At 35.2% G+C, this 56,800-nt stretch carries 63 protein-coding genes and 1 pseudogene (1 of these 64 cut by a window edge); 40 read left to right on the top strand and 24 right to left on the bottom strand.

Features of this window, described 5'->3' with window-relative positions; all coding sequences use genetic code 11:
- Window positions 1–357: 357 nt before the first annotated feature.
- The 3 genes from ACIQYS_RS09245 to ACIQYS_RS09255 all read right to left on the bottom strand — a co-directional run bounded on the left by ACIQYS_RS09245 (window position 358) and on the right by ACIQYS_RS09255 (window position 5,035).
- A complete protein-coding gene (locus tag ACIQYS_RS09245) occupies window positions 358–1,521 on the bottom strand; it encodes a pyridoxal phosphate-dependent aminotransferase (RefSeq protein WP_402978102.1) in 1,164 nt (387 codons plus the stop codon).
- 211 nt (window positions 1,522–1,732) lie between these two features.
- The gene (locus ACIQYS_RS09250; RefSeq protein WP_402978105.1) at window positions 1,733–2,266 is read right to left on the bottom strand and encodes a site-specific integrase; all 534 of its coding nucleotides are present in this window, start codon (window positions 2,264–2,266) and stop codon (window positions 1,733–1,735) included.
- Between the two features lie 960 nt (window positions 2,267–3,226).
- Entirely contained in the window at window positions 3,227–5,035 is a 1,809-nt protein-coding gene (locus tag ACIQYS_RS09255; RefSeq protein ID WP_402978108.1) for a terpene cyclase/mutase family protein, read from the bottom strand.
- Between the two features lie 366 nt (window positions 5,036–5,401).
- Between ACIQYS_RS09255 and ACIQYS_RS09260 the strand changes: the two are divergent.
- The 5 genes and pseudogenes from ACIQYS_RS09260 to ACIQYS_RS09280 all read left to right on the top strand — a co-directional run bounded on the left by ACIQYS_RS09260 (window position 5,402) and on the right by ACIQYS_RS09280 (window position 8,088).
- Window positions 5,402–5,754, top strand: a pseudogene (locus ACIQYS_RS09260) (Y-family DNA polymerase).
- A complete protein-coding gene (locus tag ACIQYS_RS09265) occupies window positions 5,733–6,023 on the top strand; it encodes a DUF771 domain-containing protein (RefSeq protein WP_402978630.1) in 291 nt (96 codons plus the stop codon). Before ACIQYS_RS09260 ends, ACIQYS_RS09265 begins: the two are co-directional and overlap by 22 nt.
- Window positions 6,024–6,244: 221 nt before the next feature.
- Window positions 6,245–6,388: a hypothetical protein gene (locus ACIQYS_RS09270; RefSeq protein WP_402978111.1), complete on the top strand. Its 144-nt coding sequence runs from the start codon at window positions 6,245–6,247 to the stop codon at window positions 6,386–6,388.
- A gap of 283 nt (window positions 6,389–6,671) precedes the next feature.
- Entirely contained in the window at window positions 6,672–7,451 is a 780-nt protein-coding gene (locus ACIQYS_RS09275) for a carbon-nitrogen family hydrolase (RefSeq protein ID WP_402978114.1), read from the top strand.
- 154 nt (window positions 7,452–7,605) lie between these two features.
- Window positions 7,606–8,088 carry a PaaI family thioesterase gene (locus tag ACIQYS_RS09280; RefSeq protein WP_402978117.1) on the top strand — a complete coding sequence of 161 codons (483 nt, stop codon included), beginning with the start codon at window positions 7,606–7,608 and terminating at the stop codon, window positions 8,086–8,088.
- A 114-nt stretch (window positions 8,089–8,202) separates the two neighbouring features.
- Here the strand turns inward: ACIQYS_RS09280 and ACIQYS_RS09285 are convergent, their stop codons facing one another.
- Window positions 8,203–8,877 carry a YczE/YyaS/YitT family protein gene (locus tag ACIQYS_RS09285; protein ID WP_402978121.1) on the bottom strand — a complete coding sequence of 225 codons (675 nt, stop codon included), beginning with the start codon at window positions 8,875–8,877 and terminating at the stop codon, window positions 8,203–8,205.
- Between the two features lie 113 nt (window positions 8,878–8,990).
- On the opposite strand from ACIQYS_RS09285, the gene ACIQYS_RS09290 reads away from it, so the two are divergent.
- The gene (locus ACIQYS_RS09290; protein ID WP_402978126.1) at window positions 8,991–9,863 is read left to right on the top strand and encodes a LysR family transcriptional regulator; all 873 of its coding nucleotides are present in this window, start codon (window positions 8,991–8,993) and stop codon (window positions 9,861–9,863) included.
- Window positions 9,864–10,023: 160 nt separating this feature from the next.
- Complete coding sequence (locus ACIQYS_RS09295) at window positions 10,024–10,605, top strand: YitT family protein (protein ID WP_402978129.1); 582 nt, start codon at window positions 10,024–10,026, stop codon at window positions 10,603–10,605.
- Between the two features lie 60 nt (window positions 10,606–10,665).
- Here the strand turns inward: ACIQYS_RS09295 and ACIQYS_RS09300 are convergent, their stop codons facing one another.
- The gene (locus ACIQYS_RS09300) at window positions 10,666–11,943 is read right to left on the bottom strand and encodes an MFS transporter (protein ID WP_402978132.1); all 1,278 of its coding nucleotides are present in this window, start codon (window positions 11,941–11,943) and stop codon (window positions 10,666–10,668) included.
- A 188-nt stretch (window positions 11,944–12,131) separates the two neighbouring features.
- On the opposite strand from ACIQYS_RS09300, the gene ACIQYS_RS09305 reads away from it, so the two are divergent.
- Both ACIQYS_RS09305 and ACIQYS_RS09310 read left to right on the top strand, forming a co-directional pair.
- On the top strand, window positions 12,132–13,661 hold the full coding sequence (locus tag ACIQYS_RS09305; RefSeq protein ID WP_402978135.1) for a Ppx/GppA phosphatase family protein: 1,530 nt from the start codon (window positions 12,132–12,134) through the stop codon (window positions 13,659–13,661).
- Window positions 13,662–13,679: 18 nt separating this feature from the next.
- A complete protein-coding gene (locus ACIQYS_RS09310) occupies window positions 13,680–15,788 on the top strand; it encodes an RNA degradosome polyphosphate kinase (RefSeq protein ID WP_402978138.1) in 2,109 nt (702 codons plus the stop codon).
- Window positions 15,789–15,936: 148 nt separating this feature from the next.
- Here ACIQYS_RS09310 and ACIQYS_RS09315 read toward each other — a convergent pair whose 3' ends face one another.
- On the bottom strand, window positions 15,937–16,218 hold the full coding sequence (locus ACIQYS_RS09315; protein WP_402978141.1) for a hypothetical protein: 282 nt from the start codon (window positions 16,216–16,218) through the stop codon (window positions 15,937–15,939).
- A complete protein-coding gene (locus tag ACIQYS_RS09320; protein WP_402978144.1) occupies window positions 16,218–17,102 on the bottom strand; it encodes a TetR/AcrR family transcriptional regulator in 885 nt (294 codons plus the stop codon). Before ACIQYS_RS09320 ends, ACIQYS_RS09315 begins: the two co-directional genes overlap by 1 nt.
- Before the next feature lie 183 nt (window positions 17,103–17,285).
- Between ACIQYS_RS09320 and ACIQYS_RS09325 the strand changes: the two genes are divergently transcribed.
- On the top strand, window positions 17,286–18,755 hold the full coding sequence (locus ACIQYS_RS09325; RefSeq protein WP_402978147.1) for a DHA2 family efflux MFS transporter permease subunit: 1,470 nt from the start codon (window positions 17,286–17,288) through the stop codon (window positions 18,753–18,755).
- Window positions 18,756–19,278: 523 nt separating this feature from the next.
- On the opposite strand, the gene pepF is transcribed toward ACIQYS_RS09325, so the two are convergent.
- The gene (pepF, locus tag ACIQYS_RS09330; protein WP_402978150.1) at window positions 19,279–21,090 is read right to left on the bottom strand and encodes an oligoendopeptidase F; all 1,812 of its coding nucleotides are present in this window, start codon (window positions 21,088–21,090) and stop codon (window positions 19,279–19,281) included.
- 450 nt (window positions 21,091–21,540) lie between these two features.
- Between pepF and ACIQYS_RS09335 the strand changes: the two genes are divergently transcribed.
- The 9 genes from ACIQYS_RS09335 to ACIQYS_RS09375 all read left to right on the top strand — a co-directional run bounded on the left by ACIQYS_RS09335 (window position 21,541) and on the right by ACIQYS_RS09375 (window position 31,747).
- Complete coding sequence (locus tag ACIQYS_RS09335; RefSeq protein ID WP_402978153.1) at window positions 21,541–22,719, top strand: ABC transporter substrate-binding protein; 1,179 nt, start codon at window positions 21,541–21,543, stop codon at window positions 22,717–22,719.
- A 76-nt stretch (window positions 22,720–22,795) separates the two neighbouring features.
- The gene (locus ACIQYS_RS09340; RefSeq protein ID WP_402978156.1) at window positions 22,796–23,671 is read left to right on the top strand and encodes a branched-chain amino acid ABC transporter permease; all 876 of its coding nucleotides are present in this window, start codon (window positions 22,796–22,798) and stop codon (window positions 23,669–23,671) included.
- 13 nt (window positions 23,672–23,684) lie between these two features.
- Window positions 23,685–24,635: a branched-chain amino acid ABC transporter permease gene (locus ACIQYS_RS09345; protein ID WP_402978159.1), complete on the top strand. Its 951-nt coding sequence runs from the start codon at window positions 23,685–23,687 to the stop codon at window positions 24,633–24,635.
- Entirely contained in the window at window positions 24,625–25,413 is a 789-nt protein-coding gene (locus ACIQYS_RS09350) for an ABC transporter ATP-binding protein (RefSeq protein ID WP_402978162.1), read from the top strand. Before ACIQYS_RS09345 ends, ACIQYS_RS09350 begins: the two co-directional genes overlap by 11 nt.
- On the top strand, window positions 25,406–26,113 hold the full coding sequence (locus ACIQYS_RS09355) for an ABC transporter ATP-binding protein (RefSeq protein WP_402978633.1): 708 nt from the start codon (window positions 25,406–25,408) through the stop codon (window positions 26,111–26,113). Before ACIQYS_RS09350 ends, ACIQYS_RS09355 begins: the two co-directional genes overlap by 8 nt.
- Window positions 26,114–26,246: 133 nt before the next feature.
- Entirely contained in the window at window positions 26,247–27,791 is a 1,545-nt protein-coding gene (locus ACIQYS_RS09360) for a sensor domain-containing diguanylate cyclase (RefSeq protein WP_402978165.1), read from the top strand.
- 128 nt (window positions 27,792–27,919) lie between these two features.
- Window positions 27,920–28,771, top strand: coding sequence for an iron uptake system protein EfeO (gene efeO / locus ACIQYS_RS09365; protein ID WP_402978168.1), 852 nt, complete (start codon window positions 27,920–27,922; stop codon window positions 28,769–28,771).
- A 5-nt stretch (window positions 28,772–28,776) separates the two neighbouring features.
- Window positions 28,777–30,051 carry an iron uptake transporter deferrochelatase/peroxidase subunit gene (gene efeB, locus ACIQYS_RS09370; protein ID WP_402978171.1) on the top strand — a complete coding sequence of 425 codons (1,275 nt, stop codon included), beginning with the start codon at window positions 28,777–28,779 and terminating at the stop codon, window positions 30,049–30,051.
- The gene (locus ACIQYS_RS09375; RefSeq protein ID WP_402978174.1) at window positions 30,029–31,747 is read left to right on the top strand and encodes an FTR1 family iron permease; all 1,719 of its coding nucleotides are present in this window, start codon (window positions 30,029–30,031) and stop codon (window positions 31,745–31,747) included. Before efeB ends, ACIQYS_RS09375 begins: the two co-directional genes overlap by 23 nt.
- A gap of 42 nt (window positions 31,748–31,789) precedes the next feature.
- Here ACIQYS_RS09375 and ACIQYS_RS09380 read toward each other — a convergent pair whose 3' ends face one another.
- Window positions 31,790–32,158, bottom strand: coding sequence for a hypothetical protein (locus ACIQYS_RS09380; RefSeq protein WP_402978177.1), 369 nt, complete (start codon window positions 32,156–32,158; stop codon window positions 31,790–31,792).
- Between the two features lie 87 nt (window positions 32,159–32,245).
- Between ACIQYS_RS09380 and ACIQYS_RS09385 the strand changes: the two genes are divergently transcribed.
- Window positions 32,246–32,692 carry an OsmC family protein gene (locus ACIQYS_RS09385; RefSeq protein WP_402978180.1) on the top strand — a complete coding sequence of 149 codons (447 nt, stop codon included), beginning with the start codon at window positions 32,246–32,248 and terminating at the stop codon, window positions 32,690–32,692.
- 39 nt (window positions 32,693–32,731) lie between these two features.
- Here ACIQYS_RS09385 and trhA read toward each other — a convergent pair whose 3' ends face one another.
- Complete coding sequence (trhA, locus tag ACIQYS_RS09390; protein WP_402978183.1) at window positions 32,732–33,379, bottom strand: PAQR family membrane homeostasis protein TrhA; 648 nt, start codon at window positions 33,377–33,379, stop codon at window positions 32,732–32,734.
- Between the two features lie 133 nt (window positions 33,380–33,512).
- Between trhA and ACIQYS_RS09395 the strand changes: the two genes are divergently transcribed.
- The 6 genes from ACIQYS_RS09395 to ACIQYS_RS09420 all read left to right on the top strand — a co-directional run bounded on the left by ACIQYS_RS09395 (window position 33,513) and on the right by ACIQYS_RS09420 (window position 37,763).
- Entirely contained in the window at window positions 33,513–34,082 is a 570-nt protein-coding gene (locus tag ACIQYS_RS09395; RefSeq protein WP_402978186.1) for a DUF1836 domain-containing protein, read from the top strand.
- Window positions 34,079–35,596, top strand: coding sequence for an amidohydrolase (locus ACIQYS_RS09400; protein WP_402978189.1), 1,518 nt, complete (start codon window positions 34,079–34,081; stop codon window positions 35,594–35,596). The genes ACIQYS_RS09395 and ACIQYS_RS09400 overlap by 4 nt, the downstream gene beginning before the upstream one ends.
- A 58-nt stretch (window positions 35,597–35,654) precedes the next feature.
- Window positions 35,655–35,963: a magnetosome magnetite crystal formation protein family gene (locus tag ACIQYS_RS09405; protein ID WP_402978192.1), complete on the top strand. Its 309-nt coding sequence runs from the start codon at window positions 35,655–35,657 to the stop codon at window positions 35,961–35,963.
- A 27-nt stretch (window positions 35,964–35,990) separates the two neighbouring features.
- Window positions 35,991–36,812 carry a type II pantothenate kinase gene (coaW, locus tag ACIQYS_RS09410; protein ID WP_402978195.1) on the top strand — a complete coding sequence of 274 codons (822 nt, stop codon included), beginning with the start codon at window positions 35,991–35,993 and terminating at the stop codon, window positions 36,810–36,812.
- A 165-nt stretch (window positions 36,813–36,977) separates the two neighbouring features.
- Window positions 36,978–37,178, top strand: coding sequence for a cold-shock protein (locus ACIQYS_RS09415; RefSeq protein WP_053589685.1), 201 nt, complete (start codon window positions 36,978–36,980; stop codon window positions 37,176–37,178).
- A 120-nt stretch (window positions 37,179–37,298) separates the two neighbouring features.
- Entirely contained in the window at window positions 37,299–37,763 is a 465-nt protein-coding gene (locus tag ACIQYS_RS09420; protein ID WP_402978198.1) for an SRPBCC family protein, read from the top strand.
- Here the strand turns inward: ACIQYS_RS09420 and ACIQYS_RS09425 are convergent.
- Complete coding sequence (locus ACIQYS_RS09425) at window positions 37,760–38,158, bottom strand: reverse transcriptase-like protein (protein WP_402978201.1); 399 nt, start codon at window positions 38,156–38,158, stop codon at window positions 37,760–37,762. The two genes, ACIQYS_RS09420 and ACIQYS_RS09425, sit on opposite strands and share 4 nt — an antisense overlap.
- A 118-nt stretch (window positions 38,159–38,276) precedes the next feature.
- On the opposite strand from ACIQYS_RS09425, the gene ACIQYS_RS09430 reads away from it, so the two are divergent.
- The gene (locus tag ACIQYS_RS09430; RefSeq protein WP_402978204.1) at window positions 38,277–38,450 is read left to right on the top strand and encodes a zinc-finger domain-containing protein; all 174 of its coding nucleotides are present in this window, start codon (window positions 38,277–38,279) and stop codon (window positions 38,448–38,450) included.
- Between the two features lie 41 nt (window positions 38,451–38,491).
- Here the strand turns inward: ACIQYS_RS09430 and ACIQYS_RS09435 are convergent, their stop codons facing one another.
- On the bottom strand, window positions 38,492–38,695 hold the full coding sequence (locus tag ACIQYS_RS09435; RefSeq protein WP_142537077.1) for a cold-shock protein: 204 nt from the start codon (window positions 38,693–38,695) through the stop codon (window positions 38,492–38,494).
- A gap of 148 nt (window positions 38,696–38,843) precedes the next feature.
- Between ACIQYS_RS09435 and ACIQYS_RS09440 the strand changes: the two genes are divergently transcribed.
- The 4 genes from ACIQYS_RS09440 to ACIQYS_RS09455 all read left to right on the top strand — a co-directional run bounded on the left by ACIQYS_RS09440 (window position 38,844) and on the right by ACIQYS_RS09455 (window position 44,280).
- Window positions 38,844–40,523 (top strand): formate--tetrahydrofolate ligase, encoded by a 1,680-nt coding sequence (locus ACIQYS_RS09440; protein WP_402978208.1) that lies wholly within the window; start codon window positions 38,844–38,846, stop codon window positions 40,521–40,523.
- Window positions 40,524–40,630: 107 nt separating this feature from the next.
- Entirely contained in the window at window positions 40,631–41,266 is a 636-nt protein-coding gene (locus ACIQYS_RS09445) for an HD domain-containing protein (RefSeq protein WP_402978211.1), read from the top strand.
- Window positions 41,263–43,143: an ABC-F family ATP-binding cassette domain-containing protein gene (locus ACIQYS_RS09450; RefSeq protein WP_402978214.1), complete on the top strand. Its 1,881-nt coding sequence runs from the start codon at window positions 41,263–41,265 to the stop codon at window positions 43,141–43,143. Before ACIQYS_RS09445 ends, ACIQYS_RS09450 begins: the two co-directional genes overlap by 4 nt.
- A gap of 24 nt (window positions 43,144–43,167) precedes the next feature.
- Complete coding sequence (locus ACIQYS_RS09455) at window positions 43,168–44,280, top strand: conserved virulence factor C family protein (protein ID WP_402978217.1); 1,113 nt, start codon at window positions 43,168–43,170, stop codon at window positions 44,278–44,280.
- A 174-nt stretch (window positions 44,281–44,454) separates the two neighbouring features.
- Here the strand turns inward: ACIQYS_RS09455 and ACIQYS_RS09460 are convergent, their stop codons facing one another.
- Window positions 44,455–45,336, bottom strand: coding sequence for a LysR family transcriptional regulator (locus tag ACIQYS_RS09460; protein ID WP_402978221.1), 882 nt, complete (start codon window positions 45,334–45,336; stop codon window positions 44,455–44,457).
- A 136-nt stretch (window positions 45,337–45,472) separates the two neighbouring features.
- Here ACIQYS_RS09460 and ACIQYS_RS09465 point away from each other — a divergent pair, with 136 nt between their 5' ends.
- Window positions 45,473–46,237, top strand: a complete 765-nt coding sequence (locus ACIQYS_RS09465; protein WP_402978226.1) for an alpha/beta hydrolase — start codon at window positions 45,473–45,475, stop codon at window positions 46,235–46,237.
- A gap of 91 nt (window positions 46,238–46,328) precedes the next feature.
- On the opposite strand, the gene ACIQYS_RS09470 is transcribed toward ACIQYS_RS09465, so the two are convergent.
- Window positions 46,329–46,718, bottom strand: coding sequence for a DUF1259 domain-containing protein (locus ACIQYS_RS09470; RefSeq protein ID WP_402978229.1), 390 nt, complete (start codon window positions 46,716–46,718; stop codon window positions 46,329–46,331).
- Window positions 46,719–46,846: 128 nt separating this feature from the next.
- Here ACIQYS_RS09470 and ACIQYS_RS09475 point away from each other — a divergent pair, with 128 nt between their 5' ends.
- Together ACIQYS_RS09475 and ACIQYS_RS09480 are read left to right on the top strand one after the other, a co-directional pair.
- Complete coding sequence (locus ACIQYS_RS09475) at window positions 46,847–47,089, top strand: hypothetical protein (protein ID WP_402978232.1); 243 nt, start codon at window positions 46,847–46,849, stop codon at window positions 47,087–47,089.
- Between the two features lie 347 nt (window positions 47,090–47,436).
- Window positions 47,437–47,862 (top strand): hypothetical protein, encoded by a 426-nt coding sequence (locus ACIQYS_RS09480; RefSeq protein ID WP_402978235.1) that lies wholly within the window; start codon window positions 47,437–47,439, stop codon window positions 47,860–47,862.
- 151 nt (window positions 47,863–48,013) lie between these two features.
- Here ACIQYS_RS09480 and ACIQYS_RS09485 read toward each other — a convergent pair whose 3' ends face one another.
- The 9 genes from ACIQYS_RS09485 to ACIQYS_RS09525 form a co-directional block, all read right to left on the bottom strand.
- Window positions 48,014–48,502 (bottom strand): hypothetical protein, encoded by a 489-nt coding sequence (locus ACIQYS_RS09485; RefSeq protein WP_402978238.1) that lies wholly within the window; start codon window positions 48,500–48,502, stop codon window positions 48,014–48,016.
- 359 nt (window positions 48,503–48,861) lie between these two features.
- Window positions 48,862–50,010 (bottom strand): tyrosine-type recombinase/integrase, encoded by a 1,149-nt coding sequence (locus ACIQYS_RS09490; protein ID WP_402978241.1) that lies wholly within the window; start codon window positions 50,008–50,010, stop codon window positions 48,862–48,864.
- Between the two features lie 13 nt (window positions 50,011–50,023).
- Window positions 50,024–50,392, bottom strand: coding sequence for a helix-turn-helix domain-containing protein (locus tag ACIQYS_RS09495; protein WP_402978244.1), 369 nt, complete (start codon window positions 50,390–50,392; stop codon window positions 50,024–50,026).
- Between the two features lie 134 nt (window positions 50,393–50,526).
- Window positions 50,527–50,994: an ImmA/IrrE family metallo-endopeptidase gene (locus tag ACIQYS_RS09500; protein WP_402978247.1), complete on the bottom strand. Its 468-nt coding sequence runs from the start codon at window positions 50,992–50,994 to the stop codon at window positions 50,527–50,529.
- 80 nt (window positions 50,995–51,074) lie between these two features.
- Window positions 51,075–51,614: a hypothetical protein gene (locus ACIQYS_RS09505; RefSeq protein ID WP_402978250.1), complete on the bottom strand. Its 540-nt coding sequence runs from the start codon at window positions 51,612–51,614 to the stop codon at window positions 51,075–51,077.
- The gene (locus ACIQYS_RS09510) at window positions 51,611–52,120 is read right to left on the bottom strand and encodes a hypothetical protein (RefSeq protein ID WP_402978253.1); all 510 of its coding nucleotides are present in this window, start codon (window positions 52,118–52,120) and stop codon (window positions 51,611–51,613) included. Before ACIQYS_RS09510 ends, ACIQYS_RS09505 begins: the two co-directional genes overlap by 4 nt.
- On the bottom strand, window positions 52,074–53,321 hold the full coding sequence (locus tag ACIQYS_RS09515) for a hypothetical protein (RefSeq protein ID WP_402978256.1): 1,248 nt from the start codon (window positions 53,319–53,321) through the stop codon (window positions 52,074–52,076). The genes ACIQYS_RS09510 and ACIQYS_RS09515 overlap by 47 nt, the downstream gene beginning before the upstream one ends.
- A gap of 153 nt (window positions 53,322–53,474) precedes the next feature.
- Window positions 53,475–53,744, bottom strand: coding sequence for an excalibur calcium-binding domain-containing protein (locus ACIQYS_RS09520; RefSeq protein WP_402978259.1), 270 nt, complete (start codon window positions 53,742–53,744; stop codon window positions 53,475–53,477).
- Between the two features lie 153 nt (window positions 53,745–53,897).
- Window positions 53,898–54,254: a helix-turn-helix domain-containing protein gene (locus ACIQYS_RS09525; RefSeq protein WP_402978262.1), complete on the bottom strand. Its 357-nt coding sequence runs from the start codon at window positions 54,252–54,254 to the stop codon at window positions 53,898–53,900.
- 153 nt (window positions 54,255–54,407) lie between these two features.
- Between ACIQYS_RS09525 and ACIQYS_RS09530 the strand changes: the two genes are divergently transcribed.
- Window positions 54,408–54,635: a helix-turn-helix transcriptional regulator gene (locus ACIQYS_RS09530; RefSeq protein ID WP_402978265.1), complete on the top strand. Its 228-nt coding sequence runs from the start codon at window positions 54,408–54,410 to the stop codon at window positions 54,633–54,635.
- 150 nt (window positions 54,636–54,785) lie between these two features.
- Entirely contained in the window at window positions 54,786–54,947 is a 162-nt protein-coding gene (locus tag ACIQYS_RS09535) for a hypothetical protein (RefSeq protein ID WP_402978268.1), read from the top strand.
- On the opposite strand, the gene ACIQYS_RS09540 is transcribed toward ACIQYS_RS09535, so the two are convergent.
- Entirely contained in the window at window positions 54,936–55,241 is a 306-nt protein-coding gene (locus ACIQYS_RS09540) for a hypothetical protein (protein ID WP_402978271.1), read from the bottom strand. The genes ACIQYS_RS09535 and ACIQYS_RS09540 overlap by 12 nt on opposite strands.
- Before the next feature lie 77 nt (window positions 55,242–55,318).
- Between ACIQYS_RS09540 and ACIQYS_RS09545 the strand changes: the two genes are divergently transcribed.
- The 4 genes from ACIQYS_RS09545 to ACIQYS_RS09560 form a co-directional block, all read left to right on the top strand.
- A complete protein-coding gene (locus ACIQYS_RS09545; RefSeq protein WP_402978274.1) occupies window positions 55,319–55,537 on the top strand; it encodes a helix-turn-helix domain-containing protein in 219 nt (72 codons plus the stop codon).
- Window positions 55,515–56,294 carry a phage antirepressor gene (locus ACIQYS_RS09550; protein ID WP_402978277.1) on the top strand — a complete coding sequence of 260 codons (780 nt, stop codon included), beginning with the start codon at window positions 55,515–55,517 and terminating at the stop codon, window positions 56,292–56,294. Before ACIQYS_RS09545 ends, ACIQYS_RS09550 begins: the two co-directional genes overlap by 23 nt.
- A gap of 40 nt (window positions 56,295–56,334) precedes the next feature.
- Window positions 56,335–56,628 carry a DNA-binding protein gene (locus ACIQYS_RS09555; protein WP_402978280.1) on the top strand — a complete coding sequence of 98 codons (294 nt, stop codon included), beginning with the start codon at window positions 56,335–56,337 and terminating at the stop codon, window positions 56,626–56,628.
- An 89-nt stretch (window positions 56,629–56,717) separates the two neighbouring features.
- Window positions 56,718–56,800 carry the start of a helix-turn-helix domain-containing protein gene (locus ACIQYS_RS09560; RefSeq protein ID WP_402978283.1) on the top strand. 439 nt of this gene lie beyond the right edge of the window, so only the first 83 of its 522 coding nucleotides appear in the window; its start codon is at window positions 56,718–56,720; its stop codon lies beyond the right edge, outside the window.

The raw sequence follows: 56,800 nt of genomic DNA on the forward strand, positions 1-56,800 counted from the left end.
GAAGAGCCGTGTGCGTTAATAGCGCACGCACGGTTCTGTGAGGGGTGGTGAAACACAATCTCCCGCTAGGGAGAAAGGTTTCCACCTACTCGACCGGGAATAGCATGAGCTGAAGACCCCGCAGGAGCGAAGCGACGAGGAGGCTGAAGCCATGCCCGCGGAAAGCGTCCGACTGGAGCGGAAATCAACTGCACTTGCGGTAACTCTCTAAGACGCATTTTCCCTATATTACGCTCAATTTAGAAGTGTCATATTCTATGTTGTTTTGTGAAGGATATCCATATATCATAAATTTTGTAATTTCATAGAAACGAAAAAGCTATCTCAAAAGTGATACTTTGGAGACAGCCTCTTTTACTAAAATAACTCTAATTTAGCAATTCGTTCAATAGCTTCTACTAATCGATCTTCATCCACTAGTAAACCAACACGAATGTAACCTTCACCAAATGTACCGAATCCATTACCGGCTGCAACAGCAACGTCAGCTTTATCTAGTAGTAAATCTGCGAACTCTTCGCTTGTAACCCCTCTTGCAACTGGTAACCACGCAAAGAAAGAGCCTTTAGGTGTTTTCACATCCCAACCAATTTTCGAACATGCTTCAACTAAGGCATTTCTTCTACCTTCATACAACGAAACTAACTCATCTACACATTGTTGACTTTCATTCAACGCCACTGCAGCTGCAGATTGTACAGCAGGGAAGAGGCTTACGAATAGATGATCCTGAATAATATTAATCGCTTCAATCATTTTAGCGTTACCTACTGCAAATCCAACTCGCCAGCCAGCCATATTATATGTTTTCGAGAGTGTGTACATCTCCACTCCTACTTCTTTAGCACCCTCTGTTTGTAGGAAACTTACTGGTTTTACCCCATCAAATCCTACTGCACCATAAGCGAAATCATGCACAATGGCAATATCAGATGTTTTTGCCAGTAGCACAGTCTCTTCAAAAAACTCTTTCGTGGCAGTAGCACCAGTTGGGTTATTTGGATAATTTAAATACATCAACTTAGCTGCTTGTTTTTGTTCCTCTGTTAATTTACCGTAATCTGGCAAGTAATCATTTTCCTCGAGGAGGGGCATCGTATCAAAGCGAACATTCGCAAGACCCGCACCAGACAAGTAATCGGGATACCCTGGATCTGGAAGTAGCATCAATTCTTGTTCATTCATCATTGCGAGTGGTAATTCTACTAATCCAATTTTCGTTCCGAACATGACAGCTACTTCTGTATTCGGATCAATATCGACATTATATTCACGTTTATAAAAGTCGGCTGCCGCTTGTTTTAGTTCATTTATCCCGCGAAATGGAGAGTATTTATGAGACCCCGGATTCGCTGCCGCATCTTGTAATGCTTTCACAATATGTTCAGGAGTCGGTTGATCTGGATTTCCTTGTCCAAGATTGATGACATCCCTACCTTCCGAAACAGCGATTGTTACTTTTTGAACAAGAGAAGCAAAAAATTGTGTTGGTAGATTTTTTAATCGATTTGAAAAGTCCATGTACGTTACCTCTTTTTTCTTAATAGTTGCATATATTAGTAATATTTTTTATTTTACATTAAAAACATAACTTGTCTATACCTTGATACCACAGACTTTTCTTAATGATTAACAAGTGAATTTTGAACCGTTAAAAAATGACTGAATACCAAAATGAATACCAAATATCAAAAGGTGACGTATTTAGCGAATTTTTCAGCAGTGTTATCTTTCATTTTTGAGTAACAAGCGCATACACATTCATGGTTGTTCTTATATCAATATGGCCAATGCGTTCTTGCACTTCTTTTATACTTGTTCTAGCTTCAAACAGTAGGGTAGCGTGAGTGTGTCTTAAACCATGAACAGTTATTGATGGAAGCTCATATTTTCTCAATATTGCTTTAAGCTTCTCATTTGGATATATGGTGAAATGATAATCATTCAGTGCTCTTTTATCTGTGAAAACTAATATCGGTTGTTTGCTATTAAAATTAGTATTGATGCCATACGTTAATAGTAATTTAGCCTGTGTTTTCTTCCATCTCTCTAGTACATCAAGGGTTTTATCATCCACACTAATAAATCGCTTAGAATGGGCTGTTTTAGGTGTCTGAACATATTTATTTGAATGTTCCGTTTTAGCAAGGGTTTTATTGAAGCGGATTGTTTTTTCTATGAAATTAATATCCTCCCAGGTTAATGCCAGAACTTCTCCTTTTCGTCCACCAGTAAAAGCAAGCAGCCTAAAGCAGCAATTTTTCATTTTAGAGCTATTTAATTAAACAATTAGGGAATATATTTAATGACCGTCTTTAATTACTTTCTAAATTACGTTTGGTTCCAATGTTCACTACTGCTTTAATTTCTTTAATTGGATTGATTGTCTACTTAATAACATTTAAGATTCTTTATTCACGTTAAAGTATGACCCTTTATTTATGGTTCGGATTGTTTTATTGCCCACAAACGTTATTTCAAGTTACCTAGACGGATTAACTTCTGATTACCACAATAATTTCTTGAATAGGGTTGCTTAATACTGATCTCAAAAGTTTTATTTATATGTAAATATTTTCAAAAAATACGCTGAATAATTAACACCAACGGAGTTAATAGACTTATAAATTATTTAAGTTGATTATTTATGTGAAAAAATGCTAAGGATTAATATGCAAGGTTAAATTATTGAGAGTGTGCATATTATGGAGAAATGAAGTAAAATAAAATTCTGAGGTAAAAAAAAGGATTATTTTCTGAAAAAAAGGCTATTAATCAAAATATTCTTTTGTAAGAATATTTTGATTAATAGTTTTAAAAGTGTTTCGGTTTACCACAAACCTCCCCTAACAATACTCCACATCCTTCTTCGATGAGCTGTGTTTCGAGGATCAACTCCACAATTCATAAGCCAGTGTGCTGCATTATCTCGTTGAGCTTTTGTTATAGGTACTTCACAGCATTCAGATAGACGATCAACAAGACCGTATGCACCTGCGGGACTTCTTAACTGATGATAGTTGCATGATCTAAGATGTCCACATACACGACGGAAACAATGGGGGTTTTTAATTCTTTGTCGAAAAACACCCATTAAATTAGGATCAATATAGGCCATTGACAAAAACCTCCTTTCAAATAAAAGTAAACTACAGAAATAAAGATAGGAACAATATAGTATATGAGAAGAAAAAGTAAGGGGGTAGATAGATTAACTATTTATGAACTAATTGTATTTTTTTAAGTAATGGCTCAATGTAACCAAAGGCCATACGTATTGATAGCTGTGATAGTGTATATAAAAGTGTCCTGGTAAACCTGCACCTGTAGGATAAGTGATCCGACTAGTTTCTGTATTTTGCCATTCTAAAATTCTTATAACTCCTTCTATAATTTCTTTTGTAGGAAACTCAGAGATAGAAATTAATGCATCAACCGCCCAACAAGTTTGCACTAGTGTAGAATAGGGTAAAGGAATATATTCTCTATGAAAATCACTCTGGCATGATTCACCCCAGCCTCCGTCAGATTGTCTTATATTTAACAACCAATCTTTTGCTTTCTGAATAGTTTGATGATCAGATGAAACTCCAACTGCCTTTAAGCCTGCGACAGCTGCCCATGTACCATAAATGTAAGATATCCCCCAACGTCCGTACCATGAACCATCATTAGTTTGATTCTTAATTAGCCATTTTACACTGTTCATTACACGAGGATGCTGCATAGTCAAATTTAAATGATTCCCTAGAAATTCCAATGTCCTGCCGGTGATGTCAGCAGCAGAAGGATCTATAGCAGTGTCTTCAAAACTCTGTATGGGGAAAAACCATTTAATGTATGAAGGACTATTTTTTTTAAATGCTCCCCAGCCTCCGTCATTGTTTTGCATGGTTAATAACCAATTAACTCCCGAATTCCAGGCCATACGAAATTCAGAATGACTACATGTAAAATTAGTTAGTGCCCTTAATGCCGCTTGTGTATCATCAACATCAGGATTAATGGAGTTGCTTTCTGAAAAACCCCATCCTTTAGAGTGTTTGTGTTGTAATTCCATTAAGAAGTTCGAAGCTAATTGGATAGCTGGATCCTTAATGGTAAGACCCGATTCTTGTAAGGAATAAGAAATTAGGGCAGTGTCCCAAACAGTCGAAGGAGAGTTTTGAATATGAAAAACATCTCCTTTTTCGTATAAAAAAGATCTAATACCTCTAATAGCATTTTTAATAATAGGAGAAGATTTTTTATAACCTAGAGAAAGTAGTGCATAAATCATAAAAAATGTAGAACTTGAGTAACTATATAATGTCCCATCCTTTTCAATGTAATTATATATATGTTGTTCAGCTTTTAGCCTCGTAGATTCCCTATAAGTAGGCAATATCTTTTTATATAAATTAAACCATCTTTTTTCCTTTTTAAGTGCTTTATATTTCTTTTTAGATAAAAATAAATGCTGTAAATCAGGCGTCCATTTATTAGTAACTACAAATTTATCGTGTCCTAATATTAAGATAGGAAGAAAGTGTGCTTGTACGTATGAGCTCAAATTATAAAAATTAAATGTTAGAAACTTTGGTATATTCATGATACTAAGTGGGATAGGAAATAGTCTTGGCCAAGGGTATAAGTTGGTAATAGCTAGTAAACACTTCGTAGAAATATGACTTTTTTCAAGTCCTCCATTCTTCACAATAAATTGTTCACTTAATTTCATCGACGGATCATCTTTATTAAAATGTCCAGAAAATAAAAGAGCTGTATATGCTTCAATTGTTGCAGATAAATTTCCTTTTTCATCATCATAAAGCTTCCAAGCACCGTTATTTTGTTGTTGTAGTAGACGTGCAACAAGTTTCTTTATAAGCTTCTCATCATCATAATCTAATACTCTTAACATGATAATCATATTTGCATCGGTCATTGGTCCACTTTCAAAGCAATATCTCCACGAACCATCATTATATTGGTCTTGCTTCAGATTTTTAATAATTTGTTGTATTTTTTGGTTAATCTCATTTATTAGATTCATTTTTTTACAACCTCTCCTCTTGTATTTGTTAAAATGAATTGCAATTAAGATATCATATGATGAGAGTTATAAAGATAAATAGACAAGTGCGGAGAATTGGGGAGGGGGAGCCGATTAAAGTAAGAAGATATGTGTTTATTGTTTGAGGTCAGTAATAAAGAGGTTTTGTAATATTACTAAATATAAGAGCTTTTATGCAAGCTGCATTGCTGTCCTACATGATTTAGATGTTCGAACTGTACCGATTGCTGTAGTGGGTAATTTGCAACAAAAGGGAAGTGTTGTATTGGCAGCAAGCCCAGCTATGAAAAACGTTTCAGAGTAAAGACCGGCACAAGGTTATTTGAAATACCTAATCATCCTGATATTCGACTATTTGAGCTAAAAATGAAATACTTTTTAGATATGTCCACGGCTGTTACTGAAATATTACACAAATATGTTAAGCCGAAAGCTATACATGTATACAACGTGGATGAATCATTTATAGATCTACTAGAACGGGAAAACTATGGGGAGATCCAGCAAATACAATTCAGCGTATACAGAAAGAAATATTAGACTCTCTACTATTACATTCAACTGCAGGGATGGGTCCAAACATGCTCATAGCAAAATTAGCACTCGATTTGGAAGCTAAGAAAACAGGCTTTGAGAAGTGGAAATATGAAGATGTGCAAACTAAATATTTGTCCCTATTCCAACAGATCAAGTACTAGTCTCTAAAATTGAATTAGAAGAGCTGAAAGAAAAATCACCTATAGGTGTTTACTTGACAATGAAAAAATTGGAAGAACGTACTGGAAAAAAACACGAGTGGCTAAAAGAAAATATTTTATATCCAACAAAGTACAAAAAGATATTATATGTCCAAAACGGAGGATTTGTTTACTATCCTCAAGTTAAAGGAGAAAAATGGACGTTTCTAGCATCTAAAATGGCTGGGTTCCTGGAAGATAATTTTTACTCTATTTTCGGTAGTAAATAAATTGCGATTGGAGTGATTGATATGAGCAAAATACGAGGTGTAAAAAAATTAGTCGAATATCTAAAATCCATTCAGAAGCAACGTTTTACAGATTAGTGCGAACGAAAGATATTCCTTTCACCAGACCTACAGAACGAGTATTAATTTTCGATTTAGATGCAATTGATAAATGGTTAGACACTGGAGAAGTATAGGAGTAGCAAAATATTGGAGGGTTCATCATGAATCAACCGTCAGATGAAGCATTAATAAAAATGATTCGATTTTTATTAACAACATCAGCTCCACGTATTATTCAGCGAAGATTGGAAGAAGAACGTTTGGCAAAGGAAAAGGAAGCAAGTGATTCAAAATCAGAAAAGTAGGAGTAGCGAATAGTCGTTACTATTTTTTATATAAAAAATAGCACCTCTAAATTAGAGATGCTGCATACTTATTTATATAACTACCCATGCCCGGTTATTGAATACCATTTTGAATACCAAACAGTTAGTATTCATTGAATCGCATTATCGTTAGTATTTTTGTAAATCCCTATTTAATAACGTTTTAACCTTAGTTGAGATTAATTTTTTATTCGCATAATAGTTGCATATATTAGTCAAATCTTATAACCTTTTTAGTATTATGTCTATAGGTGGTGTCGAGATGAAAGTTGCATGTGTTCAATTAGATATTGTTTTTGGTCAGCCAAAAGAAAATTTTTTAAAGGTAGAGAAAAAGATTCGCGAAGCTGCTTCTCTAGGGGCAAATATAGTCGTATTACCAGAGATGTGGAATACGGGATATGATTTAACTCGGCTAGAAGAAATCGCAGATGTTAACGGAGAAGAAACGAAAAAATTATTTACGCAACTCTCAAAGGAATGCCAGATTCATATTGTTGGTGGTTCCGTTTCTATGAAAAAAGAAGGCGAATTTTACAATACAATGTACGTTACCGATTCATTAGGAGAAGTTGTAGCTGAATACGATAAAGCGCACTTAATTAAATTAATGGATGAACATCTTTACTTGCAAGCAGGAAATGAAAAAAATCTCTTTATGCTTGATGGTGTAAGAATGGGCGGTATCATTTGTTATGATTTGCGTTTCCCAGAATGGACGAGAGTTCATACAGTAGACGGCGCCAAAGTCATGTTTATACCTGCACAGTGGCCAGCTAAACGTATAGATCATTGGAAAACGCTCTTACAAGCAAGAGCAATCGAAAACCAATGCTATATCATAGCAGTGAATCGTGTAGGAAGTGACCCGAATAATGTATTTGATGGAAATTCTATGGTAGTATCTCCTTGGGGCGAAATATTATGGACAGGTGCCAATGAAGAAACCACTCAGTTAGTAGATATTGATCTAGAAGAAATTGAAGAAGTACGAGAGCGTATTCCAGTATATTTGGATAGAAGAGAAGAGCTTTATCGATAGAAAATAATGAAACGCAAGAAGAAAATGCAAAATTTTTCTTCTTGCGTTTTTTGAAGCGGACATTGCTAGTACTTCATTTTTTCACCTTTCTTTTTTTGCATTTTTCAAATAAGTACAAGTATAATAAAAAGGTAGATTAAAAGGGGGCTTATGAATGAGAAATGACGTTCAAGCAATTCAAGATGAATATCCAGAAGACTACGCTTGGTGTTATGGTTGCGGTAGGCTAAACGAAGAGGGGCATCATTTTCGGACATATTGGAACGGTAGTAATACAGAAACAATGTACGATCCAAATGAAAAGTATACTGCAATACCAGGCTTTGTGTACGGCGGTCTAATAGCTTCACTTATCGATTGCCACGGGACTGGGTCAGCTGCACTTGCATTACACCGTAAAAATGGCTTTGAACCAGGAAGTGGGGAAGCACCTCCAAGATTTGTGACAGGTTCACTACATGTAGATTTTCTAAAACCAACTCCTCAAAAGGTAATGTTAAAAGCAATTGGGGCAGTGGAAGAAATTCATCCGAAAAAATGGAAAGTAACTACAGAAGTTTTTGCTGGAGATACATTATGCGCCAAAGGGGAAGTAGTAGCGGTCGTCATGCCAACATCATTTGTGCAACAAAACTAGGAAAGAAAATCATCAAATCTAGTGTTTGTTATAAATAAAACGATTTCAAAACCATTATCTAAAAAAGTGTTAAGGGGCTTATCATAGTCACACCTCTTAATACTTTTTAGATACTTAAATAGTTATTTCTTCTTTGTTTTTATCAATCCATCGCACTAAGTATTTTTGAAAACGAGACATTAACCAGCCTAAAATTTTACCGATGAAATATGCAGCAACTAGCGTACCAATGCCAATTGAACCTAATGAGTGAATGAAAATAATACACACTAAACCTGCCACACAAACATTAATTAAATCACAAGAAATTTTTGCCTTACTAAATTTCATCTTAAACTTTTTACTTATCTCATAGGTTAATGCATCATAAGGCATTAATGGGAATTTAGCATTGAAATATCCAAGTAAACCTATTGAAACAATAAATAAACTGACAACTAAAAATATAATTCGCATCGCGAATGTTTCAGGTGTAGGTAATAATTGTACAAGAAATAAGGTTGCATCCATAAAGAAGCCAAATAAAAATGTAATTATTAATTGTACGACAGATTCTTTTAAATCGAATCGTTTACTTAAAATCACTTGTATAATAATATATAACACATTTGCGACTATTGTCATCATCCCGACTGATAAACCACAAGTTAAAGCTAACGCATAGGCTAACGAAGAGACTGGCGATACTCCGAAAGCGGCTTGTATAGAAAAGCTGACACCAAGGGACAGAAAAAACAAACCGACTACGTACAAACTAAGTCGTTTTATGGTCACATTCATATGATTCATAGAAATCCTCCTCTCTCGAAATTCTATTTATCATACTAACACGCTAGTTGATATACGAAAAATATATATTTGTTATACTTGTCATATGAAAATACATATGATGGAGTTGGAAAATGGATATTCGTCAGTTACATTATTATAGAGAAATCGTTAAACAAGGGAGTATTTCAAAAGCAGCTGAAGTACTGCATATTGCTCAACCCCCATTAAGTCAGTTATTAAAAAAGCTCGAAACAGAATTAGATACAACATTAATTCATCGCTATCGCCAAAAATGGGAATTGTCGGAAACGGGACAGTTGTTATATCAGTATGCTGAACATTTATTAAGTCAAACGGAAGAAGTCAAAAGACGTATACACGAAATAGAAAAAGGCACCGCAGGATCAGTACGAATCGGTGTCTCATCAGCATGTTCTAATATGTTAATTGATTATATTGCAGAATTTAGATCACAGTTTACACAAATTAAAATCAATATTTTCTCTGGGGACTCAGAAGGATTATTAAAGAGGTTAAAACAAAAAGAAATTGATATTGCTTTGCTTATACGACCAAACGATATTGAACAATATGAGTATAAAGTTTTAAAAAAGCAGCCTGCTATTCTCATTGTTCCCGACAATTGGACATTCTCCCTGTCAGCTCAACCTAGATTAAACGAGATTGCTCACCTTCCTTTTATAATGCTAGGTGCTATGGAAGGACACTCCTTTTATGGAAATATAAAAAAAGCCTTTGACGAATATGGAGCTAAACCGAATATTATAGTTGAATGTAAAGACATTCCAATGGTCGTAGCACTTGTTAATCGAGGAGTAGGCATCTCCATTATTCCGAGAATGCACTATCAATCCTTGTTTTCCGAACACTTTAAAATATACGAACTTCAACAATTTGATTTTAGTGTAGAACCAGTTTTGATAAAATTAAAAGATGCCCCAATTTCAAGAGCATCTGCACAATTTTGGGAAATGGTGCAATAACTATTCTTAATAGATTTAGTCTTAAGGATTAACCAACATCCGCTGAAGTCCTATTGGCACAGTGGCAAATTATATAAACAATCCAACAACACAGGGCGATATTTCCCTGTGTTTTTTCGTCTTGCTAAACATATATATGTATTAGTGAAAGGAGGTCATAATGTCTACAATACATAAATCGCTCGTTATTTTAATTGGAAGCGTTTTTATAGGGATGGGGATTAACCTTTTTCTAGTTCCGTTTCATTTATTAGATGGTGGGGGTATTGGATTAGGTTTAATCATCCATTATTTGCTCGATATGAAGGTTGGACTTGCAATTTTATATACGAGTATACCGATATTTCTAGTCGCTTGGATATATTATCGTCCCTTTTTTTATAATGGCATCCATGGACTGTTGATTTCTTCTGTCTTCATTGATTTTTTATATCCTTTACATATTGTTGGTGACAGGTTTATTAATTCTGAAATTGTCGGGGCTATAGGTGGTGGTATATTAATAGGATTTGGGATAGGAATTATGTTACGATTTAAAATTACGGTTGGAGGAACGGATTTACTTGCGCAAATCATCGCAAAGCTATTGAGTGTTAACCCTGGTTTGTGTATATTATCTATTGATATTTTAATCGTTTCGGTAGGTAGCATGTTAGTTGAATCTGTCTCTTTGTTATATTCTTGCATTACCGTCCTTTCTGTCGGCATCACCACTTCGTTAATCGTAAAGAGACATTATTAAAATAGTTCAAACAAAAGAGAGGTTTGTAGAGATTTTCTACTTCCTCTCTTTTGTTATGAATTAATTTGCACTTACTTCATCTACACTAGGACTAGTCTTTGGTTCTGGTACTTTTGACAAAATAATAAATCCAATAATAAATAAGATAACTAAACTAAATACGCCATAATTAGACTTGCCCGTAATTTGCGCAGTTAAACCAACTAATAAAGGTCCCATAATGGAAGCGAACTTACCGAAAATATTATAAAACCCGAAAAATTCATTGGAATTTTCTTTCGGTACAAGCTTTCCAAAATAAGATCGGCTAAGTGCTTGAATTCCACCTTGAGATGTTGCAACAAGCATAGCTAAAATCCAAAAGTCAACAACTGTTTCTAAGAAAAATGCATACGTACAAACAATAATATAGACGATAATTCCTACATATAGCATTTTCTTTTCCGAAAACTTTCCTGCAAGTCGCCCATATAAAAGAGCAAAAGGAGCAGCGACAACTTGGGTTACAAAAAGAATAATTAATAAACTAGTAGCGCTAAGTCCTAAATCCGTCCCATATGCGGTAGACATATTAATAACGGTACCAACTCCATCAATATAAAAAAAGTATGCTATTAAAAATAAGAACAATGCTCTATATTGACGAATTTCTTTAAATGTTTTACCTAAGCGTTTAAAACTTTGAATAACCGGCTTTCCTTCTCGTTCGATAAAATGAATCTGTTGCACATGTTTGAACAATGGAATAGAAAATACAACCCACCAAACTGCTGTAATAAGAAATGCAATTCGACTAGCATTTGTCGTCGACAACGAAATTATTTCCTTTTGAGATAACACAATAAGAATTATACTTACTAAAAAGGGTATAGTACTACCAATATAACCAAGACTATAGCCTCTGGATGATACTTTATGCATTCGTTCATTCGTCGTTACATCGACGATAAATCCATCATAAAACACATTTGCCCCTGTTGCTCCAAGTGCAGCTATTGTATAGCAAATGAGTAAGAGTAACCAATTTTCAAACGGTACAAATGCAAGCATAGCGGTGAATGTCACACCGAGTACAAAGAAAAAAGTAAAAAATTTCTTTTTCATGCCACGATAATCGGCAATAGTTCCTAATATAGGCCCAAGCATAGCTAATATAAAGGTGAATATGGCAATTGTATAGCCTAAAAATGCAGTAGAATCTGCAGCATTTACCCCTGCTGCGGTCGCTGAAGACTTATAAAATATTGGGAACACTGCGGTAGTAATGGTAATCGAATATGCAGATGATCCCCAGTCGTAAAGTGACCAACTGTTCTCCTCTTTGGTGAACTTTTTCATCTGTCTAATAATCCCCCTATCGTCGTTTTCCTTATTGTACATGATTCGAAAGGAGCAAAGTTGAAAATAGTGAAATATTACGTTAAGTTTACAAAGCTCGTTTAGTTGAATGAAAATAAATTTACAAAACATTTACAAATATATCGGACAGTTGCATTTAAAATAAGTAAATAGAGGGGTAGAAGCAAATGGACACAATGCCAAATCGAAAAGCAATTATAGATATAGGATCAAACTCTATTCGTCTAGTAGTTTACAGTTACAACACTTTACAAGGATTAGTAGAACATCATAACTTTAAAACGGTTGCACGACTTAGTAACTATATCGATTCTACTGGGAAATTGAATGATGATGGTATTCAAATACTTTTAGAAACACTGACGAAGTTTAAAAAAATACTCGAAGATATTCAGGTGAAGCATGTTTTTGCTGCCGCAACTGCTGCGATTCGTCAAGCCGAAAATAAGGAAGAAATACTAGCATACATAAAACACAAATTAGGTTTATCACTAAGTATTTTATCTACCGACCAAGAAGCCCATTTTGGATATTTAGCGGTCGTACATTCCACCAATATAGATACAGCTGTAACGATCGATATGGGGGGAGGAAGCACAGAAATTACTTTATTTGTGAACAAAGAGCTAGTACATCTGCATAGTTTACCATTTGGTGCAGTTTCATTAACAAGAAAATTTATAAAAAATTCTGTGATGACGGATGAGGAAAAACTACAATTAAGTAAATATGTAAACGAACAATTACTACCTCTGACTTGGTTACATAATGCCCAAGTTCCAATCATTGCTATTGGAGGAAGTGCGCGCAACATTGCACAAGTCGATCAGCAACGAAAAGCTTTTTCATTGAATGGCATTCATCAATATGTGCTGCGGAGTACAGATTTACAAGAAATTAGTTCTCAATTTTCAAAATGTTCATTAGACGAACTGAAAAAAATAGACGGTTTGTCGAGTGATCGGGCCGACATTATCGTCCCGGCATTGGAAACGTTTCGACTGTTAATGGATCGGGTGAATGCTCCTTCGTTTATATATAGTAAACGAGGGTTGAGGGAAGGGATTATTCTTTCGCAATTAATAGCGAAATATCCTTCAGAGTTTAATGTGCATGAAGTCGCACAAAATGCGGTGCGTCATGTATTGGGTAAATTTAATGTAATAGAAGAAAATACATTACATTTATACACTATTTTTACAACAATTTATGATCAATTTATTGGATGGAAGTATATAGAACCACTAGAAAATGAGCAACTATTACGCTTTGCATACACATTATTTTATATAGGTGAACATATAGATCAAGATGCTGCAAGTCAGCATACTTTCTATTTATTAACCAACTTAAACGTAGACGGGCTATCCAACGAAGAACGGTTAAAAATAGCACTTTTAGCATCATATAAAAATAAAGATACGTTTAAACAATATGTAGCCTCGTTCGAAAATATTTTACAAGAAAATGAGTACAAAAAACTGCGGGATATCGGGGCATTGATTCGTTTTACGAAAGGTATTGATGTGTTGGGCCGTTCTAATATTAAAGAAGTTACGTTAGTGAAATCCTCAGATGAAATCGTTCTAACTTTTTCAGTTGATGGTAATTGTATGTTAGAGAAATACCAAGCCGAAAAACTAAAAAAACATATAGAAAAAATTGTAAATCATCAAGTGAAATTAATTTTTAATTGAAATGGAGGATACCATTTTATGAACGAGAAAATAGTAGATGATCATCCATTTAATGATTATGCCAATTATAATAATCGAGAAATAAGTTGGTTAGCTTTTAATGAAAGGGTTATACAAGAAGCGGAGGATGAAACCAATCCTTTGTTAGAACGTTTAAAGTTCTTAGCTATTTTTAGTTCCAATTTAGATGAATTTTTTATGGTGCGTGTTGCGGGACTTCAAGATCAAGTGCGGGCGGGTTTTAACAAACCGGAAAATAAAGCTGGGCTCACACCCAAAGAACAATTGGCACAAATATCAGCAATCACCAAAAAACTTGTAAATAGACAGATGGCAATTTATAAAGATTTGGTCGAAAATCATCTTCCACGACACGGTATATCGTTATTGAAATATACCCAGTTATCAAAAGCGCAAGTAAAAGAGTTACAATTCATTTTTGATGAAGAAATATTCCCTATACTAACCCCGATTGCATTAGATGCTTACCGACCATTTCCGATATTGCTGAGCAAAACAATGAATATATTGGTGATGGTAGAAGACGGGAATAGTGCCGACAATGGTAATGATCCAAACAAAATTGCTATTGTACAAGTCCCGTCTGTGTTAAGGAGGTTTATCCAAGTATCGACGAAAGATGGTTCATTTGCAGCGGTTTTATTAGAAGATGTCATTATTGCAAATATTTCCAAACTTTTTTATGGATACGAAGTAAAGCATGCAAATCCATTTCGAATTACTAGAAATGCTGATTTAACGATCCATGAAGAAGGAGCGCGTGATTTACTTATTGAAATAGAAAAAGAATTAAAAAAGAGAAAATGGGGCGCGGTTAGTCGACTTGAAGTTAAAACGAGCGAAATACAGCAAAAAGTACTGAACTATTTATTGGAGCAGCTAGAAATTCATCGCGACGATGTTTATAAAATGGATGGACCACTTGATATTACTTTTTTATTTTCCTTTATTCAATTTTTTGAAGGGAATTATAACGAGTTATTTTATGAACCTTTTATACCGCAACCACCGAAAGATTTAGCAAGCGATGAAGACATTTTTACTAAAGCATTAAAACAGGATTTGTTTTTTCATCATCCATATGAATCGTTTCAACCTATTATTGATTTCATTGATAAAGCAGCGGATGATCCGAAGGTGTTAGCGATTAAACAAACATTGTATAGAGTGAGCGGTAACTCCCCAATTATTTTGGCTTTAAAAAGAGCCGCTGAAAATGGAAAACAAGTGACAGTACTCGTAGAACTGAAAGCAAGATTTGATGAAGAAAATAATGTCCATTGGGCGCGGGAACTAGAAAAAGCTGGGTGTCTTGTTATATATGGAATGCATAATTTAAAAACACATTCCAAAATTACGTTAGTTATTAGAAGCCACAACAACCGTATTGAGCAATTTGTCCATTTAGGAACGGGAAATTATAATGATAAAACCGCTCGAATGTATACAGATATGGGAATTATAACGACTAATAAGCGAATAGGGTCAGATGCAACGCAATTTTTCAACTATTTAAGTGGTTATACGAATAAACCAGAATATGACAAGTTGGTTGTTTCTCCATATGACATTCGAGATAAGTTTTTAGATTTAATAGAAGAAGAAATAGAATATCATCGAGCTTTTTCAAATGGTCATATCAAACTTAAAATGAATTCACTGACAGACAAGGATTTAATTTTGAAATTGTATGAAGCTTCCTCTGTTGGGGTGAGAATTGACTTAATCGTTCGTGGTATTTGTTGTTTACGCCCAGGAATTGCCGGAGTAAGTGAAAACATAACGGTTACTAGTATAGTAGGAAGATTTTTAGAGCACTCAAGAATTTATTGGTTTCACAGAAATGGAGCGAGTAGATTATATTTATCATCGGCGGATATGATGACTCGGAATATGGTAAAACGAGTGGAAATTTTGTTTCCTGTTTTAGCGCCAGCTATTAAAAAGCGTGTAATGCAAATTTTAGATATTGAACTTCAAGATACCGCGAAAGCAAGAGTGCAAGATTTAAATGGAGTTTATCATTATAAAGAAATTGATGGAAAAAGCATTAATAGTCAGCGGATTTTTTTAGAAAAAGCATCTAGCCATATCCAACATGTGTAATAACCTGCTGTATTTATTAGAATAATAGTAGAAGGTTAAATTACGTTTTCAGAGTACTTTAGAAATAATGGCCTAGTAAACAGAGATTTCTGAATGTCAAAGGGGGCGCTAGCACAGCTAGCGCCCCCTAGTATTGGTTTTAGGATTCCTAGTAGCGTTTTTCCTGTTTGTTGGCTTCTTCAAAAACGACGAATGCAAGATCTTCATTGCCAAAAAGCTGGAGCACATTTAGTAGCGTTTCTGTATCGATTTCTAGTGCATCTTTTTCCGTTTCTGCTACTGCTTTTTCAAGCAGTAAATTCTTTTCTTGCTGAGGGTAGGCTTGTGCATATAGAGTTAATGCATCTAATTGATGATTAGCACACCATTTAGCAAACAACTGAATCATCACATTTTCGTCTTCTTGATATTGTTGAATCACTTTATCCATTATTTTTTACCTGCTTTCCATCCATCTATAAGTGTCCATAGTTTATAAATAATAACGGTAGACTTTTGTTCAAGCTGACTTCCAGTAAAAGCTGATGTTAGGGTAGGAACAATATTTTCTAGCAAAAAGGTTCTGGGAGATTCTTTCGATAATTCTTCCAGTACAAATTCGATCGTTTGTATCGTATTTGGCGAAAGCGATTCTTTTTCTTCCGAATAAAAGCTTTCTAGCAGTGCGTTTACATGCTCCTTTGTTACAGATGGTTCTTCTGTTTTTAGTTTGAAAAAGGAGTTTCTAAGTAAGGAATCGTTAGTATCTGCCATTTCATAAATGATCGTTTTAATCCGTCTTAAGATGAATTGTATCAATTGGTCAAAAGAAATATTCGTGGAAGGATTAATCCATGGGTGCTGTAATTGTTGGATCATCCCAAGTGCGAGGACAGCACAATCTGTTGCCACATTTTTAGTTTGTTCTCCGAAAACTTCTATCAGTCGGTTCGAAAGCCAGTTAATTTCTTCGATGTAATTTCGTTTAATCAGGTCACGAAGCCCCACGTCTTGTGAGTTAATAATCGATGCAAAAAGAGGGAATAAATTATGTTCCTCATAAACAGTCAACCGAATAGACAATTGTTTCGTTAGTATATGGACATCGGAGGCATTTTGTTGTGTATGAACCTCGTTTCTTTTTATTAATGTTTCATTTCTTGCATTCTCGAGTATAGCTATAATACATTCGTTTTTAGATGAAAAATAATTATAAAAAGTACCTTTTGAAACTTTAGCTTCTTCTATAATATCGTTCACGGTAGTTGACCTAAAACCTTTTTCAATAAAAAGTCGTTGCGCTGCTTCCAGAACATTTCGTTTTTTAGTATTCATATATTAATCACCTTTAGACTAGTAGTATAATTCATATATTAACTGTTAAATCAACGTTTATCAAACTATATTAGTTGCATAAAAATTTTTGTTTGCTTTTTTTGGACTATGAGTATAAAATATTCAAGTGTTGACAGATAGGAAAAAAATATAGAAGCATAGATAAACAGGAGGAACTGACGTATGAAAGAAATGCAACAAAAGCCACCCTATGCAATGATTGCAATCCTTTTTGTAGGTGCATTCATTGCGTTTTTGAATAATACATTGTTAAATGTAGCTTTACCAACCATTATGACGGAGTTTGATGTAAAACCGGTCGTCGTCCAATGGCTAACAACAGGATATATGTTAATAAACGGAATTTTAATACCAGCAAGTGCTTTTTTTGTGCAAAGATTTTCAAATAGAAAATTGTTTATAACAGCTATGGTCTTTTTTACCGCTGGTACATTGTTAGCTGCTTTGGCTCCAGCTTTTGGCGTATTAATAGCAGCACGAATGATTCAAGCAGCAGGTTCTGCAATGATGATGCCATTACTAATGAATGTTATGTTAACTGCATTTCCAATTGAACGCCGCGGTGCGGCGATGGGTATGTTTGGATTAGTAATGATCTTAGCACCAGCAATTGGACCGTCTTTATCAGGTTTTATATTAGAACATTACCAATGGCGTGCGTTATTTGAAATTATTTTACCATTTGCGGTAATCGTTTTATTGTTTGCTATATTTAAACTTCGTAATATTACACCAAATAGTAAAGTAAAATTAGATGTATTTTCACTTATTTTATCGAGTATAGGTTTTGGATCACTGTTATATGGATTTAGTACAGCAGGGGATAAAGGCTGGGGTGCTCCAATCGTTTACGGTACTATCATGATCGGATTTATCGCACTCGTTCTTTTTGTGTGGAGACAGTTAAGATTAGAAGAACCAATGTTGAATGTTAGGATTTATAAGTATCCAATGTTTACATTGTCTTCTATTATTTCGATTGCAGTATCTGCTGCAATGTTCTCTGGGATGATTTTAACTCCCCTTTATGTGCAAACGATTCGCGGTATTTCCCCGTTCCATTCTGGTATTTTAATGCTTCCAGGGGCGCTTGCGATGGCAATTATGTCGCCAATAACAGGGAAAATTTTTGATAAATATGGTGCTCGAATATTAGCGATAATTGGGCTTACGATTACGACTATTGCTACTTATTTAATGAGTCATTTTACGCTAGATACTGGTTATTATTACATTATGGGGATTTATACACTTCGTATGTTTGGTATGTCGATGGTCATGATGCCTATTATGACGAATGGGTTAAACCAATTACCGATGAAGATGAATCCGCATGGTACTGCGATGAATAATACTTTGCAACAAGTTTCAGGTGCAATCGGATCTGCAATTTTCTTAACGATCATGAACGCAAGAATGGAGTCTTCTGCCGCAAGACTTGCTGCAGAGGCACAAACAGCAGGGAATATGTCTTCTAGTGCAGAAGCCATTGCTCAATTCAAGATTGATTTGGGTATGAAAGCGATGCTAGAAGGTATTAATCACACATTCTTTATCGCAACACTTGTTACAGTAGTTGCATTAGTTTTATCTTTATTTGTAAAAAGAGTAAAAGTAAGAAAAGAAAGCTAAACCGGCGACGGTTTAGCTTTTTTCTTGTTCTTGAAAATGACAAAATCTATGATATGTGGAAATTTGTTATCATAAGCATTAGATATGCCACTATTTAGAGATAATGCGTCATAACGATAAAATCTTCGGGTTTCTCGTGTTGAGCGGTCTTTTTGTTGCACTTGGGATAGTCTTTGTCGTGTTCGCAATGGATTTGTCTCATTCAACCATTTATTGGATTTTATTTTCAAAAAATAGTGGATTGGAGCGGAAGGGCGGCGACTCCAGAGGAGGCTAACAGGATGTTGGTCACGAAGGCGTTGCCACACGATGTGGCGCACTTAGCCTTCGTTCCTCTGTTGAGACAGATGAGACTTCACAACGTACGCGTAAGCGGCGGTGAAGGCTCATCGCTCACCCCTCGGAAAGCGTCCGCCCTGAAGCGGAAATCCTAGCGGTAACTCCCTTAAGACCCATTATCCCTATTATGCGTAACATTCCGACTTATCTGTAAGGGTAGGACGGTGCCTGGGTTTTTGTTCTTTTAGTTGTGTTCAATTTCATCTGTTAGAGTGATTAACTCGTCAATAAGTGAGCCGATATAGGCTATCGTATCACGTAATGGTTCTTCTGTCGTAATATCCACTCCAGCCATTTTAGCAAGTTCTACAGGTGATTTTGTACCGCCTGCTTTAAGCACATTTGTCCACTCATCCACCGCAACTTGTCCTTCGTTTAAGATACGCTTTGCGACTTGTGTAGAAATCGTTAAGCCGGCACTATACGTATATGGATACAGCCCCATATAATAATGTGGTTGACGCATCCAAGTGAGTTCAGCACCTTCTGAAATTTCTACCGCATCACCCCAAAACGCTTCCAACACGCTTCGTTTATATTCATTCAAAATTTGTGCATTGACGTTCAAACCTTGATCAACATGATCGTATACTTTTCGTTGATAAGCAGCCTCCAATAAATGCGTCACGAAATTATGATAGTACGTGCGAGCAACGATGGATGAGATAACCCAACGTTTAAACTTCGGATCATCCGAGCTTTTAAGTAAATGATTGGCTACAAGCATCTCGTTCATCGTGGAAGGTGCTTCGATGAAGTATAAAGAAGGTCTCGCATTAAAAATCGTTTGTTCTTTATTTGTATGGTAGAAATGTCCCGCATGTCCTAGTTCGTGCGCAAGTACAAATACTTCATTCATTCTAGCTGACCAAGAAATAAGAATGTATGGATGATTACCGTATGGACTAGAACAAAATGCACCTGTTGACTTTCCAGTATTTTGTGCGAAATCGATCCAGCGCTCTTTATACGCACGATCCACCATCTCCAAATATTCTTCACCCATTACAGCTAATGCATCATCTATATACTTCTTCGATTCTTCTATCGAAATGGTAGGTTCAAAAGTGGGATCGAGTGAAATTTTTAAATCGGCAAATGTCATTTTTTCTAAGCCATGCACTTTTTGAAGCAATTTTGCATACTTGCGCATATGCGGCGCAAGTTCGTTCATGATCAAATCAATTTGGCGATTATATAGGGTGCGATCTACCTCTTGATCAAATAGTAGATAATCAAAAATAGATTCATATCCGCGAATATCGGCAGTCGTTTTTTCCATTTGTATATGCATATCATACGTTATAGCCGTCGTATGTTGGTATTCTTTGAGCTTTGCTGAAAAAGATTGGAATGCAGCTCGTCTAATAGCTGGATCAGATTCCGCTTCCCAATCATTTTCAAAAGATACATAGCTTAATGGATATGATTTTCCACCTACTTCAAAGTTATCGAAAGAGATATCCTGCATTTTTGTCGTATTATATAATTTATAAGGCGCATTAAAGGAGGCAGAGTATGCGGCAAGTGTTTTCTCTACCTCTGGATGCAATTGATATTTTTTCTTCTTCAATAACTTATCTAAATAATTCTGTAAAGATGGAGCAAGCATAGATGCTTCTAAGATTATTTCGTCTGGTAGCTCTACTAATTCACTTCTTAAAAAAGAAAGTTCGCTACTAATTTTAGCGGCAAGTGAACTATATTTATTTGCTCTCAGTTGTGCGATAGTGTTTGTTTGATCCGTACTAAGCGATAGACTAGCATATGTCCCTGCTGGAACAATCTTCTCATAAATAGTTGTATAATCGGTTAGCGCTTCTACTATTATGGTAGGACTATTAACTTTTCCCTTATAATTTTCTGCAAATAGCTGAACGTCTTGCTCAATTTCTACTAATGAATTTGTAAAATCTTCTTCGGTTGCAAACAAATCAGCTAAATTCCATGTTTCTTCCACTTTTACTTCGTCTCGATTAGGTAACTTTTGTACCATTTCTCATCTCTCCTTTTTATTGCGGATGCCGAACTAATTTCTAGTATACCTAACAAAATATGAAAAGTAAAAATAATCACTTATTCCTTATATTACCGAATTTTTCCTAATATATTAGTCTTAATGATAAAATAATCCGCTCAAATACATGTTTCTAAGTAAAATCGGAAATAGAATATTTTCTGAATACCGTTAAGGTGAAACCAATGAAAGCCCTTTGTTTAAAGATTTTAGGTGCATGACCAAAATATTATTCTAATGTAATTTCTGAATTTTTAGAACTAAACGAAAAATTAATGTAGACTGAATTTAAACTTTGTTTTACAATGAGATTGTTCACACTAACAATTTGAAAGATTCTGAACAATTACTTGCTAAAAAAATAGAATAGTAAGTAGTACGACTTATAAATTCAGAATAATCAAATTAAAACAAGGGGGATTTATTATTATGAAGAAATCAAAATTTGCTTCACTATTCCTTGCTTCTTCTCTACTAGTTGGGATACTAGCTGGATGTGGAGCGGGGGAAGAAGGTAGTAGTTCAAACGGAGGGGACACAATTAAGATAGGGGCCAACCTCGAGCTTTCAGGAGCTGTAGCATCATACGGTTCATCAGAGGCAGATGCGATTGATCTAGCAATTGAGGAAATCAATGCTGCGGGTGGAATTGATGGGAAACAAATAGAACTTATTAAAGTAGATAATAAATCGGATGCAGCTGAAGCAACAAATGCTGCTATCAAACTAACATCGCAAGATAAAGTTGTAGCTATCATCGGTGCAGCAACAAGTGGTAACTCAGTGGCACAAGTACAAATTGCAACTGATACGAAAACGCCAATGATATCACCTTCAGGGACTAGTACAACTGTTACAGTTGGAAAGGACGGCAAAGTAAATCCATTTACATTCCGTACAGCGTTTATCGATCCATTCCAAGGAACTGTCGCGGCTAACTTTGCTGCAAACGAATTAAAAGTTAAAACTGCAGCGGTTTATGCAGACAATGCTAGTGATTACGCGAAAGGACTTGCAGAGTCTTTTATAAAAGATTTTAAAGCAGCTGGAGGTACTATTGTTGCGGAAGAATCATATGTAGCAAAAGATACTGATTTCCGTTCTACATTAACTCGTATTAAAGGCTCTAATCCGGATTTCGTTTTTATTCCAGGATATTATGAAGAAGTTGGTTTAATTGTAAAGCAAGCGCGTGAATTAGGGATTACGGTTCCTTTGATGGGTGCTGATGGTTGGGACTCTCCGACAATCGTTGACCTAGCAGGAGCAAAAGCATTAAACAACACATATATCATTACTGCGTACTCAGCAGAAGATACAGAAGGAAAAGCAAAAGAATTTGCTGACAATTTTACTAAAAAGTACGGTAAAGCACCTAACTCATTCCATGCACTTGGATACGATTCAGTTTATTTATTGAAAGATGCAATTGAAAGAGCTGAATCATTAGATGGAACAAAAATTAAAGAAGCGATTGAGTCTACAGATAATTTAGACTTAGCTACTGGATTATATTCTGTTGATGAATTTCATCATCCAATTAAATCTGCTACTATTATCGAATTCGTTGATGGACAGCAAAAATTCATGACGAAAGTTAATCCTTAATATTAAAATATGGGGGGATTGAGATCCCTCCTTTTTTATTTCCAAACCAGATTATTTTTTTAAGGAGTGAAACTTCATGGAATGGTTACAGCAATTAATAAACGGTATTTCACTCGGAAGTATATATGCATTAATCGCACTTGGATATACGATGGTATATGGAATTATTAAATTAATTAACTTTGCACACGGTGATGTGTTCATGGTTGGATCTTTTATTGGATTTTATTCGATTACCGTTTTTGGGTTAGGGTTTTTTCCTGCACTTATTATTTCAATGGCAGCGTGTGCGTTATTCGGAGTAATTATTGAACGTATAGCATATAAACGTTTACGAAATGCAACGAGAATTGCTGCGCTGATCACAGCAATCGGTGTTTCTTTATTGATCGAATATGGTGTTATTTATATAAGAGGGGCTCAACCAGAAGCGTATCCAGATGTATTTTCAAATCGTTCATTTGAATTTTTCGGTGCTCAAATAAGTGTTCAATCTATTCTTATTTTATCTGTTTCTGTTGTCTTAATGATTTTATTGCAGTTTATCGTTCACAAAACGAAAACTGGAAAAGCGATGCGTGCTGTTTCTCATGATACAGAAGCCGCTAAATTAATGGGTATTAATGTGGATAATACCATTTCTGCAACTTTCGCAATTGGTTCCGCCTTAGCTGGTGCGGCAGGAGTTATATTCGGTGTATATTATACAAAAATCGATCCGTTGATGGGAGTTATACCAGGAGTGAAGGCGTTTGTTGCTGCAGTTCTTGGAGGGATTGGAATAATTCCTGGAGCAATGGTTGGTGGATTGGTACTCGGAGTTGTTGAAACGATCGTTAGTGCGCTAGGGTTCTCTTTATGGAGAGACGCTGCAGCATTCGTCATTTTAATACTGATTCTGATTTTTAGACCATCTGGTATTTTTGGTAAAAATACACGAGAGAAAGTGTAGGTGGTACATAATTATGAAAAAGTCAAAACAGTTTTGGCCATTTATTATTGCAGCGGTATTAGTTTACGCGGTGGTTCAGTTCCTCATTTCCAATGGAATGATGAATCAATTTTATTCTAATACACTGATATTTATAGCCATTAACATTATTTTAGCAGTCAGCCTACATTTGGTAATTGGTATTACAGGACAGTTTTCTATAGGTCATGCAGGGTTTTTAGCAGTAGGAGCTTATATTTCTGCCATAGTCACTATGAAACTACAGCTTCCATTTATAGTTGCAATTCTTGTAGGAGGTTTAGTAGCAGCTTTAGCTGGGTTAGTTGTTGGAATTCCTAGTTTACGATTAAAAGGGGATTATTTAGCAATTGCTACGTTAGGTTTTGCAGAAATTATTCGAATTGTTTTCTTAAACATCGATGCTGTTGGTGGAGCTGCAGGTATGCAAGTGTCTCATTTAACAACATGGACGTATGCATTTCTATGCTTAGTTATTACTATTTTAGTAATAGTAAACTTTACGAACTCAAGACACGGTATTGCTTCCATTTCCGTTCGGGAAAATGAAATTGCCGCAGATGCAATGGGTATTAATACGACGTATTATAAAGTAATTGCTTTTTCAATTGGTTCCTTTTTTGCTGGTGTTGCAGGAGCATTATATTCTCATAATTTCTACATCATACAACCAAGTCAATTCGGTTTCTTAAAGTCATTTGATATATTAATATTTGTAGTTCTTGGCGGATTAGGAAGTCTTTCAGGGGCAGTACTGTCAGCTATTTTATTGACAGTCGTTTCTACTTACCTACAAGGTTATCCAGAAACACGTATGATTATTTATAGTCTTGTATTAATCTTGGTAATGCTGTATCGACCGAAAGGATTAATGGGTACGATGGAAATTACGGATTATTTCAAGCTTTGGAGAACGCCAAAAGGAGGCGGTCAACATGGAAAATAAGCCGTTACTTGAAGTGAAAAATGCAGGAATACAGTTCGGTGGACTAAAAGCTGTACAAAATTTAAATATGGTATTAAGAGAAGGGGAGTTAGTAGGTCTAATTGGTCCTAATGGTGCCGGTAAAACGACAAGTTTTAACTTACTAACAGGCGTCTATATACCTACTGAAGGTGACATTCTATTTAATGGAGAGCGAATTAACGGGTTACCTCCGTTCAAAGTAACTAGAAAAGGGATTAGCCGTACATTCCAAAATATTCGTCTTTTTAATGAACTTTCGGTACTGGATAATGTAAAAGTTGCTTATCACTCAATTGCTAAGCACTCCATTTTAAGTTCTGTTTTACGACTTCCTTCCCATTTTACTGGTGAAAAAGAAATGGAAGAAAAATCGATTGAATTTCTTAAAATATTTAATTTAGACAAGTACAAGGATGAACTGGCAAAAAACTTACCGTACGGGCAGCAACGAAGATTAGAAATTGCTCGTGCATTAGCAGCTAATCCTAAACTTCTCTTGCTAGATGAACCGGCAGCAGGAATGAATCCGCAAGAAACGAAGGATTTAATGGATTTAATCGCGTTTATTCGACATAAGTTTGATTTGACTATCTTACTCATCGAACACGATATGAATTTAGTTATGGGTGTTTGTGAACGAATTTATGTACTCGACCATGGTCAGCTTCTTGCGGAAGGATCACCAGAAGAGATCCGTAACCATCCTAAGGTTATTGAGGCTTATTTAGGGGAGGAAGTTCACGATGTCGATGCTTAAAGTGGAAAATATAGATGTATTTTACGGGAACATTCAAGCCCTTAGAAATGTGTCAATTGAAGTAAATGAAGGAGAAATTGTAACGTTAATTGGTGCAAATGGCGCTGGGAAAAGTACATTGTTGAAAACATTGTCGGGACTATTAAAACCTAAAAAAGGAAAAATCGAATTTCTAGATAAATCGATCTCCGGTAAACAAGCACAATCAATTGTTAAAGCTGGTATATCACATGTTCCAGAAGGACGTCGAGTATTTGCTAATCTTACAGTAGAAGAAAACTTAGAATTAGGTGCATTTCTGCGCAAAGATAAAGCTGGTATTCATCGTGATATGCAAAAAGTGTATGAGATTTTCCCAAGACTTTTAGAGCGTAAGAAACAACATTCGGGTACTCTTTCCGGTGGAGAGCAACAAATGCTTGCAATGGGTCGTGCTATAATGGCAAAACCGAAACTCGTATTACTAGACGAACCATCGATGGGATTAGCTCCTTTAATGGTTAAAACAATCTTCGAAGTAATTGGAGATATTAATCGTGATGGTACAACGGTATTATTAGTCGAACAAAACGCAAATATGGCCCTTTCTGTAGCGAGTCGTGGGTATGTGATCGAAACCGGTAAAGTTGTTCTATCCGGTGCTGCACGAGATTTACAAACAAGTGAAGAAGTGCGTCAAGCATATTTAGGTGGGCATTAATAAACAAAACTTTCACTAGGTTCTATTAACTTAGTGAAAGTTTTTTTATTAGAAAAATATTCATTGAGAGGGTAATATTGTAGTTGTTCAAATGGTATAATCACTTGGAATGCTTTTTGAAAGGGAAGATTAAATGAACAAAACGCTCCGATTTTGGATACTCACACTGACCACTTTTACAATGATAGCCATACTAAGTAGCTCCCTTTTCTCTAGTTATCTAGTTACAAAGAAAAGTTTAATAGAAAAATCATTAGAGCAAAACGAAGTGTATGCACTAAAACTATCGAAAATGTCCGAAGAAGTTTTTAAGGCAATGCAAGCAAATTTAGATGCAAGAAAGCCTGATGTAATTGAACATATCGATAACCCAGAGGAACTAACGAAAATTCTAGATCAGTTATTAATAAGCGGCAAAAATTTCAATTCACTTTCTGTTATTGGAAAAGATAGTGTCGCTATAGCTACCTCACCAAATGTAGGTATTACAGGCAAAAAAATCGAATCACCAGGGGTAAAAGAAGCACTACAAAAAAAAGAAGGCATTATTACGAAACCATATAAAGCCATGACAGGTAGGCTTTTAATACTCGTATCCACGCCGTTATTTGATGATTCGAATACATATCTTGGTATGTTAAATGGGACTATATATTTACAAGAAGATAATTTCATTCAAAATATTTTAGCGGAGCATTTTAGTGAAGATGGCTCCTATGTTTTTGTAGTGGACGAGCAAGGCACATTAATCTATCATCCAGACAAAACAAGAATAGGAGAAAATGTAAGTGAAAATAGTGCGATTCAAAGCATATTAAATAAAAAAAATGGAGCTCAAGAAATATATAATACAAAAGGTGTACATTTGTTAGCTGGCTATTCATATATTCCAGAAAGTAAGTGGGGAGTTGTTTCCCAAACCCCTTATGCAAGTAGTCTACAACCGCTAAGTGGGATCATGACGAAAATGTTTTTTTACTCACTTCCATTTGTAATTTTATTTTTTATGTTAGCATATTTATTATCGGAAAAACTTGCTTCACCTTTGAAAAACTTAGCGATTTCAACGATGAATTCTCACTTAGAAGATGTATCTGTAGAAAAATTACAAATTTCAAAATGGTATTTCGAAGCAAAGCAATTGACAGAAACAATGGAGAGTTATCGAAAACTTCAAGAAGAGATGGTTGCTAATTTTAAGGATTTGTCGTTAACAGATCCGCTTACTGGTTTGAAAAATAGAAGATATTCTGAGTTATTCTTTGCTGAATTATTGGAACAGAACAATTCTTTTTCTATCATTAGCATTGATATTGATCATTTTAAACAGGTGAATGATCAATTTGGTCATCAAACAGGCGATGAGACATTACAGTTTCTAGCAAGCAAAATGATGTCAAATGTTTCGGAAAAGGATGTTTGTGTCCGACTTGGTGGAGAAGAGTTTATTATCATATTACCAAATTGCTCTTTAGATGAGGCATATATTCTAGCAGAAAAATTTAGAAATGAAATAGAAAATAGTGTACTTCCGATGAACAGAAAGATGACGATTTCTGCTGGTGTTGGGGAGTATAAGGCAAATAAAGAAAACGTCAGTGAACTTGTGAATCGAGTGGATGAGGCTTTATATATGGCCAAATCAGAAGGTCGAAACAAGACAGTAATTTCTAATTAAACAATTGAAAAATGAAAAGGCTTTTGCGAAAAATTGCTAAAGCCTTTTTTTTGTAATTTAATATTGACATATAAATGAAAATGATTATCATTATTACATGAACATATCAATGGGAAGAAGGATGAAATATGAAAAAGAACGCATTAATTTCTTCATTATTTATAACGAGTATATTATTAACAGCATGTGGAAATGCCGATGAGAAAGCTACTGAGGATAAGAATACAACTGGACAAGCAGTTGATTTAAATAAAGAAATGGATAACTATAAATCATTTGCATTAGACCAGATGGATTCATTTGTAACGGAAACAGAAAAATTTGTGGAAGCTGTTAAAGTTGGAGACATCGAAAAAGCGAAAATAACTTATCCAAATGCGCGAATGTATTTTGAACGAGCTGAACCAATTGCAGAAAGTTTCGGAGATTTAGATCCAAGAATCGACGCAAGACTTGCGGATTTAGAGGATGAAGGAAAAACGGAAAAAGATTGGTCAGGCTACCATAAAATAGAATATGGCCTATGGGTTGAAAATACTACTGTTGGATATGAAGATACTGCGGATCAGTTATTAAAAGATGCAAAAGAGCTGCGTGCACGAGTAGAAACAGTAGATGTTACACCAAATCTTATGATTACTGGAGCAGTAGATTTATTAAATGAAGTTTCTACCTCTAAAATATCAGGTGAAGAAGAAATTTTTTCTCATACAGACTTATATGATTTTAAAGCTAATATTGAAGGTGCAGAAGAAATATTTACAATCTTAAAAAACAAAATAAAAGAAAAAGATGCAAAGCTAGTTAGTGAATTAGATCAAAAGTTTGAAAAAATGAATGCTTTATTAGCCAAATATGAAGATGGTAATGGTGGATATGTGTCTTATGAAGAACTAACAAATGAAGATACAAAAGCACTTTCTGAAGCTGTTAATCAATTAGGTGAGCCATTAAGTAAAATCGGAATCATCATGGAGTGAGATAGATGGGCACTAACCAATCAGACGGTCTATTAAAAAAGAAGATAAATAGAAGACAATTACTGAAGTTGGCGGGAGCTGGAACAGTCGGGGTAGTAATCGGTGCAACTGGTTTAAATACTGTCGCGAGTTCTCTAGGGTACTCAGTAGTCGAAGATGATCTAACTGCGTCTAACAAAGTACTGTTTTATGGAAATCACCAGTCTGGTGTTGCTACAAGCGTACAAAAACACATTTACTTTGCCTCTTTAAGTACAGTCGTCACTTCGAAGGAAGAATTAAAAGAATTATTTCAAATGTGGACACCGTTAGCTGTTAAAATGATGAATGGAGAAGAAATCGCAGATCGAACAACCAATACTTATGTCCCTGCTGAAGACACAGGGGAGGCTGTTGGTCTTTCTGCTTCTAATTTAACGATCACTTTTGGGGTTGGTTCTACGCTTTTTGAGAAACCTGAACTAGGATTAGCGAATCTTAAACCGGAAGAGTTAAAAGTTTTACCTCATTTTCCGAAAGATCAACTCGATGAAAATTATTCAAATGGAGATTTGTGTATACAAGCGTGTGCAGATGATCCACAAGTTGCTTTTCATTCAATACGAAATCTTATTCGTGCAGCTTCCGGAAAGGTAACGTTAAAGTGGGCTCAGGCGGGGTTCAATTCGATTCCGATGATAAAAAATAAAAAACAAACACCAAGAAATTTATTTGCTTTTAAAGATGGTACGGGAAATCCTGATGTCACCAATGCGAATGAAATGAACGAGGTTGTTTGGGTTCAATCTGGTGACTCTGTCCCTTGGATGACTGGGGGAACTTATTTAGTAGCTAGAAAAATTCAAATGCATTTAGAAACTTGGGATCGTACAGCCTTAGGCGATCAAGAGGCTACTTTTGGGCGTCACCGTGATAGTGGGGCACCATTAGGGAAAACTGGCGAGTTTGAAGATATGGAGCTTAATCGAACAGATTCAAATGGAAAACCAGTCGTTCCAATAACTTCTCATGTCCATTTAGCGAAGCAAGTAAAAGATCGAATGCTAAGAAGATCATTTTCTTATTCGAGTGGGATGGATCCAAAGACAGGTGTTTTTGATGCTGGGCTATTGTTTATTTCTTTTCAAAAGCATCCGAAGCAGTTCATCAATATTCAAAATAGCTTAGGTCGCGTTGATAAACTAAATGAATATATTACCCATCGAGGCAGTGCCATTTTCGCATGTTTCCCTGGTATTGAAAAAGGGAGTTTTATCGGTGAATCACTTTTTAAAGCATAAATTAACTATCTTATTATTGGCTGTATGTATGTTATTTGTCGTACATGCTTTGCCAGCTCAGGCAACTACTTCTTTTGGTGAATTGTATATTACCATTAGTGATGCAATAATGGAAACCAAAAAAGATGAGGACACAAAAGCAAAAGAAGCACTAGAATCCTTTGAAAAACAATGGATAGAAATGAATGTTTCAACTAGTGAAGCAGTAAAACAAATAAACGATGCTTATACAAAAGCTTCCACAGCAAAAAACGCGGAAGATCGTTTAGCGAATTTACAAATGCTTGCAAAGGGTTTAGCAGCATTCGAAAAAGAGCAAAATCCAGTAGATGAGATTGCTGAAAGAAAAAATTTTGGCACAAAGATGCAATCAGCTATTGATAAATTAAATGATGTTATTGTTACAAATGATCAAGCAACTATTTTAGTAGAATACAAAAAATTTATCGCTTCGTGGAAAAAACAGGAACGTCCAGTCCGAGAGCTTGATATTGCAAGTTATGGAAAAATAGAAACGCAACTAGCGTTTATGCGTATTACATTAGCGGAGGAGCAATTCGATGTAGACCAGCTTCAAGGTCAGTTCAATACGTTAATAAAAGCTATCGATGATTTTGCTGCTGGGAAAGAAGTGCAGGGATCGACAGGCAATTACTCGTTAGCTACTTTAGTTGGATTACTGAAAGATAGCAAGGATTTGATTGGCGAAGCATCGTATGAGGACGCAGCCAATAAATTAGTAGAGTTTATTGAAATTTGGCCAAATGTCGAAGGAGATATTCGTACTAAAAATGCAGGACTTTATACGAAGATTGAAAGTAATATCCCGTTGCTTGTAAGTGATCTTTTTAAAGAAACAGTGGATGAACAAAGCGTTACTGCATCAGTTAATTCATTTATAAAAGAGATTGAATTAATGCAAATAGCCTCAAGTTATACGTATTGGGATTCTGCTTTAATCCTACTTCGCGAAGGTTTGGAAGCATTACTTATTATAATTGCTTTAATTGCTTTCTTAAAGAAAGCAAATCAAGAAAATCAGACGAAGTGGATTTATGTTGGAGCTTTTACTGGACTAGTTGTTAGTGCGATAGCAGCTATCATTCTTTCCACTATTCTTCAAACGATTTCCGCAGGTACAAACAGGGAAATAATGGAAGGGTTCGTTGGATTAGGAGCAGCAGTTCTCATGATAGGTGTTGGAATGTGGTTACATAATAAGTCTAGCATTAACGCTTGGAATAAATATATTCAAACTCAAATGAATCATGCTATCTCTACTAGTAGTATTTTATCGATGGCTTTTGTTAGTTTTCTGTCTGTTTTTAGAGAAGGGGCAGAAACGATTATTTTTTATGCCGGTATTGCACCTAAAATGTCGACACTCGAATTGAGCTTAGGTATTGTTATTGCATTAGTTATATTAACTATTTTTGCAGTGGTTTTAATGAAAGTAAGTGGGAAAATTCCTATACATCGCTTCTTTATCGTAGCGACGGTGCTTCTTTATGTATTAGCATTCAAAATTATTGGGGTCAGTGTGCACACGTTGCAGTTAAGAAGTGTGTTTTCAATGTCTATAGTGGACCATTTACCAGTTATTAGTTCGATTGGTTTCTATCCGACATGGGAAACGATTATTCCACAGATTTTATTATTAAGCGTAGTCATTTGGAATATGCTTCGGAAAAAATAAAAAAGAAGTTTTTCTCGCAAGTATCGCGGAAAAACTTCTTTTTTACTTATTTTTCTTTATTAAATACAAAACACCTTCAACAATCAGACCTATCACTAAACCGAATGAAGTAAAAATGAATAAAGAGAGAATACCGACCAAATCACCCCATTGTTCCTTTCCGACAAGAAACGAGCGAAATAATTCAATGAAGCCGATTGCAAGTCCTAATGTAAAAATGTAAAAAGCTTTGTGTAATCTATACATCAGAGTAGCGCCTGCTATAACTCCTACTGCTACTGAAAACGCAGCGAACGCAACGAAGTTCATCACGACTAAATCTTGACCAAGCACATATCTTACACCTAAAATAAGTAAGAACATTGACAAAACTATCATAATACCTGCAATTTTATTGTAATTTTTCAGCAAAATAATTCCCTTCCTTCTATTTACTAATCATACTGGAAATCAAGTTATTTTCCAACATATGAACTATTTGTGAAAGGAATGATATGAATGGCAGAACATTATTTTCATTTAAAAGCAAACTGGCCAGGTAATCGAAATGATGTAGGAGAAATTCAGGCAAAACAATTGTACACGAAAATATCGATACCGAAAGAAATGGATGGTCCTGGAATTGGTACAAACCCGGATGAAATGCTTCTTGGAGCAGCTGCAACCTGTTATATTATTACACTTGCAGCGATGCTAGAACGTAGTAAAATCGTGAAGCGGTCATTGGATATGGATTCAACTGCAATTGTAGATGTGACAAATGGTGTGTTTACGTATAAAAAGATAATCCATCGTCCAACAATCGTTATCGAAAATGAAAAGGATTTAGTGATGACTAGGAAGTTAGCCGAAAAAGCAGAAAAGTCATGTATGATTAGTCGTGCAATACAAGGAAATGTGGAATTACAATTAGAACCAACTATTTCTGTTCGTTTGGAAAAGTAAACTAAAATGCCCTCTGACCGTATAGAGGGCATTTTTATGTTAAATTACATAGGCAAATACGCAGATAAAGTGACTAATCGTCCCTAATAAGATGAAAATATGAAAAACTTCATGAAAGCCTAACTGTTTGATGAATGGTATATTTGGTTTCACACCGTAAACGATGCCTCCAATAGTATAAAATACGCCGCCTAATATTAGATAAAAAAGACCTCCAGAACCAAGTGCATCTGCTAGTGGGGATGCCAAAAACACGATAATCCATCCCATTCCAATATATAAAATAGTAGAAACCCATCTTGGGCAATTGAACCAAATCATTTTAAACAATATCCCACTAATCGCCATAATCGAGATAATACTAAACAGTGTATAACCAGTACCTCCCTTTAATGCGATTAAACAAAAAGGAGCATATGTACCTGCTATTAATAAATAGATCATCGAATGATCCAATCGTCTGAGCAGGTGAATAACCTGATCTTTTGCGATGACCATATGATAAGTTGCGGATGAAGCGTACAGTAAAATGATACTGACTCCAAAAAGCACGAGTGCTGTAATAGTTAAACCTGATGCATTTAGTGTTATCCCTTTCACAATCATTGCGATTAGTGCAAGAACTCCGAGTATTGCACCAAAGAGATGTGATAAACCGTTAAATGGTTCCCTAATATAATTCTCCAATAAAATACCTCCATAACATTATATAGTTTTTATAACTACTTAATATAATACGTTCATCTCAATAGCTAGTCAATGTTTACTGAACAACTATTTTGCGTTACGATATTAACAAGCAAGTATCGGAGGAATTTACATGAACAAATCAGAAGAAATCGTAAGTAAGCTTGGGCTTGAAGTCAACATTCATGCAGAGGAAATACCGGACATTGATTTATATATGGATCAAGTTATTCAATTATTTGATTCGAAATTTAGTCAGACACTCAGGAATACGGATGAAAAAGTTTTAACAAAAACGATGATAAATAACTACGCTAAAGGGAAATTATTCATACCTATTAAAAACAAAAAATACTCGAAGCAGCATATTATGTTGATTAACTTGATTTATCAATTAAAAGGTGCGCTTTCCATTAACGATATTAAGACGACCATGGGCCCTATTAATGAAAAAATAGGAAATGATGATTTTAGTTTAGAAAATTTCTATTCTTACTCAATAGCGTTGCAACAAGGAAATGCGCAAAACTTTTTAGAAGAAATAAAAGCACATGAACAGGAAATTGAGCAATTCGATATTAACGGCGATCTGAAGAAATTACTTTTTATCACCTCACTCGCCAATATGAGTAATGCATACCGAAAAGCGGCAGAATTATTAGTCGACGAATTGATAGTAAATAAAAAGGAGGAAAATAAATGAAAACGCTTTGGACAGACGGACCTATCTTTACAATGGATGTAGAAGGAGCAATAGTAGAAGCTGTTTTAGTAGAGAATGGGAAGATTATTCAAGTTGGAACTAAAGATGAATTACAACATTTAGCGGATCAAATTCATTCATTACAAGGTGCCGCGATGTATCCGGGTTTTGTGGATAGTCATATTCACCTAATTGGACATGGAGAAAAATTAGCTTATTTAGATTTGTCCACTTTTACTTCTATTCAAACAATCGTGACAGAAGTAGCCAAACGTGTGAAAAAAGGGGAATGGTATGTTGCTGAAGGTTGGAACGATAATAAATTAATAGAAGGTCATCCAATCACTTGCAAAGATTTAAATGAGATGAAAGAAACTCCTATCGTCTTAAAGCGAATTTGTAGACATGTACTCGTGGCGAATGCTAAAGCAATGGAGTTAGCAGGAATCACAAAAGACACACCAAATCCTGTAGGCGGTATAATTGGTAAAGATGAGTACGGGAATTTAAATGGACTTTTTTACGACGAAGCACAACAATTAATCACGTCCCATATTCCTGCAGTAACATCCGATTATTTGCACCATGTTATTCAAGCAAGTGTCGCCGACTTGCAATCAAAAGGACTAACGGGAGTGCATACAGAGGATATGGCGTATTATGGTCCATACACTGTTCCACTAGAAGCATATCGCCGTACAATAGGTACGAATTTTCGAATCCACTTACTTCGCCATCATGAAGTATTTGAGCAGATGCAAGGGGAAGAATCGGCCGACTTTATTGAATTTGGTGCGATGAAAATATTTATTGATGGGTCACTTGGAGGACATACAGCTTTACTTTCAGAAGACTATTCAGACTCTCCTGGGAATAGAGGAGTTGCCGTCCACGATAGTGAAAAATTAGAGAATCTCGTGAAGTTAGCAAGGAAATATAATGAAAATATTGCTGTCCACGTTATTGGTGACAACGCTGTAAGAATCATCTTAGATTTAATCGAAAAGCACCCGGTTCCAAATGGCAAAAAAGATAGACTCATTCATGTAAACGTGCTATCAGAAGACTTAATCAACAGAATGGCAAAATTACCAATAGTCTTAGATATTCAGCCGATGTTCGTACCGTCCGACTTTCCATGGGTCATCGATCGTATAGGTGATGAACGTTTAACATGGGCATATGCTTGGAAAACTTTATTAGATAAAGGGTTTGATTGCTCAGGAGGCTCTGATTCACCTATCGAGCTTGCAGATCCTTTACTTGGGATGGATGCTGCTGCAAACAATGTATACTTGCCTAAACAGGAACTAACAGCGTTTGAGGCTATCTCGTTATTTACAACAGGAAGTGCTAAAGCAATTGGAAAAGAGCATGTACGTGGCAAAATCATGATTGGTTATGATGCTGATTTTACAATTGTCGACCAGTTGTTAACAAAGGATACGTTTGCATCATCCAAAATAATACAAACAATTGTAAATGGCGAAATTGTTTTTAGTAGAAAAAAATGAAACTATTAGTCTTTTTCAATCGTAAATAAGAAAAAAGAAGAAAGGAGTACGATGTACCATGCAAAATACAGGTTTAAAAATTTTACTACACGCAAGTACTTGGTTCGCTCCGTTTCTCGTTCCTTTCATTTTGTATTTGGTTGTAGATGATGACGAGATTAAAAAGCTTTCCATTCAAGCGGTGCTATTTCAGCTAGTGATGTATGTATTAATCACTGTCTCTATATTATTAATTATTTTATTAATAGGTATCCCGATGGTCATTATTTTTGGTATAATGGCATTTGTTGTTCCAATTATCGGAATAATTAAAGCGATTAATGGAGACACATTTAACTATCCGATTGTTGGTTCTTGGATTAAATAAGTCTCCTAATATAAAAGGGGAATCAGTATGAGTACTAGAATTGGTATTGATGCAGGTGGGACGTTAACGAAAATAGCTTATTGGGATGAAAAAAAGGAAATGTCATTTCGAAGTTTCCTTTCATCCGATTTTAAAGCAGTAAAGGATTGGCTTGATACAAACCACTCGTTAGCTTCTATCTGCCTTACTGGTGGTCGAGCAGAACAATTAAAAAAATATCTTTCTTCAAAAAATGAAATCCCTTACATAGTGGAATTTGACGCGACGATGAACGGAGTCATGTACCAGCTAAAGGAAGATGTGATTTCCAGTGATTCCGCAATTATTGCAAATATTGGGACAGGAACATCGATACATATCATGCAAGGAGACTCACATAGTCGCTTAGGAGGGACAGGCGTTGGTGGAGGAACACTTGTAGGTTTAGGATCCGCTTTAACTGGTATTATGAACTACAAAGATATAATCAAGCTATCTAATGAAGGAAAGCGGAATTCTATCGATATTTTAGTAAGTGATATATATCAACACAATAAACTTCCTATTAAAGGTTCTTTAACAGCAAGTAATTTTGGTGGGGTAGCGTTAAAATCTGATGAAGCTAGAAACAGTTCTGATTTGTTAGCTGGAGTGCAAGGAATTATTGGAGAAGTAGTTGCAACGCTATGCATTCAAGCGGCTGATGCGCATCTTCTTGAGGATATTATCTATATAGGTTCTACATTAGAAGAAAATAAATTACTACAAGAAATTATTGAATCATATACGATTTTAAAGCAGAAAAAACCAATCTTTTTGGAAAAACACGGTTATAGTGGAGCAATTGGCGCATTACTAGAAAACAAATAAAAAGAATGAGGTATAACTGTTGCATTTTGGGAAAGCGCGTGTTATATTAAAAGAGGATTATTTTTGTTCGGTTAGTTAGTAGGTGGCAACACTTTTACTTAACAGTGTTGAGCAAGGATAGTAACAAAATGTGTGCGTAAAATTGCACACGAGGAGGAAACACACATGGAACAAGGTAAAGTAAAATGGTTTAACTCAGAAAAAGGATTCGGATTCATCGAGCGCGAAGGCGGAGACGACGTATTCGTACACTTCTCAGCTATCCAAAGCGAAGGTTTCAAATCTCTTGACGAAGGTCAAGAAGTAACTTTTGAAATCGAGCAAGGCCAACGTGGTCTTCAAGCTACTAACGTAGTTAAAGCTTAATTTTAAACCTAAACTTTAACAGACTCTCTTAGGGGAGTCTGTTTTTTTGTGTATGAAGAAATATTAAATTTATATATGTTATGATAAAAACGATATAATTTAAGTTTAGGGGTAGAGGAAATGAAAAAGTGGAAGAAAGAAATTAGGATAAACGTTCCAATCGAATTTGCTTGGACTTATTTTTATGGCGATGTGGAAAAAAAGAAAAAAGTCTTTCCAAAAATAGTGGGAGAAGAATTTACGGAGCAAACGGAACGAGTAATTGGATCTGTTATCCTTCAGACGTATCAAAATGGTTCATTAACGGAACAATATGAAATAACGATTAAAAAATATGTAGATGAACAAAACTATAAAATGATCCAGGAAAGCTTTTTGTTAAATGATCGTTTTAGGATGACTATCGACTATGAACTGTTAAGGGAAGATCATACAACGACCAAGTTCATCTACACATCTATAAATAAGCCCAAAAATCCGCTCTTTAGCATCTTTCAATTGTTTGGAAGTGACGAAGTAGTAGTGAACTTTATGAACCGTACCAAAGAGACAATTGAATCCGCGTACAAAACAACTGCCAATTAACTTTTCGGCAGTTGTTTGAATACGGCTTCCCTAGCTAATGCATGAGCCGCTTTGTTTTGGTCATCGGGAATCCATTTTATAAAAAATAAATCAAATGTATCGATAATCGCTAAAATTTTTTCTAGTATAGCCGCAAATTCTGCATTCTTTGCATATCGCTTCTCAACCGCAGCAAGCACGATTTGAGAATCTGTCCGGACAGAGACAATCGTAGGAGACAGCTTTTGTGCTTCTTCTAATCCTTTTAGTAGTGCAAAAAATTCTGTCGTATGATTCGAGTAATGGCCGATGAACTCGCTAAACTTCAAATGATGTCCTTCTCCTTTAATGAAAATGCCTACACCACTTGGACCTGGATTTCCAGTAGTCGAGCCATCAATATAAACTTCTAACATGCGAATCCCCTTTTTTCAAATGAATTAAACTTCTGTTTTAGTTTGAACGATTTATAGCATACTTGCAAACAAAAGAAACATAATAGTACAATTATGAAGGTAGCGAGGAGCGTAATGAATGAAAAATACACAAATCATAAATGAAATTGATCATATATTGCAAACATATTGTGACGGCTGTTTTGTCCGAACACAACTTCGAAAAGAAAAGGGGAAGGCGAAAGCACACCAATTTTGTATTCGCGGCTGCACGGTTGGAGAAGAGATAAAGCAAAAAGGAGAAAAACTTTGATAAAAAAAACCCACGACCATTCGTCGCAGGAAGAATCGTTTCTAACTATTTTTAATAACGTTTGCAGCTTGAGGTCCACGGTTTCCTTCAACAATTTCGAACGTAACATCTTGTCCTTCTTCGAGTGCTCGAAATCCATCCCCTTGAATACCTGTAAAATGGACAAATACATCTTCTCCATCATTATACTCGATAAATCCATAGCCTTTTTCATTATTAAACCATTTTACTTTCCCCTGTTGCATAAACGTTCCTCCCTCAGTCCACTAAAAATTCTGATAATGGATAATTATACTATACATTAATTGACATCTATCGTCAATAATATGTCGAAATTGACCTGTTTTATTCACTTGATCCAACGTATAATAAAAGAAAAAGGTTGGGATACATATGAAAGTTAACGCTGAGCCGCTATCCGATTTAAGTATAGCCAAAAATGCCAAAATGCAACCAATTCGGAAAATTTCGGAAAAATTAGGTATTCCAGAAGATGCTTTAGAGCAATATGGTAACTACAAAGCTAAAATTGATCCAACGAAGATAGCAGTTAAAACAAATTTAGGTAAAGTTGTGCTCGTCACTGCAATAAGCCCGACAGCAGCCGGCGAAGGAAAATCCACCGTAACCGTTGGATTGGCAGATGCAATGAAAAAAATAGGACAATCCGTAGTAGTAGCGCTCCGTGAACCATCGTTAGGCCCGGTAATGGGTGTTAAAGGCGGAGCAACTGGAGGTGGCTTTGCACAAGTTTTGCCTATGGAAGAAATAAATCTTCACTTCAATGGCGATTTACATGCAATTACAACAGCGAATAATGCATTAGCTGCGATCATTGACAATCATATTCACCAAGGAAATGAATTGCAAATAGACCCACGAAGAATTATTTGGAAACGAGTGCTTGATATGAATGATCGTGCACTACGCCATATTACAATTGGTCTCGGCGGTCCTTCACAAGGAGTTCCACGTGAAGATGGGTTTGATATTACTGTAGCCTCTGAAATCATGGCAATTCTTTGCTTGGCAAAGGATTTGAAAGATTTAAAGGAAAGGCTAGCACAAATGGTTATCGGTTATACATATGCAAAAGAGCCAATAACTGTGCGTGCTTTAGGTGTGGAAGGTGCTCTTACTTTATTATTAAAAGAGGCTTTAAAGCCGAACCTTGTGCAAACAATCGAAGGAACACCAGCTTTTATACACGGTGGCCCATTTGCCAATATTGCGCACGGATGTAATTCTATTATTGCGACGAAAACGGCGATGAACGTAGCGGATGTTGTCGTGACAGAAGCAGGATTTGGTGCAGATCTAGGTGCTGAGAAGTTTATGCATATTAAATCCCGACAAGGAAATCTATCCCCTGATGCTGTTGTCATTGTTGCAACAATTAGAGCACTTAAAATGCAAGGTGGAAAACAAAAAGATTTGTTAAAGGAAGAAGACATACACGCGCTTCTTAAAGGGACTAATAACTTAGAAAAACATATAGAAACGATTCGAGCATTTGGCATTGAGCCTGTTGTCGCGTTGAATAAATTCTTCAGCGATACAGATGGAGAACTAAATGCATTACTAGCTTGGTGTGAAGAAAGAAATATAGCCATTGCTTTAACCGAAGTTTGGGAAAAAGGTGGAGCAGGTGGAATCGAGCTGGCAAAATTAGTATTAACGGAATTAGAAAAACCATCTAACTTCGCCCCTTTATATAGTGTTTCCGATACGATTGAACAGAAAGTTCGAACGATCGTGCAGCAAGTATATGGTGGAAAAGATGTTGTATTTACAGATGCAGCGAAAAAACAAATCGATCAAATTACTGCATATGGATGGGATGCCCTGCCGATTTGTATGGCGAAAACACAATATTCTTTATCCGATCAACCAAAATTATTAGGAAGACCAACCGACTTTACCATTACCGTTCGCGAAGTAATTCCAAAACTAGGTGCAGGGTTTTTAGTATGTTTAACTGGAGATATTATGACAATGCCAGGACTACCTAAAAAACCATCTGCATTAAATATGGATATTTCAGAAGATGGACATGCAATTGGATTATTCTAACTTCTTTCAGTAAGTTTGATTAAACTAGAAAAGACTGCTTAAATAGCGGTCTTTTTCAGTTTTATTCGTTATAATGATAAAGGAAGAACAAATAAGGGGTAAGAAAAATGAATCCAATACAACAATGCGAACAATTAGTAAAAGAAGTGTACAAGCATTTTGATGCAAGTCATGACTTCCAACATATTGAAAGAGTGCGCAAAAATGCGTTCGAAATAGCAGCGGCAGAACCTTATGTGGATCTAGAAATGATTGAGTTAGCAGTATTGTTACATGATGTCAGTGATCCTAAATATGTATCAAATAGTGAAAAACAAGAAGAAGATATAATTATGAAGCAACTTTCTTTACCTGCTGAAAAAGTGAAACAATTGAAAACACTTATTAGATCCATTTCATTCAATGGAGGAAATGAAGTAGTTGCTGATTCAATTGAAGCTCAAATTGTCCGAGATGCGGACCGGTTAGATGCAATAGGTGCTGTAGGTATTGCGCGTATGTTTGCATACGGAGGAGCAAAGGGTAGAAAGTTATACGATGCAGATGAAACGCCAAGAGATAATATGTCCGTAGAAGAATATCGCACAAAAGAGACAGCATCTGTGACGCATTTTCACGAAAAATTATTAAAGTTAGCGGACGGAATGCTAACGAAAAAAGGAAAAGAACTTGCAAAAGAAAGACATGCATTTATGGAAATATTTTTGCAAAACTTGAGAAAAGAAACAGGGGAACATATATGAGTCATTTAATCATTTCAAACTTAACAAAAACAGTTGGAGAGAAAACACTGTTTGAAAATATAGCATTTACTATTAACAATCAAAATAGAGCAGGACTAATTGGGATTAATGGAACTGGTAAATCTACCTTCCTATCGATCGTTGCTGGTCAATTAGAAGCGGATTCTATTGATCGTGACCATCCAAACAAGTACCGAATTGCGTATTTAGAGCAACAACCAGTATTTGAAAAAGATGAAACAGTATTACAAACAGTATTTAGTGGAGACTCACCCATATTAAAAATTAATCGAGAATATGAAGAAGCACTACTAGCTTTAATGGAAGATTCGGGTTCAACTGAACGTCAAAATAAGCTTATGGACTTACAACAACAGATGGATAATCTTCAAGCTTGGGATGTTAATGCGCTTGCGAAAACTGCATTAACGAAACTTGGAATAACACAATACGAAGACTCTATTCTTCATTTATCAGGTGGGCAACAAAAAAGAGTAGCACTTGCGAAAGTACTGATCGAACCAGCTGATTTACTTCTTTTAGATGAGCCTACGAACCATTTGGACAAAGATTCGACGGATTGGTTACAAGATATGCTTCAACGAGTGGAAGGTTCTATTATTTTTGTTACACATGATCGTTATTTTTTAGATGCAGTGGCTACGCATATATATGAATTAGCAGATAAAACACTATACACACATACAGGGAATTACGCAGACTATTTGGAATCGAGAGCATTACGAGAAGAGATGAATGCCGCATCCCAACAAAAACTTCAAAACTTGTACCGCAATGAGTTGAAATGGATCCGAAGAGGCGCTAAGGCAAGATCAACCAAACAAAAGGCGAGAAAAGATCGTTTTGAAGAAATAGATTCCAAAATTGATCGTAATAATTCCATGCAAAATCTCGATTTAGAGATGGCGACAACTAGACTAGGAAAACAAGTATTAGAAGGAGTTAATATTTCCAAAAAATTCGATTCGAAAAAAATTGTAGAAAATTTTTCTTTTCTTTTACAAGCTGGAGATCGAGTTGGAATCGTTGGTCCGAATGGCGTAGGGAAAAGTACACTACTTAAAATGCTAGCAAGAGAAATTCCGATGGATTCCGGTGAAATTATAGTAGGTTCAACTGTTAAGCTAATGCACTTTTCTCAGCAGTTACCGAAGTTGAATGAACAGATGAGAATGATAGAATATGTACGAGAGTCTTCGAATTTAATCGAAACGGGCTCTGGTGAAAAGTTTTCGGCAGCGCAAATGTTAGAACGGTTTTTATTCCCATTAAACACTCATGGTACGCAGATTGGGAAGCTATCTGGTGGAGAGAAAAAACGATTAGTATTATTAAAAATGTTAATGGAGCAGCCGAATGTTCTCTTTTTGGATGAGCCGACGAATGACTTAGATATTCAAACATTATCTGTACTAGAAGATTTTATGGAATCATTCCGAGGAGTTATTGTGACGATTTCCCATGATCGTTTTTTCTTAGATCGTATAGCGAAAAAACTATGGATATTAAACGGTGATGGTTCTGTTAATGAGTGGTTAGGAGTTTATTCTGATTACTTGGAAGTTGCCAAAGTTGTCCCAAGTGAAATAGTGGAAGAAGTAAAAGAAGTGCTTCCTGTTAAAGCAGCAAAAGATAAAAAGAAAATGTCTTATAAAGAGCAGCGTGAATGGGAAACAATCGGTGAGGAGATTGAAAAAACAGAGCAGCTAATTACACAATTAGAGGAGAAGATATTAACTGCAGGATCCGATTTTACTCTTTTGCAGGAATTAACGGACAAGCTAGAACAAACTAATAGCACCTATGAACAATTAATAGAGAGATGGTCTTATTTAGAAGAAATTGCTTCGTCTTAATCTTATTTATTGGAGGGATATATGATGAAAATAGTTACAATTGAGCCAACACCAAGTCCAAATACGATGAAAGTAGTCATCGATCAAGAACTACCATTCGGCAAAAGTCATAACTATAAAAAAGACAATATTGAAGGTGCTCCAAAAGAAATTCAACAACTATTTGCAATCGAAGGTGTTAAAGGGGTCTATCATGTAGCGGACTTCTTAGCAATCGAGCGTATTGCTAAGTTTAGCTGGGAATCGATTTTGGCTTCCGTCGAAAATGTATTTGGAGCAGACAATGAAGAGAACACAAGTGAAAAGGCATTAGACCATTACGGGGAAGTATATGTACATGTGCAACAATATAAAGGAATCCCCCTTCAAGTAAAAGTGTTTGATAGTGAATCCGAATCACGTTTTGGATTGTCCGACCGTTTTACCAAGGCTTTAGATGAAGCGATGGAAGGAGACAAAGAAAACTATATAATGCTTCGTAAATGGGTAGATTATGGCGTTCGCTACGGTGAACAAAAAGAAATCGGCGAACAATTAGTAAAAGAATTAGAAGCAACCTTCCCAGAAAGTAAACTTCAACAACTAATCGAAGAAAAAGACCATCATGCAGAAGAGAAAGCGGCTGTTCGAGTTCCTTTTACATTAGCGCAATTTGAAGTAAGCGAATGGGAAGAAAGATTCCAACTACTAAATAATTTGATCAACCCTGAACTAGATGACTTACCGATTTTGGCAAAAGCAGTACAGGATGAACAAGTATCCATCCGCCGACTAGCAACTGTATATCTTGGATTAATAGAAGATGAAGCGGTTATTCCATATTTAGAAATAGCTTTAAAAGATAAAAGTGGGGCAGTACGAAGAACAGCAGGAGACGCAATGAGTGATCTTGGTTTTGAGCAATTCGCAGATGCGATGAAAGTTGCCCTCTTTGATAAAAACAAACTCGTTCGCTGGCGAGCAGCAATGTACTTCTATGAAGTAGGCGATACCGATGCACTTCCGGCATTAAAAGAAGCAATGGAAGATAAAGAATATGAAGTAAAATTGCAAATCCGTATGGCAATTGCTCGAATTGAAGGCGGGGAAGAAGCAAAAGGATCCGTTTGGAAGCAAATGAGTGAAGCTAGAAAGTAAGAGCGATGATTAATACTATTCTGTTATTCCTTATAGTGCACATATAATTCAAGTCTCACTCTATTTAGAGTGAGACTTTGTTTAACCGATTTAATATCTTCAACCGAACCTCTGCACAATGTTAACTGTTCAGGTGTGCTATTTGATCACCTTTTCCGATAATAAGAATTCCATCTACCATTTTAGAAAATAATCTAGAATGAATTGTTGGAAATTTTTCACTGCAGGTGATAGATAGCGATCTTCTACTCGTGCCATACCAATCACACGTTCACACGTCATATCTTGAATTCGTAATTTAGCAATTTTGTTTGGATTTATTTCTTCTCCATCCGGTAATATTGAAAAACCAAGACCTGCGGATACAAAACCAGCGACAGTAGCAACTTCATCTCCTTCAAAAGTAATATTCGGTAATAAGCTAACATCGGAAAAGATACTATCCGTAGTTTTTCGTAGTGCGTATCCTTTTTTCATCGAAATAAAAGACTCGTGTACTATTTCATTTAACTTAATACTTTTGCGGTGTGCAAGATAGTGATTGATTGGAACAATGACAAACAACTCATCTCGCCATAATTCTGTCCAAGCAATTGTTTTTTCATAGTCAATAGATGCGACTAAGCAAAGATCCAATTCCCCTGATTTTAGCTGTTTTAATTGAGTATGGGTATGATTTTGTTTCAATAGGAACGTAATGCAAGGGAATTTTTCGTGAAATGCTCGAATGATATTTGGAACTGTACTTGTACCTAGCGTATGTAGAAAGCCGAGCGATATTTCTCCTTGCTCGGGATTGGTTAGTTGTTGTATATCATTTAACCCATCGCTCATTTCATTCATAATTCGGTTTACTCGCCCTAAAAACATTGTTCCGTAGCGATTTAGAATAATTGAGCGACCTTGTCTGTCAAAAAGTGGAACACCAATTTCATCTTCTAAACTTGCAATGGAACGGCTTAATGCGGGTTGTGAAATAGATAGTAGTTCAGCGGCCCGTGTCATATGCTGAACTTTTGCAAGCGTTTGAAAATATTCTAAACGTTGCCATTCCATAAAAACACCTCTCTTTTCAATCGATACCTTTTATGCATTATAATGATAAAAATAATAAATTATACTTTATGAATTGTCAATGATAGGATTAGGATTAATAAAACTAATAAGCTATCAAACAAAAGGGGATATTCCAATGAAAGTAGTCGCACCTAAATCATTTACATTCGTAGGAGGAAATCGAGCAGTACTTTTACTCCACGGATTTACTGGTAGTACGAAAGATGTAAAGCGATTAGGAGAATATTTGCAGAAAAAAGGATTCACTTGTCACGCACCGATGTACCGCGGGCATGGTGTGGCGCCTGAGGCATTACTAGAAACAACTCCTGCAGAGTGGTGGCAAGATGTGGTAGATGGTTACAATTATTTGAAAAATCAAGGATATGAAGAAATTGCAGTAGCTGGTATTTCTCTAGGGGGCGTATTTTCTTTAAAAGTAGCGGAAGAATTTCCAGTCAAAGCAATTGTCTCTATGTGTGCGCCGATTAAACGGAGTAACACGAATGGTTTGTTTGATCGATTATATAATTATGCGAAAGTGTATAAATCATTTGAAGGTAAATCTCGAGAAGTCATTATTCAAGAACTAGAAGCATTAAAAAATAGTCCTATGGAGTCTTTAAGTGATGTTCAATCATTCATTGAGGAAGCTTGCATGGACCTACATACGATTTCTACTCCTACGCTTGTTTTACAAGGTGCATTAGATGGTGATATTTATAAAGAAAGTGCATCATTTATCTTGGAGCAAGTCGAAACAGATAAAAAAGCAATTATTTGGTATGAAGAATCTGGCCATATTATTACTACTGGAAAAGAAAAAGATAAAGTATGCGAGGACGTTTACACATTTTTCAACCAATTAGATTGGACGGAGTCTGTTCGCGCTGTTGTGTAAAATAATTCACCTGATGAACCCTAATTTCAATTTGGCATATATTAAAAATACCATCCATTTTTGTTGGATGGTATTTTTAATATATCTTTCATTAATATTTAAACGTTCTAAACGCTTCTGCGACTTTTTGCGCGAAGGATAAAGGATGTTCCACAGATTGGAAATGAACGTATAAAATAGGCGGATGAGTGAACATCCAGTGATTATGTATAGCGCTAACAATTAAATTATTTTTCACAAGTACTTGAACAAATGCTGGTAGCTCTTCTTCCAATAAAACGACTTCCCCAAGATTGAGTGCATTCCCTGAGTGATCCATGGATTCAAATGTAATTCCCGCTGGTAGAGCACTATGAGAAGGCCGACCTTGAATTGTGACGGAAAGATGGCGCCCAATCTCTACGGAGCAACCATCTTTTATCAAACGACTTTCTCCATTAATTATCTTGGCATATTGCTCGCAAATAGTGGCAAAGTTCATCGTAAAAGTACCCCCTCTCATTTTTGTTCAATGTATGTACAAATAGACTTGTTTAGAAGCGTTTAAATAATGAGCGATAAGTAAATAATAAAAAGGATAAAAGATGCTAGGGATAACGGAGGAGTAATATGAGCGAAGAAATAATCGAAAAAGAAAGAAATATAAAAGAAGAAGTACATATAAAGTATTATTTTTCTATTCTGTTCACCATATTAGGAACGTTTTCCATTCTTTTATTATTATTTTATAAAATGGACAGTCTCAGTTTATTTACAGTATTACTTTCAATTTCTGCGGGAGGACTTCCGATGGGAGTTATTGGAGCGTTTATCGATTATAAAATATTTGAATATAAGGTGAAAAAACAGTAAAATTGTTTAGACCTTCTTTCCCGCTGCTAATAGGCAGTGAATATTATGCAATGGACGAATATAATAAGTATGAGAGGTGGTTGGATAAATGAGACAGGAGCTTATAAGTGAGGAGAGAAACAGATTAATCGGTCTGCTCTTTTCCTTGGGAGGATCTGTTTTATTTTTAATTGGTTCATTTGTTACGGTTATTGCGGCTTATCAGGGGTATAACAGAGTGAGAACAGAGAGCAATTAATAAAAAATAGGGAATTACTTATTAAGCACCTTGGAAGGTGCTTTTTCTATGTGTAATGTACTATAAGTATAGGCCATCTAAAAAAGATGCAGTAGAAGGAGGGAAAAAGTTGAAATTTTTGAAAATATTTTTAAGTTTTATTATCATAATCGGAATCGTTGGAATCGCTGTATACTATTTTGCACCCAAAATAATTGCTGATCAAGTAATGGAACAAGTAACAGTGGAACTAGAAGATAGTGGCCAGTTGGAAAATATTAAACAAGAGATAAAGAACGATCCGCAATTACAGGCGTTTATAGAAGAGGGGAAAAATATAGATAGTAGTCAGTTACCATTCCAAACAAAAGAGGAAGCAACAAGAGTATTGCTTAAAAAGTTTAATATAAGAGAATTGCAAGAGATACAAGCAAAAGCCAAAAATGGAATGACTGCAGAAGAAAAACAAGCTCTTTATAATCAAATTGAAAGCACCTTATCAGAGGATGAAATGCTAGCTTTAAAGGCAATTTTATACAAGGAATTGTCGAAATAAGACAGTTGAAAAAGACGTAAAACGAAAACGTAGAAGGGACAGGCAAAAGAAACCTGTCTCTAAAGTGTTTAAGATTTTGGCTTTAGTCACGGTAAACATGAAAATTTAGACCTCTATTTCAGCAAATTCATGTATGTTTTTTTCAATATAGTTATTTATTATTCTTAAAGATAGATGACGTATATTTAAATATGGCATAGAGAGATTTGAAAGAAGCCTGAAGTTCTTTGTTTTGGTCTAGTTCATCACGTGTAATCGTAAAGGCTTCTAATTTGTCTGGGTGATTATGTTCTTTTAGCAATAATTCAATCTCTTCAAGAAGTAATAGCGTAGATTCATCCTTAAAATATTTCATGCCAGCTTTGAGAGCTAACCAACTTTTAGGTTGAGCCATATAATAAGCACTCCACCAATAAAATTCGATAAGTGATTTATTTGCATGACCGTAATAAGAATAAAACATAAATAATGCTCTTTGACCTTCAGATAGTTGTTCATAGAATTGTTCTCTAAATTGAGTGAAATTAGAATTTTTCGTTACTTCCCTCTTGTAAAAATCAATAAGTGGTTCAAAGCATTTTTGACTAAGCTCAGATTGGGTAATTAATTCAAAATCTTGTTTTTTAAATCTTACTAGCAAATTAAATCACGCTCCTCACCAAATTATACGACATTTGGTAATTAGTTATGTATCTTTTTATTCCTTTTTTAAGAATATCTCTGGAATTATAAAAACTCACAAAAAATACTGAAACAATGAGAAAATATACGAAAACAGTATAATAGCAAAAGCGATAGAAATGTTGTTATAATAGGACTTGAGAAATATAACGAAAGCAGGCGAAACCATGAACGCATACGATGAATTTATGCCTTCATGGATTTTCAAACTCTTGATATATCAACTTTTATAAAGGATAAATGCGATCTATTTCTGTGGAAAGTCACAAAAAGATAACATTTATCCTTATTTTCTTCCAGAAAGGATTTTTAGGTTCATTAATCTGATAATAATTGTGTAAATTTAGTGTGCATTTTTTGAGAGGCATTTTCTCTCATACCAGATGTTACATGAAGATAAATTTGGGTGGTAGTGTTGGAATTTTTGTGACCAACTCGGTTCATGATGTAATTTAAATCTACCCCAGCTTCGGCGAGCAAACTAATATGTGTATGTCGCAGTATATAAGTGCGAAATTGTTTTTTAATAGAAGTTTTGTTACCTATTCTACGTACCGTTTGATTTAATAATTTGACGGTAGGTGGAACACCATCCTTATCACCAAATACAAACTCTGAAATAATCCATTCACGTTCTTCTCGATATCGATATAGCTCACTTATCATTTCAACGATGATATCGTCTAGGTCAATCACTCGAACACTACTATTCGTTTTTGGAGGAGTTAGTTCAAAATCGCCTTTTCTGTTTGCTTTTGCATACACTGTTTTCGTTATACGTATAATTTTCTTGTCTAAATCTATATCATCTGTTTTCAAGGCAATCGCTTCACCTGGTCGCATCCCTGTAAATGTAATTAGATAAATAAGCGTACGGTACATAATATTACGATACTGATCAACAAAGCTTAAAAAAACCTTTAATTCATTTGTTTCCAAGTACAGTTTAGAAACTTCCTCACCAGTTACTTCTTCCAATTTTATTTTTTGTTTTGGTACAAACACCGCTTCGACTGGATTAATCGAAGTCAATCCTATTTCTTTCGCATACGTAAACATCATTTTAGCAACATTAAGGACACCCCTTAAAGTATTTTGAGATGTTTCTTGTTCAAATAAGTCATTTATAGCCCCTTGTATATCGAGTGTAGTGATAGCGGTCACTCTTTTATTTGCGAAATACCGGTTTAGTAATCCGATGCAGTGCTCACGATATTCATTAGTATTATCTTTGTTACCTCTCAAGCGGTATAGTTCCATCCAGCCAATACCAAAATTATTGAATTTCACTTTAGAATCAAAATTATATGCACTTTTTAATGCTTCGATTGCTTGTTCTACTCTTTCTTTTGCGTGACTTTTACTTTTACCACGGCGCGAAATTTGTTTACGTTCTCCCGTAATAGGATTTGGTGGACCATCCGCTACACATCGCCAGGTTGTTTTATTAAGCTGTTTGAAGTGCATTAGAATCACCGTCCTAGTTATTACTTGATTGAATGAGGTTCCACATGGTTTTTAATTTCTCGACATCTTCTTCATTGTAATGGGGTAAAGACTTATACCACTGCTGCAATGAAGGATTATCTGGGAATGGTTCACTTAATTCAGGGTTGAATTTCTCATCCGCTAAATAGCCTGCTACTTTTATTAACTTCATATAGTCGTATTTATAACCTTTGGCGATTTGCTGCAACGTTTCTGGTGTCGGGTTCATACGTTTACCGGTACGTCTATCTTCGCCTTTTTCTAACATTCCTAGATAGACAAAACTTATATTCATTCTTTTAGCGGCATCACGCAATGATTCATCTCCACGTAATTCTTTAAGCAACACACCCAAATTCAAATAACTCACCTTCGTTTACATAAAAATTTTTATAACATATGAATTCATTCTATTATCATTGTCACAAGATTAAAATTTTGTGGCGGTCTTCTTTGAGTGAGATTTTGTACTATTTGTTATCCGAGCGTTGCTACTCAATAATAGTACAGTTTGCAATTATTCACATACTGGTGTAACCGAGTTTCAGCAAATTCTCTTTCTACGTGAAAGGTTTCTTGTATCATCCAGATGGCTTTTCTATGATTTGTAGGTAAATCTATTCGTTCGAGCATGAAAGTCGGCACGCAAGCATGATAGGCAAAATTTGACGCTTTCCATTCCTGGTATTGCAAATAAGAAGAGGGGAGGACGCGTTGATTTCCGTCGTGCCATTCAATATGGCATAATTCATGTCCGAAATCCTGCCATTGTTCGCATTCTGTCAATCTATCATCTATCAAAATGGCATTTCCTACTGTCATGGATCCATAAGGTAAATAAACAAGTGTCGTTCCCAAACGTGCTGCAATTGATTCCATATCCAATTGGTGCGGCCAGTAAATTCCGATTGAGTTATACATTTTTTTAACGTATTCTTCCATCAAGTTGTAAGTGTATCCCATGAAGTTAACTCCTTTCGGAACGTGTGTTCTGTTTTTAGTATAAAGGAAAACCCTACTAATTGAAAGCAAGGTTTTATTGTTTATTTATTACTTAAATAAGATGCGATTTCATTTTGAATTTCATTTAGGTAATTTATTTCTTTAATAAGGTCATCTAGGTTTTCCTGATCAAGTAATTGAGGATCATTTTGTATTCTAAATAAGACTCTATAATATCTAGTAAGCAATTCAAAAAACTTGTCAATTTTTAGATTTGTTTTTAGGTTTATAAACATTTGATCAGAAATACTGTATTTAATAATAGAAGATATTGTATTAGAATCAGATGTTAATGATATCTCTTTTAAAAAGAGTTGATTTGTATCTATTTCATTTTTAAGCAGTACTTCATAACGCTGGTGTGTATGATATTCCTTAGTTATATTTTCATTTTTCAGGTCTTCAATTTGATACTTTGCAATTTTAAATGCAACTATACCACCTATAATACCACCGAATATACTACCAAATGCACCAATGAATGCAGATACAATAGAAACATTTGATATTAGAAGTAAAACCTTTGTCATTAGGGGTTTGAATAAGATTAGAAGTAAGGAATTTATTATATATTCAATCATAGATTATTTTTTCTTAATATATCACTCATTGCAAATGAATATTTCTTTTCAGCATCTCGGAATTCTACTATTCCAACCCCTCGTGGCTTTCCCGCACCATCATCAAGATTTATGTTAGGTACTTCTTCAGGCTCTTCTAACAGTTCAAAATAAATAAGTATGTCGTTATCAGAAATCTCCAACTCTTCGTTATTGTCCGAATCCACAAAGAATTCCGGTATATCGTTATAATCGTAATAGGAGCCTATTTTTAAACCTAAACTTCTAATAAAAACATCGTATCTTGCTTTTAGAATATTTACTTTATCTGAAGTACAATAATAAAACAAATCAATACATAAAGTACTATCCACATCTGAAAATTGACTAAATGAATATGGACTTAAATAATTTCTAACTGCCACTCTTCTTGAGGCTAGCCAAAAATCAAGTTGCTCTAATAATTTTTCATTTATCTTATTATCCCCATCTGATACCTTCATAATTTGTAAGCTTGGAAAATACAAATTTCTCCACCTCCTCAGACAAATGAATACGACGAAAGTGTATTAAATAATAATATGTAGAACTATCGAATTTTGTGCTTATCCTAATGGGTAGTTGCTCTTCATTATGTTGTATTATTTTGAACCAGTCAATCCAAAGGGTATCCAAACATTTCTTTTTTTCAATTGTCTTTCTTGTGTCAAAAAAGACATCGCTTAATTCTAAAGTATCTCCTTCCTTAGTTCCTGAACTAGCATTGACCGAAGCTCCAGTTTCATCAGTAAACTGCATTTTATTTAGAACTCCGTCCTTATCCTCAGCATAACCAAGATATTGAGAGAAATTCTCCTGAATAACAACTCTTTCTAATAAATCAACAACACGCTCTTTAAACAAATGATGTGATGATGCCTTTTCAAAAACACCGCTACCTTCAACTCCCTTAATGAAAGGTTCAATAAGGTCAAGGTGTGGCTTTATTTTGTCTCTAAATGGTTTTTCAGAAACATCAGTGATGTCCTTAAATATATGATAAAGGGTCTCATTAAAATTTGTTACATCAATTTCACTTATACCAAACGACTTATTAATAATTTTAATTATTGTGTTATAAAGAATAATTGCAGAACGATTTGTTCCAAATATATCTTGTTTTGGAGGATGGAGACGGACACAAACATAACGTTTGTTAGTATTTATTTCAACCCAAACATATTCTTTAGTTTGTACTTTTGACTCGCTTTCATCTTTATTTTTAATAGTAACTTCATTAAAATATGCAAAACAAATGTCTATTTTTTTTATGACAGTACCATCTTTTTTAATATTTAAATACTCAATAATTAGTTCATTGATTAAATCTTTAGAAAAGGTATTAGATTCATATGTATTTAGATTATTTATATATGTATTAGTACTACTACCTGTTAATTCTCTTATTGCATTACCAATATTTCTATCTGATTCAAGTTTTCTAGAATCTGAATTATTCATAATAGAAGTAAAAAGGTATCTGCGTCTACCATATTTTATTTCGTGATTAATTAGTTCGTAAATATCTTCTTCAGATAGTTTGGGACTTTCTTTTGTTAACTCTTTTTCAATGTTGTCAAACAAAACTTCTTTTTTAAAAGAATAAGGCAATTTAAATTTTTTTAGAAATTGCTGCAAACTTTCATACGCTATTTCATCTTTGATAAAGTTTCCAAATTTAAACGACATATAATCCACCTCTTATGGGATAATTATTACTTTAATAAAACATTAATGATTGTTATTTTTTATATTTAATAAAGTTTTCCTGAATAACCAAATTTCACTATGTTTCAACAAAATATATGAATGGCATTTTTTTGGGGGGGCTTGTGAATAATATTAACGTTCACAAGCAATCCCATCTTTATCCCGATCACTTTTTACGTTAGCATCATAAATTTCTTTGGAAATAAATGGAGTGTATTTTGTTTTTCCGCCTTTGTTCTTCACTTTAGCGTCTTTTGCCACGCCGCCTTTGTAAACTTTGTTTAATTCTGTGCAGTTCTTAAATTCTTTTCCAGCAGCATCTGTTGTAGTAGGGGAGACGGTTGAAACGCCAAGAACTAATGTAGCTGCTAGTAGGATTGGTAAGCTTTTCTTAAAAATCATAAAACAATTCCTCCTCATTCTCATGTTTTTGTGATATTTGAATTACTAAAGTAGAAAGTGGGGCAATTTACTGAACCTTTGGTCTCGTGCAAATGTGACTACACGATGCCTATAAAAAAAGAGATATAGAAAACTACATCTCATGTTACAAAATTAAAGCTTTCCTTGACTCTTCAAAAATTCCCACATCTTCAACAAAGCCTCTTTTTGCTCCTCTGAACTTTCATTGAATTCCTTGAACAATATTTTAGAGCGCGGATCATTGAGCCATTTATTGAATTCCTCATCATTTGAATCATCATTGTTTCTATTTAAATCTTCACTACCTAATAGATAATCTGTAGTGACACCGTGAAAGCTAGCAATCTTTTTTAATGTTTCGTAATCAGGCTCACGTTTGCCTTGTTCATACATCGCGTATGTTGTCCTAGCGACATCAATTTTTTTAGCGAACTCAGACTGTGTAAGGTGAGTAGTATTTCGTAATTGTTTTAATTTATTAGAAAGCATGTGATTTTACTCCCTTCTATTACTAATTATAACTACACATACAGTGTATTAAAACAAAGTACACGAAATGCGTATTTAATTATTGACTATACGCAAAGTGTGTAGTATATTTAATTCAAGAACTACACGAAAGGTGTAACAGGAGGTGAGAATATGCGAGACTGGTTAAAAGAAAAACGTCTCAAAAAAGGTCTTACTCAAGAACAACTAGCTGAAAAAGTAGGAATCGCAAGAACTACTTATGCTATGTATGAACAAGGAGAGAGAGATCCAAGTGTTGGTGTAGCTGTAAAAATTGGAGATGCATTGAAATTTAATTGGACTCTTTTTTTTGAAAACAAAATACACGAAATGCGTAGTGGCAAGAAAATAGTTTCCTAAAATAAATACCTCGCACCCAGCAACAAGCTTTTAAACGAGCGGAGGTACGCCACGACATTCCTTTTAGGAATCGAGCGCCGCCAATTGGTCACGCGAAGACTTTAAAAACTTGTTGATGGGTGTGAGAGAGAAGAAAGGTAGGTGAGAAGGATGGCAGGGTTAAAAGATTTGACAGTATCTATAGAAATTAAAAATTTAGATACCTTGGAAGATTTGCTCCAAAAGGCTACCGACCAAGTGGAGCAACTACAAGAAACTGTAAGAAAAATTAACCTATTTGAGTTACAAGTAAATCCTAAATTAGAAACTTAACTTTTTTTTAATATATTCACCATAAGCAGTATCAAGCATTTCTTGCCAAGAATCAAAATTAGAATTTTCTATGATGAAGTTGTCCATTTCATCATCAGGTATTTCTTCAAAAGTTGGATATTTAGAGAAGATTTCTTGATCATCAAATTCATCAAAACTATTAAACTTTGTGTTTTTTAATAAGAAATCATCTGTTAAAAGAGTAGTCATTGGAACTGTACTTGTATTTGACAATTCTTTTAAGTTCCTTTGAAGTTTCTTTAGATTATTTATACCAGTAATTTTAAGGCCCATTTTAGTACCTCCTTCCATATTTTATTGGAATAATATAACACAATATGTTGTGGTAATCAACAGAAGGGGTATACAATATGTTGAAATTTAAGCTGAAAGCAATTAGAGAATCCAAAGGCATTTCACGTTATAGATTATCTAGAATAGCAGGAGTCAATGAATCTACTATTCAAATGATTGAAAACAGTGATGATCCGAACCCGACTTTCAAAGTTATGTGCAAGATAGCAGATGCTTTAGAGGTTAGCTTAGACGAATTAAGGAGGAATGAAGATGAATCAATTACAAACTTTTAATCACATTCAATTTGGAGAACTGGAAATCTTCACTTTAAATGAAAAGGTTCATTTCCCAGCAACTGATGTAGCGAAAAAACTTGGTTATTCAAATACAAGTGACGCTATTAACAGACACTGTAAAAAAGATGGGGTCGTGTTTCACGAGGTCATCGATTCTCTTGGAAGAACACAGCAAAAGAAATTTATCAACGAAGGTAATTTGTATCGACTTATCACAAATTCCAAGTTACCAGAAGCTGAACGATTTGAATCTTGGGTGTTTGATGAGGTGTTACCTTCTATTAGAAAACACGGAGCATACATGACTCCAGATACATTAGAACAAGCAATAGCTAATCCAGACTTCGCTATCGGATTACTTACCAACCTTAAAGACGAACGTGAGAAAAGAAAAGCTGCTGAATTAAAACTAGAAGAACAAAAACCAAAAGTATTGTTTGCAGATTCAGTGGAGGCAAGTCAATCTTCCATATTAATTCGTGAATTAGCTATCTTGCTAAAACAAAACGGAATTGATACTGGTGAAAAACGTTTGTACGAATGGTTACGAGCAAACAACTACCTTATTAAGCGATTTGGGACGGATAGAAATACTCCTACTCAACGGAGCATGAATCTTGGTTTATTCGAAGTTAAAGAAACGCCTATCAACCATAACAGCGGAATGATTTCAATTAATAAAACTACTAAAGTCACCGGAAAAGGACAAGTATATTTTATTAATAAGTTTTTAACCGCAAAAAAAGCAATTTGAGGAGGCTGTCAAATGACAGCCAGGAAGGAGGAGCACAAATATGTTAAATGTTCAATTCGACTGGGAGGCATTGCGGCAAGTCATCCGCGATGAAGTGCGTGAAGCGGTGATTGATACACAAAAGGTGAGCGAGCTACCACCACTTTTAACAAGAAAAGAACTTATGGAGTTACTTCATATAGGTCCGACGAAAACATCGGAGTTACTAGCTCGCTCGGACTTTCCAGTGTTTCGAGAAGCTGGATTATTAATTCCTACGAACCTCTTATTCAAATGGATTGAAAAGAATACTCAGTGGGTTGAAGAAAATACGAAATATCTCTCTGTAATTTAATTATAACTTTGTTGCCTACAGATAACGGTCTGCTACAAGTTAACTTTAATGAGATATGTGAATTCAATTAAATAGAAAGGATGGGAAAAATGAGCAGAACCAAAGTGGGGGAAATGTTGAAAGAAATGAGAGGAGAGCAAACACAGTTATCGTTAGGGCTAGACATAAACTT

The sequence above is a fragment of the Psychrobacillus sp. NPDC096426 genome (assembly GCF_044762745.1).
In the GTDB taxonomy this organism is placed as follows: Bacteria; Bacillota; Bacilli; order Bacillales_A; family Planococcaceae; genus Psychrobacillus.

Excerpts from the sequence above, each read along its gene's own strand:
- ACIQYS_RS09320 (WP_402978144.1), bottom strand. The coding sequence starts at position 17,102 with ATGAATACTAAAAAACGAAATGTTCTGGAAGCAGCGCAACGACTTTTT.
- efeO (WP_402978168.1), top strand. The coding sequence starts at position 27,920 with ATGAAAAAGAACGCATTAATTTCTTCATTATTTATAACGAGTATATTA.
- ACIQYS_RS09245 (WP_402978102.1), bottom strand. The coding sequence starts at position 1,521 with ATGGACTTTTCAAATCGATTAAAAAATCTACCAACACAATTTTTTGCT.
- ACIQYS_RS09520 (WP_402978259.1), bottom strand. The coding sequence starts at position 53,744 with ATGATTTTTAAGAAAAGCTTACCAATCCTACTAGCAGCTACATTAGTT.
- ACIQYS_RS09335 (WP_402978153.1), top strand. The coding sequence starts at position 21,541 with ATGAAGAAATCAAAATTTGCTTCACTATTCCTTGCTTCTTCTCTACTA.
- ACIQYS_RS09465 (WP_402978226.1), top strand. The coding sequence starts at position 45,473 with ATGAAAGTAGTCGCACCTAAATCATTTACATTCGTAGGAGGAAATCGA.
- ACIQYS_RS09545 (WP_402978274.1), top strand. The coding sequence starts at position 55,319 with ATGTTGAAATTTAAGCTGAAAGCAATTAGAGAATCCAAAGGCATTTCA.
- ACIQYS_RS09555 (WP_402978280.1), top strand. The coding sequence starts at position 56,335 with ATGTTAAATGTTCAATTCGACTGGGAGGCATTGCGGCAAGTCATCCGC.
- ACIQYS_RS09550 (WP_402978277.1), top strand. The coding sequence starts at position 55,515 with ATGAATCAATTACAAACTTTTAATCACATTCAATTTGGAGAACTGGAA.
- ACIQYS_RS09525 (WP_402978262.1), bottom strand. The coding sequence starts at position 54,254 with ATGCTTTCTAATAAATTAAAACAATTACGAAATACTACTCACCTTACA.
- ACIQYS_RS09500 (WP_402978247.1), bottom strand. The coding sequence starts at position 50,994 with ATGGGATACACTTACAACTTGATGGAAGAATACGTTAAAAAAATGTAT.
- ACIQYS_RS09350 (WP_402978162.1), top strand. The coding sequence starts at position 24,625 with ATGGAAAATAAGCCGTTACTTGAAGTGAAAAATGCAGGAATACAGTTC.
- ACIQYS_RS09345 (WP_402978159.1), top strand. The coding sequence starts at position 23,685 with ATGAAAAAGTCAAAACAGTTTTGGCCATTTATTATTGCAGCGGTATTA.
- ACIQYS_RS09445 (WP_402978211.1), top strand. The coding sequence starts at position 40,631 with ATGAATCCAATACAACAATGCGAACAATTAGTAAAAGAAGTGTACAAG.
- ACIQYS_RS09275 (WP_402978114.1), top strand. The coding sequence starts at position 6,672 with ATGAAAGTTGCATGTGTTCAATTAGATATTGTTTTTGGTCAGCCAAAA.
- ACIQYS_RS09280 (WP_402978117.1), top strand. The coding sequence starts at position 7,606 with ATGAGAAATGACGTTCAAGCAATTCAAGATGAATATCCAGAAGACTAC.
- ACIQYS_RS09300 (WP_402978132.1), bottom strand. The coding sequence starts at position 11,943 with ATGAAAAAGTTCACCAAAGAGGAGAACAGTTGGTCACTTTACGACTGG.
- ACIQYS_RS09340 (WP_402978156.1), top strand. The coding sequence starts at position 22,796 with ATGGAATGGTTACAGCAATTAATAAACGGTATTTCACTCGGAAGTATA.
- ACIQYS_RS09435 (WP_142537077.1), bottom strand. The coding sequence starts at position 38,695 with ATGCAACAGGGGAAAGTAAAATGGTTTAATAATGAAAAAGGCTATGGA.
- ACIQYS_RS09490 (WP_402978241.1), bottom strand. The coding sequence starts at position 50,010 with ATGCACTTCAAACAGCTTAATAAAACAACCTGGCGATGTGTAGCGGAT.
- ACIQYS_RS09290 (WP_402978126.1), top strand. The coding sequence starts at position 8,991 with ATGGATATTCGTCAGTTACATTATTATAGAGAAATCGTTAAACAAGGG.
- coaW (WP_402978195.1), top strand. The coding sequence starts at position 35,991 with ATGAGTACTAGAATTGGTATTGATGCAGGTGGGACGTTAACGAAAATA.
- ACIQYS_RS09470 (WP_402978229.1), bottom strand. The coding sequence starts at position 46,718 with ATGAACTTTGCCACTATTTGCGAGCAATATGCCAAGATAATTAATGGA.
- ACIQYS_RS09430 (WP_402978204.1), top strand. The coding sequence starts at position 38,277 with ATGAAAAATACACAAATCATAAATGAAATTGATCATATATTGCAAACA.
- ACIQYS_RS09315 (WP_402978141.1), bottom strand. The coding sequence starts at position 16,218 with ATGGATAAAGTGATTCAACAATATCAAGAAGACGAAAATGTGATGATT.
- ACIQYS_RS09385 (WP_402978180.1), top strand. The coding sequence starts at position 32,246 with ATGGCAGAACATTATTTTCATTTAAAAGCAAACTGGCCAGGTAATCGA.
- ACIQYS_RS09355 (WP_402978633.1), top strand. The coding sequence starts at position 25,406 with ATGCTTAAAGTGGAAAATATAGATGTATTTTACGGGAACATTCAAGCC.
- ACIQYS_RS09255 (WP_402978108.1), bottom strand. The coding sequence starts at position 5,035 with ATGAATCTAATAAATGAGATTAACCAAAAAATACAACAAATTATTAAA.
- ACIQYS_RS09295 (WP_402978129.1), top strand. The coding sequence starts at position 10,024 with ATGTCTACAATACATAAATCGCTCGTTATTTTAATTGGAAGCGTTTTT.
- ACIQYS_RS09475 (WP_402978232.1), top strand. The coding sequence starts at position 46,847 with ATGAGCGAAGAAATAATCGAAAAAGAAAGAAATATAAAAGAAGAAGTA.
- ACIQYS_RS09505 (WP_402978250.1), bottom strand. The coding sequence starts at position 51,614 with ATGATTGAATATATAATAAATTCCTTACTTCTAATCTTATTCAAACCC.
- ACIQYS_RS09405 (WP_402978192.1), top strand. The coding sequence starts at position 35,655 with ATGCAAAATACAGGTTTAAAAATTTTACTACACGCAAGTACTTGGTTC.
- ACIQYS_RS09515 (WP_402978256.1), bottom strand. The coding sequence starts at position 53,321 with ATGTCGTTTAAATTTGGAAACTTTATCAAAGATGAAATAGCGTATGAA.
- ACIQYS_RS09325 (WP_402978147.1), top strand. The coding sequence starts at position 17,286 with ATGAAAGAAATGCAACAAAAGCCACCCTATGCAATGATTGCAATCCTT.
- ACIQYS_RS09455 (WP_402978217.1), top strand. The coding sequence starts at position 43,168 with ATGAAAATAGTTACAATTGAGCCAACACCAAGTCCAAATACGATGAAA.
- ACIQYS_RS09250 (WP_402978105.1), bottom strand. The coding sequence starts at position 2,266 with ATGAAAAATTGCTGCTTTAGGCTGCTTGCTTTTACTGGTGGACGAAAA.
- ACIQYS_RS09425 (WP_402978201.1), bottom strand. The coding sequence starts at position 38,158 with ATGTTAGAAGTTTATATTGATGGCTCGACTACTGGAAATCCAGGTCCA.
- ACIQYS_RS09535 (WP_402978268.1), top strand. The coding sequence starts at position 54,786 with ATGGCAGGGTTAAAAGATTTGACAGTATCTATAGAAATTAAAAATTTA.
- pepF (WP_402978150.1), bottom strand. The coding sequence starts at position 21,090 with ATGGTACAAAAGTTACCTAATCGAGACGAAGTAAAAGTGGAAGAAACA.
- ACIQYS_RS09400 (WP_402978189.1), top strand. The coding sequence starts at position 34,079 with ATGAAAACGCTTTGGACAGACGGACCTATCTTTACAATGGATGTAGAA.
- ACIQYS_RS09360 (WP_402978165.1), top strand. The coding sequence starts at position 26,247 with ATGAACAAAACGCTCCGATTTTGGATACTCACACTGACCACTTTTACA.
- ACIQYS_RS09420 (WP_402978198.1), top strand. The coding sequence starts at position 37,299 with ATGAAAAAGTGGAAGAAAGAAATTAGGATAAACGTTCCAATCGAATTT.
- ACIQYS_RS09305 (WP_402978135.1), top strand. The coding sequence starts at position 12,132 with ATGGACACAATGCCAAATCGAAAAGCAATTATAGATATAGGATCAAAC.
- ACIQYS_RS09540 (WP_402978271.1), bottom strand. The coding sequence starts at position 55,241 with ATGGGCCTTAAAATTACTGGTATAAATAATCTAAAGAAACTTCAAAGG.
- ACIQYS_RS09440 (WP_402978208.1), top strand. The coding sequence starts at position 38,844 with ATGAAAGTTAACGCTGAGCCGCTATCCGATTTAAGTATAGCCAAAAAT.
- ACIQYS_RS09285 (WP_402978121.1), bottom strand. The coding sequence starts at position 8,877 with ATGAATCATATGAATGTGACCATAAAACGACTTAGTTTGTACGTAGTC.
- efeB (WP_402978171.1), top strand. The coding sequence starts at position 28,777 with ATGGGCACTAACCAATCAGACGGTCTATTAAAAAAGAAGATAAATAGA.
- ACIQYS_RS09310 (WP_402978138.1), top strand. The coding sequence starts at position 13,680 with ATGAACGAGAAAATAGTAGATGATCATCCATTTAATGATTATGCCAAT.
- ACIQYS_RS09460 (WP_402978221.1), bottom strand. The coding sequence starts at position 45,336 with ATGGAATGGCAACGTTTAGAATATTTTCAAACGCTTGCAAAAGTTCAG.
- ACIQYS_RS09530 (WP_402978265.1), top strand. The coding sequence starts at position 54,408 with ATGCGAGACTGGTTAAAAGAAAAACGTCTCAAAAAAGGTCTTACTCAA.
- ACIQYS_RS09450 (WP_402978214.1), top strand. The coding sequence starts at position 41,263 with ATGAGTCATTTAATCATTTCAAACTTAACAAAAACAGTTGGAGAGAAA.
- ACIQYS_RS09270 (WP_402978111.1), top strand. The coding sequence starts at position 6,245 with ATGAATCAACCGTCAGATGAAGCATTAATAAAAATGATTCGATTTTTA.
- ACIQYS_RS09415 (WP_053589685.1), top strand. The coding sequence starts at position 36,978 with ATGGAACAAGGTAAAGTAAAATGGTTTAACTCAGAAAAAGGATTCGGA.
- ACIQYS_RS09395 (WP_402978186.1), top strand. The coding sequence starts at position 33,513 with ATGAACAAATCAGAAGAAATCGTAAGTAAGCTTGGGCTTGAAGTCAAC.